The organism is Xanthomonas sp. LMG 8993, from assembly GCF_009835065.2.
In the GTDB taxonomy this organism is placed as follows: domain Bacteria; phylum Pseudomonadota; class Gammaproteobacteria; order Xanthomonadales; family Xanthomonadaceae; genus Xanthomonas; species Xanthomonas arboricola.
Genome location: NZ_QVIF02000013.1, coordinates 111881 through 157614 on the forward strand (window position 1 = coordinate 111881; position 45734 = coordinate 157614).

39 protein-coding genes (1 of these 39 cut by a window edge) are annotated in these 45734 nt (G+C 66.9%); 16 read left to right on the forward strand and 23 right to left on the reverse strand.

Going from position 1 to position 45734, the window contains the following annotated elements; genetic code table 11:
- On the reverse strand, positions 1-912 hold the 5' portion of the coding sequence (locus tag DYQ94_RS19650; RefSeq protein WP_102582067.1) for an EAL domain-containing protein. Its footprint begins 648 nt before the window's first position; the window shows 912 of its 1560 coding nt (coding positions 1-912); the start codon lies at positions 910-912; the stop codon falls past the left edge of the window.
- Between the two features lie 383 nt (positions 913-1295).
- Between DYQ94_RS19650 and DYQ94_RS19655 the strand changes: the two genes are divergently transcribed.
- The gene (locus DYQ94_RS19655) at positions 1296-1472 is read left to right on the forward strand and encodes a hypothetical protein (protein WP_046344854.1); all 177 of its coding nucleotides are present in this window, start codon (positions 1296-1298) and stop codon (positions 1470-1472) included.
- Between the two features lie 648 nt (positions 1473-2120).
- On the opposite strand, the gene DYQ94_RS19660 is transcribed toward DYQ94_RS19655, so the two are convergent.
- The 3 genes from DYQ94_RS19660 to ubiK all read right to left on the reverse strand — a co-directional run bounded on the left by DYQ94_RS19660 (position 2121) and on the right by ubiK (position 4726).
- Positions 2121-2630 carry a lipocalin family protein gene (locus DYQ94_RS19660; protein WP_202397356.1) on the reverse strand — a complete coding sequence of 170 codons (510 nt, stop codon included), beginning with the start codon at positions 2628-2630 and terminating at the stop codon, positions 2121-2123.
- A 281-nt stretch (positions 2631-2911) separates the two neighbouring features.
- Positions 2912-4432 (reverse strand): YifB family Mg chelatase-like AAA ATPase, encoded by a 1521-nt coding sequence (locus tag DYQ94_RS19665; protein WP_104543574.1) that lies wholly within the window; start codon positions 4430-4432, stop codon positions 2912-2914.
- Positions 4433-4447: 15 nt separating this feature from the next.
- Positions 4448-4726, reverse strand: coding sequence for a ubiquinone biosynthesis accessory factor UbiK (ubiK, locus tag DYQ94_RS19670; RefSeq protein WP_039816672.1), 279 nt, complete (start codon positions 4724-4726; stop codon positions 4448-4450).
- 191 nt (positions 4727-4917) lie between these two features.
- Between ubiK and DYQ94_RS19675 the strand changes: the two genes are divergently transcribed.
- Both DYQ94_RS19675 and DYQ94_RS19680 read left to right on the forward strand, forming a co-directional pair.
- Entirely contained in the window at positions 4918-5256 is a 339-nt protein-coding gene (locus DYQ94_RS19675) for a P-II family nitrogen regulator (protein ID WP_016904463.1), read from the forward strand.
- 452 nt (positions 5257-5708) lie between these two features.
- Entirely contained in the window at positions 5709-7691 is a 1983-nt protein-coding gene (locus tag DYQ94_RS19680) for a glycoside hydrolase family 84 protein (RefSeq protein ID WP_126966467.1), read from the forward strand.
- A 349-nt stretch (positions 7692-8040) separates the two neighbouring features.
- Here DYQ94_RS19680 and DYQ94_RS19685 read toward each other — a convergent pair whose 3' ends face one another.
- Positions 8041-8715, reverse strand: a complete 675-nt coding sequence (locus tag DYQ94_RS19685) for an RIO1 family regulatory kinase/ATPase domain-containing protein (protein ID WP_046344826.1) — start codon at positions 8713-8715, stop codon at positions 8041-8043.
- Between the two features lie 563 nt (positions 8716-9278).
- Between DYQ94_RS19685 and DYQ94_RS19690 the strand changes: the two genes are divergently transcribed.
- Together DYQ94_RS19690 and DYQ94_RS19695 are read left to right on the forward strand one after the other, a co-directional pair.
- Entirely contained in the window at positions 9279-10091 is an 813-nt protein-coding gene (locus DYQ94_RS19690; protein WP_126966483.1) for a hypothetical protein, read from the forward strand.
- Between the two features lie 191 nt (positions 10092-10282).
- The gene (locus DYQ94_RS19695; protein ID WP_126966468.1) at positions 10283-10894 is read left to right on the forward strand and encodes a PH domain-containing protein; all 612 of its coding nucleotides are present in this window, start codon (positions 10283-10285) and stop codon (positions 10892-10894) included.
- A gap of 94 nt (positions 10895-10988) precedes the next feature.
- Here the strand turns inward: DYQ94_RS19695 and speE are convergent, their stop codons facing one another.
- Complete coding sequence (gene speE / locus DYQ94_RS19700) at positions 10989-11846, reverse strand: polyamine aminopropyltransferase (RefSeq protein ID WP_024939717.1); 858 nt, start codon at positions 11844-11846, stop codon at positions 10989-10991.
- A 234-nt stretch (positions 11847-12080) separates the two neighbouring features.
- Here speE and speA point away from each other — a divergent pair, with 234 nt between their 5' ends.
- The 4 genes from speA to DYQ94_RS19720 all read left to right on the forward strand — a co-directional run bounded on the left by speA (position 12081) and on the right by DYQ94_RS19720 (position 21587).
- Positions 12081-13967, forward strand: coding sequence for an arginine decarboxylase (gene speA, locus DYQ94_RS19705; protein ID WP_046344820.1), 1887 nt, complete (start codon positions 12081-12083; stop codon positions 13965-13967).
- Positions 13968-14858: 891 nt separating this feature from the next.
- Positions 14859-18842 (forward strand): non-ribosomal peptide synthetase, encoded by a 3984-nt coding sequence (locus tag DYQ94_RS19710; protein WP_126966469.1) that lies wholly within the window; start codon positions 14859-14861, stop codon positions 18840-18842.
- Complete coding sequence (locus tag DYQ94_RS19715; protein WP_126966470.1) at positions 18835-20172, forward strand: glycosyltransferase; 1338 nt, start codon at positions 18835-18837, stop codon at positions 20170-20172. The genes DYQ94_RS19710 and DYQ94_RS19715 overlap by 8 nt, the downstream gene beginning before the upstream one ends.
- Before the next feature lie 287 nt (positions 20173-20459).
- A complete protein-coding gene (locus tag DYQ94_RS19720) occupies positions 20460-21587 on the forward strand; it encodes an acyltransferase family protein (RefSeq protein ID WP_126966471.1) in 1128 nt (375 codons plus the stop codon).
- A 165-nt stretch (positions 21588-21752) separates the two neighbouring features.
- On the opposite strand, the gene DYQ94_RS19725 is transcribed toward DYQ94_RS19720, so the two are convergent.
- The 5 genes from DYQ94_RS19725 to radC form a co-directional block, all read right to left on the reverse strand.
- Positions 21753-22508: an SDR family NAD(P)-dependent oxidoreductase gene (locus DYQ94_RS19725; RefSeq protein ID WP_016901972.1), complete on the reverse strand. Its 756-nt coding sequence runs from the start codon at positions 22506-22508 to the stop codon at positions 21753-21755.
- 40 nt (positions 22509-22548) lie between these two features.
- Complete coding sequence (locus DYQ94_RS19730) at positions 22549-23097, reverse strand: hypothetical protein (protein ID WP_126966472.1); 549 nt, start codon at positions 23095-23097, stop codon at positions 22549-22551.
- Between the two features lie 5 nt (positions 23098-23102).
- The gene (locus tag DYQ94_RS19735) at positions 23103-23984 is read right to left on the reverse strand and encodes an SPOR domain-containing protein (protein WP_039524849.1); all 882 of its coding nucleotides are present in this window, start codon (positions 23982-23984) and stop codon (positions 23103-23105) included.
- A 45-nt stretch (positions 23985-24029) separates the two neighbouring features.
- Positions 24030-25718: an arginine--tRNA ligase gene (argS, locus tag DYQ94_RS19740; RefSeq protein ID WP_065033493.1), complete on the reverse strand. Its 1689-nt coding sequence runs from the start codon at positions 25716-25718 to the stop codon at positions 24030-24032.
- Between the two features lie 86 nt (positions 25719-25804).
- Positions 25805-26482 (reverse strand): RadC family protein, encoded by a 678-nt coding sequence (gene radC / locus DYQ94_RS19745; protein ID WP_065033494.1) that lies wholly within the window; start codon positions 26480-26482, stop codon positions 25805-25807.
- 96 nt (positions 26483-26578) lie between these two features.
- On the opposite strand from radC, the gene coaBC reads away from it, so the two are divergent.
- The 3 genes from coaBC to DYQ94_RS19760 are packed head-to-tail and all read left to right on the forward strand — an operon-like array spanning position 26579 to position 30670.
- Entirely contained in the window at positions 26579-27847 is a 1269-nt protein-coding gene (coaBC, locus tag DYQ94_RS19750) for a bifunctional phosphopantothenoylcysteine decarboxylase/phosphopantothenate--cysteine ligase CoaBC (protein ID WP_024940449.1), read from the forward strand.
- Positions 27844-28311 (forward strand): dUTP diphosphatase, encoded by a 468-nt coding sequence (dut, locus tag DYQ94_RS19755; RefSeq protein WP_016901966.1) that lies wholly within the window; start codon positions 27844-27846, stop codon positions 28309-28311. The genes coaBC and dut overlap by 4 nt, the downstream gene beginning before the upstream one ends.
- Before the next feature lie 13 nt (positions 28312-28324).
- Positions 28325-30670, forward strand: coding sequence for a phosphomannomutase/phosphoglucomutase (locus DYQ94_RS19760; protein ID WP_160954449.1), 2346 nt, complete (start codon positions 28325-28327; stop codon positions 30668-30670).
- Positions 30671-30995: 325 nt separating this feature from the next.
- Here the strand turns inward: DYQ94_RS19760 and DYQ94_RS19765 are convergent, their stop codons facing one another.
- The 10 genes from DYQ94_RS19765 to pyrE all read right to left on the reverse strand — a co-directional run bounded on the left by DYQ94_RS19765 (position 30996) and on the right by pyrE (position 38253).
- The gene (locus DYQ94_RS19765) at positions 30996-31565 is read right to left on the reverse strand and encodes a hypothetical protein (RefSeq protein WP_126966474.1); all 570 of its coding nucleotides are present in this window, start codon (positions 31563-31565) and stop codon (positions 30996-30998) included.
- Between the two features lie 221 nt (positions 31566-31786).
- Positions 31787-32128 (reverse strand): lipid-A-disaccharide synthase N-terminal domain-containing protein, encoded by a 342-nt coding sequence (locus DYQ94_RS19770; protein ID WP_016901963.1) that lies wholly within the window; start codon positions 32126-32128, stop codon positions 31787-31789.
- Complete coding sequence (locus tag DYQ94_RS19775; protein ID WP_024940453.1) at positions 32128-32850, reverse strand: glycosyltransferase family 2 protein; 723 nt, start codon at positions 32848-32850, stop codon at positions 32128-32130. The genes DYQ94_RS19770 and DYQ94_RS19775 overlap by 1 nt, the downstream gene beginning before the upstream one ends.
- 88 nt (positions 32851-32938) lie before the next feature.
- Positions 32939-33904: an SDR family NAD(P)-dependent oxidoreductase gene (locus tag DYQ94_RS19780; protein WP_126966475.1), complete on the reverse strand. Its 966-nt coding sequence runs from the start codon at positions 33902-33904 to the stop codon at positions 32939-32941.
- Positions 33905-33952: 48 nt separating this feature from the next.
- Complete coding sequence (locus DYQ94_RS19785) at positions 33953-34678, reverse strand: suppressor of fused domain protein (protein WP_054591270.1); 726 nt, start codon at positions 34676-34678, stop codon at positions 33953-33955.
- Positions 34679-34721: 43 nt separating this feature from the next.
- Positions 34722-35030 carry a helix-hairpin-helix domain-containing protein gene (locus tag DYQ94_RS19790; RefSeq protein WP_016901959.1) on the reverse strand — a complete coding sequence of 103 codons (309 nt, stop codon included), beginning with the start codon at positions 35028-35030 and terminating at the stop codon, positions 34722-34724.
- Between the two features lie 33 nt (positions 35031-35063).
- Complete coding sequence (locus DYQ94_RS19795; RefSeq protein WP_024940457.1) at positions 35064-35993, reverse strand: ParB/RepB/Spo0J family partition protein; 930 nt, start codon at positions 35991-35993, stop codon at positions 35064-35066.
- Positions 35993-36790 (reverse strand): ParA family protein, encoded by a 798-nt coding sequence (locus tag DYQ94_RS19800; protein WP_016901957.1) that lies wholly within the window; start codon positions 36788-36790, stop codon positions 35993-35995. Before DYQ94_RS19800 ends, DYQ94_RS19795 begins: the two co-directional genes overlap by 1 nt.
- A 115-nt stretch (positions 36791-36905) precedes the next feature.
- Complete coding sequence (locus DYQ94_RS19805; RefSeq protein ID WP_102251044.1) at positions 36906-37571, reverse strand: hypothetical protein; 666 nt, start codon at positions 37569-37571, stop codon at positions 36906-36908.
- Between the two features lie 22 nt (positions 37572-37593).
- Positions 37594-38253 carry an orotate phosphoribosyltransferase gene (gene pyrE / locus DYQ94_RS19810; protein WP_126966476.1) on the reverse strand — a complete coding sequence of 220 codons (660 nt, stop codon included), beginning with the start codon at positions 38251-38253 and terminating at the stop codon, positions 37594-37596.
- A 127-nt stretch (positions 38254-38380) separates the two neighbouring features.
- On the opposite strand from pyrE, the gene DYQ94_RS19815 reads away from it, so the two are divergent.
- From DYQ94_RS19815 to DYQ94_RS19825, 3 genes are all read left to right on the forward strand, one after another.
- Entirely contained in the window at positions 38381-39181 is an 801-nt protein-coding gene (locus tag DYQ94_RS19815) for an exodeoxyribonuclease III (protein ID WP_126966477.1), read from the forward strand.
- A gap of 241 nt (positions 39182-39422) precedes the next feature.
- Positions 39423-40718, forward strand: a complete 1296-nt coding sequence (locus DYQ94_RS19820; RefSeq protein ID WP_016901953.1) for an AmpG family muropeptide MFS transporter — start codon at positions 39423-39425, stop codon at positions 40716-40718.
- Between the two features lie 58 nt (positions 40719-40776).
- Positions 40777-41004 carry a hypothetical protein gene (locus DYQ94_RS19825; RefSeq protein ID WP_016901952.1) on the forward strand — a complete coding sequence of 76 codons (228 nt, stop codon included), beginning with the start codon at positions 40777-40779 and terminating at the stop codon, positions 41002-41004.
- 91 nt (positions 41005-41095) lie between these two features.
- Here DYQ94_RS19825 and DYQ94_RS19830 read toward each other — a convergent pair whose 3' ends face one another.
- Positions 41096-42238 (reverse strand): anhydro-N-acetylmuramic acid kinase, encoded by a 1143-nt coding sequence (locus DYQ94_RS19830; RefSeq protein WP_102582049.1) that lies wholly within the window; start codon positions 42236-42238, stop codon positions 41096-41098.
- Between the two features lie 282 nt (positions 42239-42520).
- Positions 42521-43939: a M23 family metallopeptidase gene (locus tag DYQ94_RS19835; RefSeq protein ID WP_024940463.1), complete on the reverse strand. Its 1419-nt coding sequence runs from the start codon at positions 43937-43939 to the stop codon at positions 42521-42523.
- Between the two features lie 170 nt (positions 43940-44109).
- On the opposite strand from DYQ94_RS19835, the gene tyrS reads away from it, so the two are divergent.
- Complete coding sequence (gene tyrS / locus DYQ94_RS19840) at positions 44110-45321, forward strand: tyrosine--tRNA ligase (protein WP_126966478.1); 1212 nt, start codon at positions 44110-44112, stop codon at positions 45319-45321.
- Positions 45322-45734 lie beyond the last annotated feature (413 nt).

The window sequence follows — 45734 nt, forward strand, 5'->3', positions numbered from 1 at the left end:
CTGCCAGCGTACCAGCGCCTCGGCACCGACGCAGGCGCCGGTGTCGAGCGCGATGATCGGCTGGTAATGCACGACGAACTCGTTGCGCTGGACGGCGATTTCCAGCCGTGCCAGCGGCGACAACCGCCGCCGCGACACCCAGATCACCAGGCTGACCAACAGCAGCGCCAGCGCAATGCCGACCGGCACCACCTGCAGCCGTGCGGCTGCCAGCGGCCCCCGTAGATAGGCCGCCGGCTCGGTGACGACCGCGGCCCAGTCGCCGCGGCGGTCGCGGCCGGACAACACCTGGGCATCTGCGCCGGTGCCGGATGCATCGGTCGGCGCTGCGATCAGCAGCCGCTCGGCGGCAGTGCCGGTACTGCTCAGTATCTGTCCGTCCGGCGTGCCGATCGCCAACTGCAGGCCGGGCGGCAGATTGATGTCGGTCAGCGTGGTCGGATTGATCAGGACGTTGTAGTCGCGCAGTTGCAGGGCCATCAGCGGGTGTTGCGGATTGGCCAGCGGACGCAGCCGCGTGGTGACCGCAATGCCACGCTTGACCACGAAGTCGGCAGCGGTGTGCGCAACCGCCTGCGGCGATGGCCCCCATGAGGTACAGCGCAACCGGCCCTGCTGCATGTAGCCGAGTTCGACGATGTAGTGACTGGCCAGTACCAGTGCGCGCATCTGCGCCAGATGCGACTGCGAGCAGGGCGGCAGTTGCGATGCGCCCATACTCAGGAGCGCGCCATGGGCCTCGTCGAAGGCAGTGTCGGTGCGCCGGATCGACAGCGCCGCGAGCTGCGCGAGTTTGCTCTCCTCGCGGTCCAGCGCCAGCCGCCATGCCAGATAGTAGGACAGGCTGATCGGAAGCATTGCGCCCAGCAATACCAGCAGCACGGTCAGACTGATGATGCGTTGACGCTTCACCTCACCACCCACATCTGCGTGGAGGGGTGCTCACGCACGACAGCCCGTGCAGAGCGACGCTGACGCGTATCGCCCCGCCACTGGCGCAGCATGCCGGCGCCGCACGCGGACGTGCCGCGCGAGGACGCTGGAGACAGTGACGGTGGACTGATGAGGCTGCACGTCGCGAATGTACGACAGACGCGCGGGTTGCGCGCGTCCGCGGAGCGAAGCAGACGTGATTTTCTGCAAACGACGATGCCGGCAGGTGTGGCAATCGGCCTCGTCAACGGATTCACGCGCCTGCACCAGGCGGCGCGCTAGGGTCGAAGTGTCTGTGCTCCCAAGCGGGAGCCACGGCGCCACCCGGCCCCGTGCAAGGCACTCTCCCTGGAGGAATTACCATGACAACGCAGAAAGAACGCGTCGGCGGCACCGATGCGGTGCCGATCTTCAAGATGCAGGAAACCACCCGCGATGGCGAACTGACCAAGTACGTGGTCGGCGACACCGGCGTCGCCTTCGACAGCCTGGAAGGCGCGCAGGCTGCGGCCAAGGATCTGGGTGCGCTCGACGGTTGAGTCGGGCTGCAGTCCGGTCGCCAGTCGTCCAATATCAGATAGGCGAGGGGGGTAGGTCGAGGGTGCTAGGCGAGGGGGTAGGTCGAGGGTGCGGCGCCCTCACCGCTTGCGGGACACGCCGTGAATCCGTCCGTGTAGGCTCCTTGGCGGCATTGATGCCGCCAAGGGTCTCGCAACCGGCGGGGGTCCCGCACTAGCGAGTTGGTCGGCTGCTTTCTCGAAAGCGTGTTCCTGAGCTTGTGGCGGGCAGAGGAGACGTTTGTCGGTTGCGCGTTGAAAACCTGTCTGCCGCGCGGCTTGGGATGGGAAGCCGGTGGCATACACCGTGATCCGAACACCCGATGTCTTGCCTTGCTTGCCCGCGCGCACCGACCATCTCCACTGGTCCTTGCCTGCCTACCGTCGCGGGACCTTACGCGGCATGGATGCCGCGTAAGAGCCTACAGGGACGTACTTGCGGCGTGTCCCGCGATGGTAGGCGGGCAACGACCCTGCAGCCAATCCGCAGATCAGCCGCTCTCGAATTGGCCTGGCTCTACAGTCGAGCTAACCGCAACCCCGATCCCCAAAGACATAAGACATTCGCTGGCCCGTGGTGCGTGCCCTAGCGAGGAAGTTGAAGGCTGCTTTGTCAGCTTGGCGTAGCTGTCAGAGAAGTGGCTGCTCCGTCAGTCGCCCGGTGTGCGGGGTGTGGATCAGCGGGGCCAGATCGAAGCCCTGCTCGCGCGCATGCGCCAGATAGGCCTGGGTGGTGTTTTCGTCCAGTTGCGGCAGCCTTGCCAGCAGCCACAGGTACTTGCGGTCGGGTCCGCCGACCAGCGCGGCGGTGTAGTCCGCATCGATGCGCATCACCCAGTAATCGCCTTTGGTGAACGGAATCCAGCGCAGGCCTTCGGGCAGGAAGGTGACCTCCAGTCGTGCATTGCTGTCGTCGATGGCGCGCGCCTGCCCGATCGCTTCTTCCAGCTCGCCCTCGGCGGTCAGGCAGCGGTTCTGCACCCGCACAGTGCCATCGTCCTGCAACGAATAGTGCGCCGACACATCGGTGCAATCGGCATCCTCGAAGCGAATCGGCAGCCGTGCGATTTCGTACCAGGTGCCCAGATAACGATTCAGATCCAGGGACGGGACGGTGACTAGGTCGGGAAGTCGGCTCATGACGGCCTCTGCGCAATGGGAAGGCGGACGTTGTACGTGCATCGCCATGAAATGGATGTTGCGACGCTGGAGAGAGCGTGTGGACGTATCGGCGGATGCTGTGCCGCCGGATGGAAGCACGCGTACGCGCCCTGCCGACGAACCGGCAGCAGATAACCCTTCGATGGAGACAGCGATCGATCGCATTGCCGTCTGGAATTCCTTAGCATCCTAACGAAACTGCGCGGCATCGTCGTACGGTGGACCACTGCCACCACGTTGAGGCGTTTGGATCGGCGCTGCTACGCCGCGCTCGCCGTGCCGATGGCGCGATCCAGTTTGCGGTAACCAATGGCCTCGGTCAGATGCCGGGTGGCAATGGCCGCACTGTCGTCGAGATCGGCAATGGTGCGGGCCACGCGCAGGATGCGATGCATCGAGCGTGCGGAGAGCTGCAGGTGTTCGATGGCGCGTTCCAGCAGCACCTGATCGTCGCCTTCCAGGCGGCAGTGGTCATCGGTCTGTGCCTGATCCAGGTGAGCGTTGGGTGCGCCGGCACGCGCGAGTTGCCGTTGGCGTGCGGCGACCACGCGGGCACGCATGCTGGCGCTGTCTTCGCCGGGATCGCCGCTGCGCAAGGCCTGCGGGGGCAGTCGCGGCACTTCGACATGCAGGTCGATCCGGTCCAGCAACGGGCCGGAGATGCGGCTGCGATAGCGGCGGATGCTGTCGCTGCTGCAGCGGCAGCGCCCGCTGCCATCGCCGGCCCATCCGCACGGGCATGGGTTCATGGCAGCAACCAGCTGGAAGCGTGCCGGGAAATCCACGCTGCGCGCGGCGCGCGAGATCGTCACCAGGCCGGATTCCAGGGGCTCGCGCAACACTTCCAGCGTCTGCCGTTGCCATTCGGGCAATTCGTCCAGAAACAGCACGCCGTTGTGGGCCAGCGAGATCTCGCCCGGGCGCGGATGCGTGCCGCCCCCGACCAATGCGACCGCGCTGGCGGTATGGTGCGGAGCCCGGTAGGGCCGCTGCCGCCAGCGCGCAAGATCCAGCCCGCGGCCGCTGACCGAGGTAATGGCAGCGGTTTCCAGTGCCTCGGCCTCGCTGGATTCCGGCAACAGGCCGGGCAGGCGCGAGGCGAGCAGGGTCTTGCCGCAGCCAGGGCTGCCGACCAGCAATAAATGGTGACCACCGGCAGCGGCGATCTCCAGCGCGCGACGCGCGTGCGGCTGGCCGCGCACATCGGCCATGTCGGGCAGCGCGCGCGCGCCGAGCGCCGGAACCGCTACTTCGGCAGCGGGCGCCCGTTGGCTGCCGTTGAGCGCGGCGCAGACTTCCAGCAGCGTACGCGCGGTGAAGGCCTCGACGTGCCCGGCGACAGCCGCTTCGGCACCATTGACTAGCGGCACGATCAGCCGTCGCCCGGCCTGCGCGGCAGCCAGGGCGGCCGGCAGCACGCCATCGACGCCGCGCAATTCGCCGGTCAGCGCCAGCTCGCCGAGAAACTCGTAGTCGGCAAGGGTTTGACGATCGATCTGCCCGCTGGCGGCCAGGATGCCGAGGGCGATCGGCAGGTCGAAGCGGCCGCCTTCCTTCGGTAAGTCGGCCGGGGCCAGGTTGATGGTGATGCGCCGGGCGGGAAATTCGAATTGTGCGCACAGCAGCGCCGCACGCACGCGTTCGCGCGATTCGCGTACCGCAGCCTCGGGCAGGCCCACGATCTGGGTGGAGGGAAGCCCGCCGGAGAGATGCACCTCCACCCGGACCTCAGGTGCATGCACCCCCACGCGGGCACGGCTGTGCACCAGCGCCAGACTCATGGTGGACGGCCCCGATCAGGGAGCGGCAGGTGGCGCTGTGGGCGGCGTCGCGGGTGCGCGGGCTTCCAGCGCGGCCACGGCTTGCTCCAGCGCGTCGAGTTTTTCGCGCGTGCGCAGCAGCACCGCGCGCTGCACGTCGAACTCTTCGCGGGTGACCAGATCCAGCTTGCCCAGGCCGGCCTGCAGCGCGCCCTTGAAGGTGCTCTGCAGTTCTTCGCGCGATTGGCGCAGGCCCGGCGGCACCAGGTCGCTGAGGCGGCGGGCGAGGTCGTCGAGCTGGTTGAAATCGATCATGGGTGTTCTCCGCAGGTCCGTAGGAAGCCTAGTGCAGGCCGGGACACGCGGGACATCGGCAAGGCAGTCGGCAGGCGGTAAGGATAGTCCCATTCGACTGTCGGCCGCGGTGACGGCCGCGCGCCACGGGGTGAGTGTTACGGCCGTCCACGGTATGCTGCGCGCCCTGTCATGCCGCTGGATCTGCACCGATGAAAATGATCATGGCCATCGTCAAACCGTTCAAGCTCGACGATGTGCGCGAAGCGCTCGCCGGCTGCGGGGTGGCAGGCATCACGGTCACCGAGGTCAAGGGCTTCGGGCGCCAGAAGGGGCACACCGAGCTGTATCGCGGTGCCGAATACGTGGTCGATTTCCTGCCCAAGGTGAAGATCGAAGTGGCGGTGACCGACGACCAGGCCGAGCGCGTGGTCGAAGCCATCGTGACCGCGGCCGGGACCGGCAAGATCGGCGACGGCAAGGTGTTCGTCTACGACCTGGGCAGCGTGGTGCGCATCCGCACCGGCGAGCTGGACAGCGACGCGCTGTAAGGCGTCAGCGGGCAGCGCCTTTGGCCGCTGCTGCGCCGTTGGTACTCAGGCGATTGGCCGATTGCTGAGATACCGCACCCGTCATCGCCCGATTGCCGCGACACAGCGCCACGGTGTCCACCACTGCGTCGTGGGTCACCGTTCGCCGTGGGTAGGCGGCATCTGGCATCGATGGCCGACGCGTCTGCGAGACGGTGCTCCGTGCGCAACCTCATCCGGGGCAGTTGGCCCGCGACATGACCCGAGCGGTAACACGCCCACGCGTGTGCTCATACCATTTCAATACCGCAGATCAAATCCGGCGCCTGAGGCCAGCAGCGGCCTCAACGTTGTGCCGTCACGCAGCCCGCCCTTCTGCTCTCAAGAAATGTCGTGAGGCCGGGCCCGCTTGTCGCCACGCGACGACTTGCCTACTCTAGGGCCTAATACCATTTCAATACCGGAGTTCGGGGATGAAGCGACGCGATAGGAAGTCGGGCTTGCGCCCGCTCTCGCTCTGGCTGGCAGCGGGCCTGGCAACGGCGGCCGTCCCCGCACTGGCACAGCCGGTCACCCAGCCGGCGATCTTCCCCACGCCGGTTTCGATCACGCTGCAGGGCGGCACCGTCACGCTGGGTCAGTCAGTGGTGCTGGTGGCGGCGCCGGGTGCGGATCCGGAATCGGTCGCGCTGGTACGCCGCATCCTCGGTACGGCCGGCGTCACCAAGATCGCCACCGCGGCGCGTCTGCCAGCCACGCTCGACCGCCCGCACATCGTGCTCGGCACCGGTGAGGCGGCAGTGGTGCGCGATGCGCTGACCCGCAGCAAGGCGGTGCAGGACACCCACAAGGAGGGCTATACGCTCGCCAGCGTGGCGCTCGGCACCGGCAGCCTGATCACGCTGGCCGGCCATGACAACGACGGGCTGTTCCATGCGGCGCAGACGCTGCGCCAGCTGGTCGAGCGCCCGGCCATTCCGACCCTGGCGATCCAGGATCATCCGGCGATGCCGATCCGCGGCACCATCGAAGGTTTCTACGGCGCGCCATGGTCGATGGCCGACCGCAGCAAGCACATCGCGTTTCTCGCCCGCAGCAAGGCCAATACCTTCATCTACAGCCCCAAGGACGACCCGTACGCGCGCGATCGCTGGCGCGAGGCATATCCGGCCGCGACGCTGAAGGCGCTGGGCAAGCTGGCGGCCACCGCCAGGCGCAACCATGTCGACTTCGTCTATGCGATCTCGCCGGGGCCGTCGGTGTGCTTCTCCGATCCGGCCGATGCCAAGGCGCTGCTGCGCAAGTTCGATGCCTTCCGTGCGCTGGGCGTCCGCAGCTTCTACGTGGCGCTGGACGATATCGAATACACCAAGTGGAACTGCGAGCGCGACAAGACCACCTTCGGCGCGTCCGGCGCGCAGGCGGCCGGTATCGCGCAGTCGCATCTGCTCAACCTGGTGCAGGCCGATCTGGTCGCCCGCCACGATGCAGCCTCGGAGCTGATCATGGTGCCGACCGAGTATTACGACGCCAAGGAAAGCCCGTACAAGGAAGCGCTGCGCAAGCATCTGGACCCGAAGATCGTGGTGCAGTGGACCGGCACCGATGTGGTGCCGCCGGCCATTTCCATTCCCGATGCACGCGCGGCCACCAAGGCGTTCGGCCGCAAGACGCTGCTGTGGGACAACTACCCGGTCAACGATTTCGAAACCTCGGCCGGGCGCCTGCTGATGGCGCCGTATGCGCGGCGCGAGGCCGGCCTGTCGGCGGAGTTGTCCGGCATCGTCTCCAACCCGATGAATCAGGAAGCGCCCAGCCGGGTGGCGGTGATGGGGCTGACCGCCTTCGCCTGGAACGACACCGGCTACGACGCCCAGCGCACCTGGCATGCGGCCGCACGCGACCTGGCCGGTGGCGACGCGCAGGTGACCGCCGCGCTGCTGACCTTCTTCGATACCCAGCATCTGGCGCCGACCTTCGGCAGCCAGCCGTGGCAGGAACAGGCGCCGCGCCTGAAGGCGGTGCTCGACCAGGTGCGCGAGGCGATCGCGCTCGGCGATGCGGCAGCGCGCAGCCAGGCCATCGCCGAGCTGGCGCGTACGGCCGACGCGTTCGCGGCCGCGCCGCAGAGCATTCGCGCAGGCGTGGCCGACAAGGGCTTTGCGGAACAATCGCGCCCCTGGCTGGAGGCGATGGAAGGCTGGGGCCGCGCGCTGCAGCAGACCGCAGCCGGGCTGGATGCCGCCAATCGCGGTGACGCGCAGGCGGCAGTTGCGTTTGCCGATGCCAAGCGGATCGCCGCCGAAGCCGCGGCGATCCCCTCGATCCCCGGCGCCACGCGCTTCGGTGGCCCGGTCAAGATCGCCGATGGCGTGCTGGACCGCTTCGTCGCCGACGCGCCGCAACTGATCGCCTACCGCGCGCCGTCGGCAGGCGAAGCGGAAAGCGCGCAGTGAGGAGCCGGGGCGGCGACCGGACGACCGGCTAGCCGCCTGGAGGGCGCCGCCGGTGCACGGCATCGGCGCGTCCCCCTGTCCACTGTGGTTTCCCCGCGCCGTTGCGCACCGCCTGGCGATTGCTCGCCAGGAAGATTGGCGCACCGTTGGCGTGGCATCGGGATGGCCAGGCTTGCAGCCCGGCGGGTGTGGCCCGCGTCGCCGGATCAGCATGCGGGACGCAGATCGATGCGCGTTGTTGCGCTGGTGTCGGGGCTGGATGCAGGGCGCGGTGCGCGTCACCAGCCAGGCATCACGGCGCGTGCGCGCTGCCTCGGTGGCGGGCTTGCGGCCTGCCGGTCAGCGGGTTTCAGTCGGCACTGGTTGGCTGCGCATCGCGCTTCAGGTGCCGATACAGCCGCTTCCAGCTGCCGCGGATGGTGCGTACCCAGCGCGGCTCGGCGCTGCGTGCGGCCTCGTCGGCGGTCGGCGCGATCCCGGCCAGGCGCTGGCGCATCTTCTGGAAATTGGCCAGGTCGCTGCGCTGCAGTTGCCGCGCCAGCGTGCCGCGCCGCAACCAGCGCGGGAAGCGCCAGGCCGAGGTGAAATCGATCAGCACCGGCACGCCGGCACTGATCACCACATTGGTGCCGTGCAGATCGTTGTGGGTGATGCCGACGGCGTGCAGGCGGCGCAGCGCCTGCTGCAATTGTTGGAACACTTCCTGGCCGACCACCGCACTGGCGCTGAGGGTGTCGCCGGGGATGAACTCCATGCCCAACGCCAGCCCGCCCAGCGTGCCGAGCAGGGCCGGCGCGTGCCGCCAGCCGTGCAGGCGGGCCAGCATCTTGGCCTCGTGCCGCACCATCAGCCGCGCGATCGGCGCCAGCAGCGTACGGCGGTAGCGGCTGTAGTCCTTGACCACCGCCAGCTGCCCATCCAGATGCGTGCGATAGACGTTGGGCTCGAGCAGCCGGGTGCCCTGCTTGAGCAGCACGGGCGTGACGATTTGCAGGCTGGAGGTGTCCAGCGGCTGGTAATGCATGGCAAGTCTCCGGACCTTGGCGGCGCGGAGGAATCACGCGTCTGGCAGGTTCACGATGATCGCGGGGGATCGGTCCGGTGAATTTTAGAACTTGCGAGTACTGAAATTACATTTGTTTAACAAATGAAATGTTCCGGGAGTGGAACGGTTCGAAGAATCAATAGCTTGCCGCGTCAGCTGCAGTCAATCTTGTCGATACGTCCTTACGACGCGCTGCCCGCAGCGAGCGTGCGTGGAGCGCAGCGCACCCCGTACCCGTCGGCAGCAGCGCTTCTCGGGGCAGATGGCCGCGCACTGTGCGCACCGATGGTCAGCGATCACAGCCCTTCTTGACAGCTGCTGAGACTCGATTCACTGTGCCGGCTGCGGTCAGGGGGCTGCATCACACGTCAGTACCGGCACGTCCACGCGGACGATGCCTGAAGCCGAGTACGCGCACGATCCGGTGATGCTGGGAAAGCCCCCGAATGGGACAGCAACTGCGCCACTTCCGGACGCCGCCAGGTCATGCCTGCGTGCGCATGGATGCGGGGACGATGGAGGACGACTCATTGGGGAATGCAATGAAAAGGACCGCAACATGGCTGTTGGCCTGCACGGCGCTGGGCTGCGTTTCCGACGCGGCCGCGCAGTCGTTGTCGCGTGGCTGGGATACCTATCGGCAACAGCAAAAGCAGCAACAGGCCGCTGCACAGAGCGGCGCAGCGCAGCTGGCGACGCCAGCGGCATCGAGCACTGCACAAACGAACGACGACGCGCTGCAGTCAGCCGCAGCCAATGGTAGTTCCACAGCTGGACCTGCCGAAGCCACCACCATCGCTTCTGCTCCATCCACGGCCGTGGCGCCGTCGCCGGCTCTCGCGTATGGGTCGGCGACGCCACGCGAGGAAGAGCAACGTCTCAAGAGCGGTGTCTTTCTTGGTGTGCAGGGCGGTCAGGGGAAAGTATACGAAGGCATCGATCAGGACATGCTCGGCTTTAATGCCGGCTATCGCTGGCGGGCAGGCCCGGTGACCCTGATCGGCATCGAAGCGGCGGTGGGAAAGCTGGCCCGCATCAGCGATCATGAGGACTCCTACGTACCCGGCGTGGAATTCGGCAGTCTGGGCGGCACTGCGCGTTTCAACTTTGGTGACAGTCCACTTTTCGCTGTGGTAGGCCTGGGCTATTGGTCGGCCAATTCCAACGGCGAATCGAATGAGCGCGTGTCAGGTGCGTACGCGGGTGCCGGCTTTGGCGTAGACATTGGCCGGCACGCCAGTTTGAGCGTGTTCTATACCAACTATCTTTATGCCAACGACTATTACTACTCCGACGAAGACATCACCATCAATCGTGCCGAAGTGTTGAACGTTGGCGCTGAAGTTCGCTTCTGACCGGTTGCTTGATCAAAAGTGTGTAACGACAGGGCGGATGGTGGCATCCGCCCTGTCGTGTTTGGAGCGTGGAGAGCGCTGAATCCTTGGATGAACCGAGGCCTGCAGCGCGTGCGATGCCGCAACCTGCATGCTGGATGTGGTGTCATACAAGACAACGCTGCGGCGCAGGCGATCACGACGAGGAAGGTATGGAGGTCTTAACGCAATTCCTGACCGATGAGCAGGATCCGGTGGCCGTGGGCAAGATCCTGCCCAAGGTGAACGAGCTGCTGACGCGGGACGAGCAGGTCGAGTACATCGCAGTGCAGAAGAAAATGGTGGTGAACCTGTCGCCGGCCGCGGTGGTGCTGACCACTCGCAGATTCATCGTGGTGCACCCCACGCTGTTCGGGATGACGTTTCGCGATGTCCCCTGGCGCGAGGTGCTCGACGTGCACATGAGCGAGCAGATGCTGGGAGCGACGATCATGTGCCGCACCACGCAAGGCGGCTACCTGTCCATCGACAGCCTGCCCAAGAAGCAGGCCCGGCGGGTCTACGCCTATGCGCAGCAGGTGGAGGAATCGGCCTACGAAAAGCGCCAGCAGCTGGAGTTCGACAAGTTGCGCGCATCGGCAGGTGGCGTGGTGGTGCACGCACCCACCGCGCAGGGCAGCGCATCCTCGTCACCGCAGAGCACGGCAGCGGCCGCGGACGATCCGATCCAGGTGCTGAGCAAGCTCAAGCAACTGCTGGATGCGGGACTGGTGACCCAGGAAGAGTTCGACGCCAAGAAAGCCGAGGTGCTGGCGCGGTTGTAGCGCGCTCGGCACGGTTGCCTAGTCACGGCCTGGCCATGATTACTGGCGCGCCGCCCGCATCCGCGGGCGGCGCACTACGATGCGTAAGCCGCGCTTACTCGCCCAGCGCCTTGGCCACGAACGGCGGTGCGACCAGCACGCCGGTATGCAGGTGCGCGGTGTAGTACAGCGTCTCGAAGCCCTTGGCCTGCGCAGCGTCCTGGCGGAAGGCGAAATCGGCGTTGGCCTGCTTGCTGGCCATGGTCACGCTCCACCAGCCGGTGGGGTAGCACGGCTGCGGGAACGGCAGGGTCTTGAACGATTGGAAGCCGGCCTTGCCCATTTCGGTACGCATTTCCTTGATCAGCTCCAGCAGCGCCAGCGGCGATTCGGACTGCTGCACCAGGATGCCGTCGTCCTTCAATGCCTTGAAGCAGCTCTCGTAGAAGGCCTTGTTGAACAGGCCCTCGGCCGGGCCGACCGGGTCGGTGGAATCGACGATCACGATGTCCACGCTGCCGGCCGGGCAGTTGGCCATGTAGGCCACGCCGTCGTCGAACAGCAGCTCGGCGCGCGCATCGTGGTTGGAATCGCACAGCTCGGGGAAGTACTTCTCCGACATGCGGGTGACCTGCTCGTCGATGTCGCACTGGGTGGCGCTTTCCACGCCCGGGTGCTTGAGCACCTCGCGCAGGGTGCCGCAGTCGCCGCCGCCGATGATCACCACGCGCTTGGGCGCGGCGTGGGTGAACAGCGCCGGATGGCTGATCATCTCGTGATAGAAGAAATTGTCGCGGCTGGTCAGCATCACCGCGCCGTCGATCAGCATCAGCTTGCCCCAGTCGGTGGTCTGGTAGATCTCGATCTTCTGGAACGGGGACTGCACCTCGTCCAGCTTGCCGCTGATGCGGAAGCCGATCGCCGAGCCGGTCGGCTGGAAATGTTCGATGTACCAGTTGTCGTTGGCGCTCATGCAAGGTCCTGAAAGATGGGGCTGTTCCTTCTCCCACTTGGGAAAAGGTGGCGCGAAGCGCCGGATGAGGGTCGGGCGCAGCCGCGCACAAGCAAGCTGCTGGCGGCCATCCCGAACCCCCGCCAACCCCGCTCCAATCAGGAGCAGGGCGTGAAGTCGGCGCGGATTGTAACGGACCCTGCGCGTGCCAGGCGTTACACTTCACGCCCTTTTTGCCCCAGCCGAGTCAGCGAAATGAGCGATTGGTCCCTCGACCAAGCCCGCAAGACCTATTCGATCCCGCATTGGGCCGACGGGTATTTCGATGTGAACGACGCCGGACATGTGGTGGTCACGCCGACCAGCGACGGTCCGTCGGTATCGTTGCCCGAGGTGGTGGACGCCGCGCGCGCAGCCGGCGCCAAGCTGCCGCTGCTGGTGCGTTTCCCGGACATCCTGGGCCAGCGCCTGGGCAAGCTGCAGGCGGCGTTCGCGCAGGCGCAATCCGAATGGGACTACGCCGGCGGCTACACGGCCGTCTACCCGATCAAGGTCAACCAGCATCGCGGCGTGGCCGGCACGCTGGCCAGCCACCACGGCGACGGCTTCGGCCTGGAGGCGGGCAGCAAGCCGGAGCTGATGGCGGTGCTGGCGCTGTCGCGTCCGGGCGGGCTGATCGTCTGCAACGGCTACAAGGACCGCGAATACATCCGCCTGGCGTTGATCGGCCGCAAGCTCGGCCTGCAGACCTTCATCGTCATCGAAAAGCCCTCCGAGCTGAAGCTGGTGCTGGAGGAGGCGCGCGCGCTGGACGTCAAGCCGGGTCTGGGCGTGCGCATGCGCCTGGCCTCGCTTGGCGCGGGCAAGTGGCAGAACAGCGGTGGCGACAAGGCCAAGTTCGGGCTGTCGCCACGGCAGGTGCTGGACCTGTGGAAGACCCTGCGCGACACCGAGTACGCCGACAGCCTGCAGCTGCTGCATTTCCACATGGGCTCGCAGATCTCCAATGTGCGCGACATCGCCAACGGCATGCGCGAGGCCACGCGCTACTTCGTGGAGCTGTCGCGGCTGGGCGCCAGGATCAGCCATGTGGACGTTGGCGGCGGCCTGGGCATCGATTACGAAGGCACGCGCTCGCGCAGCTATTGCTCGATCAATTACGGCCTGCATTCCTACGCCAGCAACATCGTGCAGCCGCTGGCCAGCGCCTGCGAGGAGCACGGCCTGACCCCGCCGCGCATCGTCACCGAATGTGGCCGCGCGATGACCGCCCACCACGCGGTGCTGATCGCCAACGTGTCCGAAGTGGAGCAGGCGCCGGAAGGTCGCGTGCCGGACGCACACGACGACGAGCCGGCAGCGATCCGCCACCTGCGCGAGATCCACGACGAGCTCGATGTGCGCCCGGCGGTGGAACTGTTCCAGGAGGCGCAGCACTTCCATGCCGAAGGCTTGAGTGCGTATGCACTGGGCCAGATCGACCTGACCCACCGCGCGCGTATCGACGACCTGTTCTATGCGATTGCGCATGGCGTGCGTGCACGCCTGAGCTTCGACGAGAAGAGCCATCGCCCGGTGCTGGACGAGCTCAACGAGCGGCTGGTGGACAAGTACTTCGTCAACTTCAGCGTGTTCGAGTCGATTCCGGATGTGTGGGCGATCGACCAGGTGTTCCCGATCGTGCCGATCGAGCGCTTGAACGAAGCGCCGCAGCGGCGCGGCATCATCGCCGACATGACCTGCGACTCGGACGGCATGGTCAAGACCTACGTCGAGAACGAAAGCCTGGACAGCTCGATGCCGCTGCACACGCTGAATCCGGGCGAGAGTTATCGCATCGGCTTCTTCCTGGTCGGTGCCTACCAGGAAATCCTGGGCGATATCCATAACCTGTTCGGCGATACCGATGCGGTGGAAGTGGCCGTGGACGGCGATGGCTATCGCATCGCGCAGCAGCGCCGCGGCGATACCACCGATGTGATGCTGGACTACGTGGGCTATCAGCTGGACACGCTGCGTGCGACCTATGCCGAGCGCATCGCCGCCGCGCAGCTGTCGCCCGAGCGCGCACAGGAATTGAGCGATGCGCTGGAAGCAGGGTTGACCGGTTACACCTATCTGTCCGACGAACCGTTGGGCTGAGGCACTGCGCGCTGCGGGGCCGTGGCGCGCCATGCTGTTTTCACCCTGGCGCGCACTGCATTGACGCGACGGCCCGCAGCATCGCTGCGCGGCCGTCATGTGGCGTAACTCATGTTCATGATCCGGTGCCATCGCTGGACGCCATGGTTTCTATGCGCCCTGGCCGAGCCCGGTAACGCATTGCCTGCAACGACGGCGTGCCACGATCAACGCCATCGGCCCAGCCAGGGCCAGGCAATCACCAGCAACAGCTGTGCATACGTGATCGCCTCAGCATGGCGATGACAATCAAGTAACCGTGGTGTGACCGCACGGTTGCAGACGGCATTGCAAAAAATCACTGTATTTTGCGAAGTGGTTGCGCTGGTAATGCAATAACGTCAACGCCGTTGCACACAATGGTCTTAGTGCATGCGGCCATGGGCGCGGCGCAGGCGATGCAAAATTCCCGGAAAAAAAGCCTTCACCGGCTGCGGTGCGATGCATGGCCGTCGGTTCGGTAGCGCGCAACCGCCGGAAAACGCGCGCTATGGGCGTATGCATCCAGAACATTAGTTGAAATCACACTTCGGCAAAAAATTTTCGCAGGCGACGCGGATTTCGTGATTTTTGCACGGTTTATCGCGGTGGCTAATTGTTAGTGTTTGTTTAACTTGTCGGGAAACAAGTGCTTTTAGCAATGTCGTTGCACGTCGTGGTAGCGACGCTGCACGTCGCTTCGTGGTGCGTTCCCATTGTGCGTTTCCATCGTATATCGCCGGCATGCGTTGGCGGTCGTCGGTGTCTCTTACCTCACGTTCTCAAGGCCAGGTGCTGATCCGGCGTCCCACTGACCGCATTGCGGACATGGCGCACCGGGCGACTGCGCGCCACACAAGAAGGATGCACGCAATGCACACTGACGACTCTCCGGTGTTTCCCCTGACCAAAGCGCAACGCGGCCTGTGGGTGGCCAGCAAGTTGCATACCGACAACACCTTGATGTTGTCCGAAGCCCTGGAAATGTTCGGCCCGCTGGATCCGCAGCTGCTGATCCGCGCCAGCATGCAGCTGACGCGCGAATTCGACACGCTGCGGCTATGCATCGCCGAGCACGACGGCGTGCCGCATCAGGTGGTCCTGCCCGAATACACCGCCGCGATCCCGTATTTCAACGTCAGCGAAGATCCTTCCCCGCGCAACGCCGCCGAGCATTGGGTCGACGAAGAAATCCGCAAGCCGGAAGATCTGCAGAACGGGCCGTTATGGCATTGCGCGGTGTTCCGCCTTGGCGAAGACCACCATATGTGGGTGCAATGCGTCAGCCATCTGGTGATGGATGGCTATTGCGCCTCGATCATGATGCAGCGCATGGCGGTGCTGTATAACGCCTACGCAGAAAACATCGAGCCGGAGCCTGCACAGTACGGCAGCGCGCTGTCGCTGATCGAGCTGGAACAGCAGTATCGCGAGTCCGATCGTTTTCAGCGCGACCGCAGCTACTGGATGCAGCAGCTGGCCGACCTGCCGCCGCCGGCGACCCTGGCGCGTCCGGGCAATCACCTGTCGACCGGCTTGTTGCGTGGCACCGGACAGTTCTCGCCGCAGCAGGTGGTGCGGCTGCGCGCGCTCGGCAAGGACTATGGCGCCAGCCTGCCGCAGATGCTGATTTCGCTGATCGCCGCGTATTACTACCGTTGCACCGGTGCCGAGGATCTGGTGCTGGCCATGCCGGTGACCGGCCGCATCAATGCGCGCTACCGGCAGACCGCAGGCCTGGTGGCCAATGTGATTTCGCTGCGCCTGAAAATGGATCCGCAGCAGCCGGTGCATGCGCTGTTCGCACAGGTGTCCTCGGTGGTCAGGCATGCGCTGCGCCACCAGCAATACCGCTTCGAGGACGTGCGCCGCGATCTGGGCATGTTCGGGATCGATCAGAAGTTCGCACGCCTGGCAGTGAACATCGAAGCCTTCGACTACGCACTGCGCTTTGGCCAGGCCTATGCGATGCCGCATAACCTGTCCAACGGCCCGGCCGACGATCTGACCATCTTCTGCTACGAGCGCGGCGACGGTGCCGCGTTGCGCTTCGATCTGGATGCCAATCCGGCGCTGTACGACAGCGACGAGCTGGCCGAGCACTGCCGCCGGCTGACCCATCTGGCCGATGCGGTGCTGGCCGATCCGGAATGCGCGCTGGGCCAGATCGATGTGCTGGGCGATGCGGAACGCCGCCGCCTGTTGCAGACCTGGAACGCCACCGCCGCAGCGCTGCCGGAACCGGCCACGCTGCTGCACGGCATGCTGCAGCGTGCCGAGCTGATGCCGGCGGCAGTGGTGGTGCAATACGACAACCGCACCCTGGACTACGCCACGCTGTGCGAACTGGCCTCGCGCATCGCCGCGCAATGGGTGGCCGATGGTGTCCGCCCTGGCGACGTGGTCGCCATCGCGCTGCCGCGCAGCGAGCAATTGCTGGTGGCCCTGCTGGCGGTGATGTGGAGCGGGGCGGCGTATCTGCCGCTGGACCCGGAAAGCCCGGCCGCACGCAACCGGCAGATGCTCAACGATTCCGGTGCCATCGCGCTGGTCTGCGAGCCGGCGTTGTGCGAGCGCTATCTGCTCGGCGGCATGGTCTGGCTGGATCCGCGCCCGGCGGTGTTGCCGGCGGCGATCGCGCCGCTGGCCACGCCGGACGGTACGGCCTATGTGCTGTACACCTCCGGCTCGACCGGCGCGCCCAAGGGTGTGGAAATCAGCCATCGCAACCTGTTCAATTTCCTGCATGCGATGGAGCATGAGCTTGCGTTGCGTCCGCGCGACCGCGTGCTGGCGGTCACCACCATCACCTTCGATATCGCCGGGCTGGAGCTGTATCTGCCGTTGCTGGTGGGTGCGCGCGTGGTCATCGCACCGGCCGGCATCACCCACGATCCACGCAGCCTGTCGCGGCTGATCGCGCAGGAGCAGATCAGCATGGTGCAGGCGACCCCGTCGCTGTGGCGCATCCTGCTGGCCAATCAGGATCTGGCGCTGGACCGTATCCACGCCCTGGTCGGCGGCGAAGCCCTGGTGCCGGAACTGGCGACCCAGTTGCTGAGCCGGGTCGGGCGCCTGACCCAGTTGTACGGGCCGACCGAAACCACGATCTGGTCGACCATCATGCCGTTGCAGCTCACCGACGCTGCCGCCCCGCCGATCGGCAGGCCGCTGCTCAATACCCGCGTCTATGTGCTCGATGCGCAGCGGCAACCGCTGCCGACCGGCGCGATCGGCGAGTTGTACATCGGTGGCGCGGGCGTGGCCAAGGGCTATCGCGGCAAGCGCCAGCTGACCAGCGAGCGCTTTGTGCGCGACCCGTTCGCCGACGACGGCAGCAACATGTACCGCACCGGCGACCGCGTGCGTCAGCGCCGCGACGGCATGCTGGAATTCATCGGCCGCGCCGATGCGCAATTGAAGATCCGCGGCCATCGCGTGGAGCCGGCCGAAATCGAAAACGCCTTGCTGCTGCACTCGCAGGTGGCGCAGGCGGTGGTGGTCGGTCATCGCGATGGCGACCACGACGCGCTGCAGTTGCTAGCGTATGTGGTGGGCAAGCATGGCGCGACGCCATCACCCGAGCTGTTGCGCGCCCATCTGCAGCAGCGCCTGCCGGCGTCGATGATTCCCACCTTGTGGGTGCCATTGCAGGCACTGCCGCTGACACCCAATGGCAAGCTGGATCGCCGCGCCTTGCCCTCGCCAGGTGCGCTGCCGCAGCGCGCGCATGTGGCGCCGCGCGATGCGCTCGAACACCAGCTGGCAGCGATGCTGCAGGACGTGCTGGGCATCGAAGTGGTGGGTGTCGAAGACAACTTCTTCGAGCTCGGCGGCGACTCGCTGCGCGCGGCAGAAATGGCAGCACGTTTCCCGCAGACGTTCGGTGTCGAACTGCCATTGGGCACCCTGTTCCATGCGCCGACGATTGCCGGCCTGGCCGAGGTGATCAAGCGCAACGCGCAGACTCCGAACGACCCGCTCGGCGTGCTGTTGCCGTTGCGTGCGGGCACCCCGGGTACGCCGCCGCTGTTCTGCATCCACCCGGTGGTCGGCCTGGGCTGGTCGTATCTCACCCTGCTCGGTCAGCTCGATCCGCAGTGGCCGGTGTATGCCTTGCAGTCGCCGGGTTTGAGTGACCCGCAGCATCGCCCGGAAAGCATCGAGGCGATCGCGCGCGATTACTTGGCGCGGCTGCGCACGGTGCAGCCACAGGGGCCGTACCGATTGATCGGCTGGTCGCTGGGCGGCTTGATCGCCCATGCCATCACCGCCGAACTGCATGCGCTGGGCGAAGAAGTCGAATTGCTGGCGATGCTCGACAGCTACCCGCACCTGGAGCAGGCCGCGTCGCTGCCGGAATCGGAAAACGTGCGTGCATCGGTGCATGCGCTGGGCCTGCATCTGGCACCCGGCCAGCCGATGCCCACCACGGTGGCCGAACTGGCCAGCCTGCTGTGCGATCACTACGGCTTGAACGACTTGCCCGCAGTGCGTCAGCTGCTCGAGCAACGCCCCACGTTGCTGGACGACATGGGCGGCATGACCCAGCACCACCTGCATCTGGCGCGGCGTCATCGTCCCAAGCCGCTGGACCAGGATGTGGTGTTCGTCGAAGCGAGCGTGCGCATGACCTCCGGCGGCGACGATACGGTGTGGGTGGATTACCGGCCGCAGGCCTGGCGCCCGTATGTGCGCAACCTGCAGCTGCATGTGCTGGACAGCGACCACCACTCGATGCTGTCGTCCACGCATGCGGCCACGCTCAGCGCACTGCTGCACGCGGCCACCACGAAAGCCGCACAACGCGATGGCAGCATCGCCACCGCCAGCGACGGGGTGGCCGAATATGCCTGAGTCTTCCGTCAACGCGGGACGCCAGCGCCCGGTGCTGATCGCCACCCTGGGCACGCATGGCGATGTGCGCCCGATCATCGCGCTGGGCCGTGGCTTGCAGGCGCGCGGTTACCCGGTGCGGGTGCTGACCAGTGCCAACTTCGAAGCGCTGATCCGCGCCAATGGGCTGGACTTCTTCCCGCTCAGCGGCGATCACCGGAAACTGCTGCAGGGCCATCCGGATGTTGCCGAGATGCGCGGTGGCTGGCGCGGCATCTGGGGCACCTTGCGTGCGCAGCTGCTTGAGTGGGCGCGCGACTGGGCCGAGCAGGGCCGCGCGGCCTGTGCCGATGCCGGCCTGATTCTCGGCGTCGGCAGCGCCAGCCTGCTGGCGCACAGCCTGGGCCAGGCCTACGGCCTGCCGGTGGTGTTCACGCAATTGCAGCCGCTGACCGCCTCGCGGCATGTGCCGCTGATGGTGATGCCCACCGTGCGCCTGCCCGGGCTGGTGAGCGTGGCGCTGCATCACGCGGTGCGCTTTGCCGGCTGGCAGCTGATGCGCCCGGCGCTCAACGGCATCGTGCGCCCGGCCTTGGGGCTGCCGGCATATCCGTGGAGTGGCCCCGATCGCAGTGCGCAGCGCGTGGTGTATGGCTACAGCGAGCATCTGTGCCCACGCCCGCCGGACTGGCCGGACCGGGCCCAGGTCAGCGGTTTCTGGCAGTTGCCGCAGCCGCAGTGGCAGCCACCGGCCGCGCTGCAGGCGTTTCTGCAGGCCGGCCCGCCGCCGCTGTATATCGGTTTCGGCAGCATGATCAGCAGCGATGCGGCCCAGCTCACCGCCACCGTCAAGGCGGCGGTGCGTCTGACCGGTCAACGCGCGTTGCTGGCCAGCGGCTGGGGCGGGCTGGCGGCCGCGGAAGACGCATCCGACGATGCCCAGCGCTTCTTCCAGCTGGAGCAGGCACCGCACGATTGGCTGTTTCCGCGGGTGTCGGTGGCCGTGCATCACGGTGGTGCCGGCACCACCGGTGCGGCGCTGGCTGCGGGGATTCCGTCGGTGGTGCTGCCGTTCGGCTACGACCAGCCGTTCTGGGCGCACTGCCTGGCCCAACGCGGCGTCGCCCCGCCGGCGCTTGCACGGGTCGGGCTGCAGCCGGAGACCCTGGCCGATGCCATCGGCCAGGCCAGCGCGCCGAGCATGCGCGCAGCGGCACGCGCGCTGGGCCAGCGCATCCGCGAGGAGGACGGAATCGGCCGTGCGGTGGAGCAGCTGAAAGCCTGGGGATTGCTGCAACCGGCGCTGTCGGTGGCGCCGGCCGTGCGGATCGAGCAGCAGGCCGTCGCGTGACACAGGCCGATGCGTGATGGATGACGCTGTGGGGAGCCACAGCGTCAACATTGGATTGGCTGCGGCAATGCGGCTGGCCTCACCGAAGCCCCTTGGCTGCTGCACGGGCGTGGCGCTGGCGTGTTGCTGTCGCCGATAGGTGGTCGACCGGACCATGCCTGCACGACGGAGTGAGGTGGAAACAACGTCTGCGTTGCTGATCCGAGCTGGCGACTGCGGCCAGCGCCGGCATCGTCGCATCGGTAGGATGCGGCACAATCGGGCTCCCTCGGCTCTGCATCGCCCGCATGCGCTATCCCGCTCTCGATCTGCTGCGTGGCCTCGCCATTGTCTGGGTGATGCTGTTCCATTCCTTCGTGGTCGGCGGTCTGGGGCCGGACTGGACGTGGTTGTCGCGCTACGGCTGGATGGGCGTGGACCTGTTCTTCGTCCTGAGCGGCTTTCTGATCGGCACGCAGGTGCTGAGGCCGCTGGCGCGCGGGCAACGCCTGGACTTCAAGGAGTTCTATCTGCGCCGCGCGTTTCGCATCCTGCCGGCGTTCTTGCTGGTGCTGGTGATCTACATGGCGTGGCCGGACTTCCGCGAGTCGCCCGGGCTGGCGCCGTGGTGGATGTTCGTCACCTTCACCCTGAACCTGTTCGTCGACTACGGCCGTGATGCCGCGTTCTCGCACGCCTGGTCGCTGTGCGTGGAGGAACATTTCTATCTGGTGTTTCCGTTGCTGGCGACGCTGCTGCTGCGTCGGCCCTCGGCTACACGCTTTGGCGTGCTCTGCGTGCTGGTCGTGGTTGCCGGCATCGCGCTGCGTGCCGGCATCTGGTGGCACAACACCGCCCTGGACAGCGCTGGCGTCGGTCTGCAGCGCAACTGGTTCATCGAAGACATCTACTACCCGACCTGGAATCGTCTGGATGGTCTGCTGGCCGGTGTCGTGCTGGCGGTGCTGAAGGTGTTTCGCCCCACGCTCTGGCAACGGCTGCAGCAACACGGCAACGCCATCCTGTGTGCCGGCGTGGCGATTCTGGCGCTGGCATTGTGGCTGTTCCGCGAGCGCACCGGCCTGCTCGGCAACGCGGTGGGCTGGCCGGTGCTGTCGCTGGGACTGGCCTTGCTGGTGCTCGCCGGCACCGCCAGCAGCGGTGTGCTTGGCGGTTTGCGCGTGCCGGGCGCGGCATGGCTGGCGGCCATCTCCTACAGCCTGTATCTGACCCACAAGGCCGTCTTCCATCTCACCCAGAGCTGGTTCGGCCCGGCGCTGGAGGGGCGGGGCGTGCTGGCATTTGCGGTGTATGGCCTGGTGGCAGTGCTGGGTGGCGCGCTGTTGCACTACGCGGTGGAGCGCCCGTTCCTGCAACTGCGCGACAGGACGCTGCGGCCAAGCGCGCAGCCGTTGGCTGCCGCCGATCGCGGCTGACCGGGTAAAGCAAAACGCCGCGCAATGCGCGGCGTTTTCGTCATCCCTGGCGGTACGCCGGTTGCCGCGCCGCACTGAGCTTGGATGCGGCGTGATCTGTTCGCGCGCCGACCGCCACACTAGCGGATCGCGACGCGACCGAGGCATTGGCGTTGGAGGCCATCGTCACTGCGCGTCGCGCGCCACCTGGAAACCGGCGAACGACTGCGTGACCGGCATGATTTCCAGCCGATTGATGTTCAGGTGCGCCGGCAGGCTGGCGACGTAGAAGATCTGCTCGGCGATGTCCTCGGCGGTCATCGGGGTGGCGCCGCGGTACAGCGTGTCCGAGGCGGCCTGGTTGCCGCCGGTGCGCACCAGGGTGAATTCGGTTTCGGCCATGCCCGGTTCGATCGAGGTCACGCGCACGCCGGTGCCGTGCAGGTCCGCGCGCAGGCCCAGCGAGAACTGCTGCACGAACGCCTTGGTGCCGCCGTACACATTGCCGCCGGTGTAGGGGTAGGTCGCCGCGACCGAGGCGATGTTGATGATGGCGCCACGGCGTGCGATCAGTGCCGGCAGCAGGCGGTGGGTGAGGGTGACCAGCGCGGTCACATTGGTGTCGATCATCTGCTGCCACTGGGTCAGGTCGGCCTGCTGCGCGGGCGCGGTGCCCAGCGCCAGCCCGGCGTTGTTGACCAGCACATCGATGTCGGCAAACTCGGCCGGCAATGCGTCGATCGCTGCCGACAAGGCCTGCGCATCGCGCATGTCGAAGGCTGCGGTGTGCACCTGGCCGGCGGGCAGCTCGGCCGCCAACGCATCCAGGCGCTCGGCGCGGCGGCCGGTGGCGATGATCTTCCAGCCGGCGGCGGCAAACCGGCGCACGGCGGCGCTGCCGAATCCGGAGGTGGCACCGGTGATCAGAACAGTCTTGGACATGGGGGATAACTCCTGCGAACGAGGGGGTCAGGCAAAGGGATCAGGGGGTGGTGGCAGCGCCGGGTGCGTGGGCCTGGGCACGGCGCGCGCGCAGCTCGGCCTCACTGAGCGGCTCGCGCGTCACTACGCGACCGTGTTGCACCTGCAGGAGCAGATACGGTGCTTCTGCGGTGCCGGGTGCGGTGTCGCCGGCGCTCGCGGCGGTTGGCAGGGCGATCACCAGCTCACCGTCGATCCAGTCCGCGGCGACCGGGGCGGTTCGTCCGGGGAACAACACCTCGAGCGGTAACGCCGGCGGCGCGGTGTCGCAGGCACCGATGACGATGCGATCCAGCAGCACTTGCGTCTGCTCCACGCGCCAATCGGCCTGGTAGCCGCGCCAGTTTGCACTGCAACTGCCCAGCGCCGGCCGCGCATGCGCCACGAACCGTTGCCAGGTGGCCTGGTCGTCCAGCACCGGCGCCAATGGCTCGGCCAGCAGCACCGCGTCCTGCCCGTCGATCCGGATGCGGTCGGGAATCTGCTCGGTGGCGTGCGCCGCGCCGATCAGTCCCCACCACAACCACAGGCCGGCGGTGCGCTGCAGCACGGCGGCTACTGCGCCTTGATCGCAATGGCGGGCAAGCCGCTACCGGTCAGTTTCTGCTTGGCTTCTGCCAGTTCGCTGGCGCTGCCGTACGGCCCCATGCGCACGCGGTAGACGGTCTTGCCGCTGATGTCGGCCGACTCCACGCGTGCGGCCAGGCCCATCATCGCCAGCTTGGCCTTGGTCGATTCGGCATCGCCGGAGGCGCCGAACGAGCCGGCCTGCAGGATGTAGCGGGTGTTGTCGGTCACTGCAGAGGCAGCTGCCGGGGTGGCAGCTGCTGCCGTCGCTGCCGGCTTCGGCGCAGCGGTTGCAGCCGGCGTGCTCAGTGCCGCAGTGCTGGCCGGGGCCGGGGTGGCGGCCGGGCGTGCCGGGGCGGTCTCGGCCAATGGCTTCGGCGCGCTGGCGGCCGTTTCGGTCAACGGGACCGGCACGCTGGCGGCCGGCGTGGCTGCCGCCACACTCGCACCCGGTGCAGGCGCGACCGGCTTGCCTTCCAATGCGGCGCGCGCACGTGCAGCTTCCTCGGCGCGCGCGCTGGCCGCCAGCTCGGCATCGGACATCTGCACCTCCTTGCCGGGCAGCAAGGTATAGAAGTCGTACTGGGTCTGCGCATCGCCCGGCTTGGCCTGCGGCTTGGGCGGTTGCGCGCTGGGCTTGGGCAGCTCGGCCGGCGTATCCACGTCGGCATCGGCCACCGGCTCGGGCTGTGCGTCGGGGTTGGCGCGCGGGCCTACGCGCAGGAAGCCGTCGCCGTCCTTCTTGAACAGGTTGGGCGCGGCCAGAAAGATCACTGCCGCAATCGCAGCGCCCGCCACCAACCACACCCAACCGGGGGTGCCATTGCTGGTGTTGCGTCGCGCCTGACTCTTACCGCGTCGTGCTGCCATCTACCACTTCTCCGAATCACGTCGTTGCGGGCCATGCGGCCCGGCTTACATCTTTTCTGGGGCGCTGACGCCAAGCAGTTCCAGGCCGTTGGCGAGCACCTGTTGCGTGGCGACGGCGAGGGTGAGCTTGGCGTCGCGCTCTGCGGCATCGTCCACCAGCAGTTTGGTGTTGTGATACCACGTGTGGAAGGCGTGCGCCAATTCACGCAGGTATTGCGCGATCTGGTACGGCTCCAGCGTCTGCCCGGCGATGTCCACCACCTCCGCATAGCGCGACAGCTCGACCATGACGTTGAGCGAATGCTCGTCGTCCAGGCGCGCCAGCTCGGCCAGTCCATGCGCCTGCTCGTACTTGTAGCCCTTCTCCTGCGCCTGCCGCAGCACGCTGCAGACGCGGGCATGTGCGTACTGCACGTAGAACACCGGGTTGTCGTTGCTCTGCTGACGGGCCAGGTCGATGTCGAAGGTGAGCTGCGAGTCGGGCTTGCGCGCGATCAGGAACCAGCGCACCGCATCGGCGCTGGTTTCCTCGATCAGATCGCGCAGGGTGACGTAGCTGCCGGCACGCTTGGACAGTTTCACTTCCTCGCCGCCACGCATCACCGTGACCATCTGGTGCAGCACGTATTCCGGCCAGCCTTGCGGGATGCCCAGTTCCAGCGCCTGCAGGCCGGCGCGCACGCGCGTCAGCGAGCCGTGGTGATCGGCCCCCAGCTCGGTGATCGCGCGCTCGTAGCCGCGCTGCCACTTGGTCAGGTGATAGGCCACGTCCGGCACGAAGTAGGTGTAGGTGCCGTCGGACTTGCGCATCACCCGGTCCTTGTCGTCGCCGAAGTCGGTGGACTTCAACCACAACGCACCGCCTTCCTCGTAGGTATGGCCGGAGGCGATCAGCTTCTGCACCGCCTCTTCGACCTTGCCGTCCTTATACAGCGAGCTTTCCAGGAAATAGATATCGAAATCGACGCGGAACGCGGCCAGGTCGTGGTTCTGCTCGTTACGCAGGTAGGCCACGGCGAAGCGGCGGATCGCGTCGAAATCGGCAGGGTCCTTGCCGCCGGTGACCAGGTGGCCTTCCAGGTCGACGGTGTCGCCAGCCAGATAGGCGGTGGCCACATCGGCGATGTAGTCGCCGCGGTAGCCGTTCTCCGGCCAGCCGTCACTGTCGGGGGTGAGCCCCTGTGCGCGCGCCTGCACCGACAGGGCCAGGTTCTCGATCTGCACGCCGGCATCGTTGTAGTAGAACTCGCGCTTGACGTTCCAGCCGTTGGCATCGAGCACGCGCGCCAGGCTGTCGCCGATCGCCGCGGCGCGGCCGTGGCCGACGTGCAGCGGGCCGGTCGGGTTGGCCGAGACGTATTCCACGCCCACCGAGCGGCCGTTGCCGGCCAGCCCGCGGCCGTAGTCGTGGCCCTGCTTGAGCACATGCGCCACTTCGCGCTGGTAGGCGGTGGGGGCGAGGTGGAAGTTGATGAAGCCCGGGCCGGCGATCTCCACCTTGGCCACGTCGTCGCTGGCCGGCAATGCGGCGACCAGCGCCTGGGCCAGCGCGCGCGGGTTGCTGCGCGCCGGCTTGGCCAGCAGCATCGCGGCATTGGTGGCGAAGTCGCCGTGCTCGCGCGTCTTGGGCCGCTCGACCACAAAATCCGGCGGCAGGGTGTCGGCAGGCAGGGTACCGTTGGCGCGCAAGGCTTCAATGCCTTGGCCGATCAGTGCGCGGAGTTGGGCTTTCACGTGGGATCTGCTTGGAACGAAACCACCGATTTTACCCGACCGCGCGCCCCGGGGTCGGGCCGACGGTTCAGGTCACCGCCGCGCGCTCATCCCAGCCAGCCGCGCTCGGCCAGCGAGACCGGACGCCCGTCGCCGATCACGAAGTGGTCCAGCAGGCGGATATCCACCAGCTCAAATGCATCCAGCAGGCGCCGGGTGACCGCGCGGTCGGCCTCGGACGGCTCCGGATTGCCTGAAGGGTGGTTGTGCCCGACGATCACCGCCGCGGCATTGTGCAGTAGCGCCCGCCGCACCACTTCGCGCGTGTGGATGTCGGCCCCGTCGATGGTGCCGGTGAACACTTCCTCGAAGGCGATGGCGTGATGGCGGGTGTCCAGGTACAGCACCGCGAACACCTCGTAGGGGCGCGCACGCAGCCGCTGCGAAAAGTAGCGGCCGACGCTGGTCGGGTCGCTGAGCGCGTCGCCGCGTTCCAGTGCGCTCAGCAGGTGACGGTGCGCCAGTTCCAGCGCCGCACTGAGCTTGCAGGCTGAGGCCGGACCCAGGCCGGGCAGGCGCGCCAGGGCGGGCGCCGTGTGATCCAGCAGCACGCGCAGCGGGCCGTGGCGCAGCAGCAGATTGCGTCCGGTCTGGACGGCGTCCTGGCCGCGCAGGCCGGAGCCGACAAAGATCGCCAGCAGCTCGGCATCGGACAGGGCAGGCGCCCCGCGCGCCAGCAGTTTCTCGCGCGGGCGTTCGTGGGTGGGCCAGTCGTGAATGTGCATATGGCGAGATTGCCGGTGCTCATCGCTCACGCCTATCAGGCCGGACGGGGGCATCGGCTAATCTAGTTGTCCTTGTAACCGTAGGACGACTCCGACGTGATCGGCTCCACTCAGGCCCGCCCCCTGGACGGACAGCGCTTGCTGCTGTGCGTCGGCGGAGGCATTGCCGCTTACAAATCGCTCGAACTGGTCCGTCGCCTGCGCGACGCCGGTGCGCAGGTGCAGGTCGCCATGACCAGCGGCGCGCAACAATTCGTCACCCCGCTCAGCTTCCAGGCACTGTCCGGGCAGCCCACCCGCACCACGTTATGGGACAGCGCCGCCGAGCAGGCGATGGGACATATCGAACTGGCGCGCTGGGCCGATCAGGTGATCGTCGCCCCGGCTACCGCCGACCTGCTGGCGCGGCTGGCGCACGGCCTGGCCGACGATCTGGTCAGCACGCTGTGCCTGGCCACCACCGCGCCGCTGACCGTGGCCCCGGCAATGAACCACCGCATGTGGCTGCACCCGGCCACGCAGGCAAACGTGGCGACCCTGTCCGCGCGCGGCGTGCGCGTGGTCGGTCCCGAGGACGGCCCGCTGGCCGAAGGCGAGTCCGGCCCCGGCCGGCTGGCCGAGCCGGCGGCGATCATCGCCGCCCTGGCCGGCGGTGCCGGCAGCGCCGCGCCGCTCGCCTCCAAGGCCGCTGCCGCCCCGGCGTTCGTGCCCAGCAGCGCGCAACTGGACGGCCTGCGCATCGTGATCAGCGCCGGCCCCACCTTCGAGGACCTGGACCCGGTGCGCTACGTGGGCAACCGCAGCAGCGGCAAGATGGGCTATGCCCTGGCCGCTGCCGCTGCCAGCCAGGGCGCCGACGTGGTACTGGTCAGCGGCCCGGTGCACCAGACCACCCCGGCCGGGGTGCGGCGGATTGACGTGCGTTCGGCTGCGCAGATGCGCGATGCGGTGCTGGGCGCGTTCCCGGCCGACATCTACATCGGCGCCGCCGCAGTGGCTGACTACACCCCCAAGCGGGTGGTCGCGCAGAAGATCAAGAAGACCGGCGAGACGCTGACCCTGGAACTGGTGCGCACCCCGGACATCCTGGCCGAGGTCGCCGCGCAGACCGGCGCGCTGAAGCTGGTGGTCGGCTTTGCCGCCGAAACGCACGACGTCGAGCATTACGCGCGTGGCAAGCTGGCCGCCAAGCGGCTGGACCTGATCATCGCCAACCAGGTGGGGATCGAGGGCGGCGGCTTCGAAAGCGACAACAACGCCGCCACCGCCTACTGGCAGGGCGGCGAGCGCGCCTTCCCCAGCAGCAGCAAGACCGAATTGGCCGACCAGCTGTTGGCCCTGATCGCGGAGAGATTGCAGGCATGAGCACCCCGACCCAGTCCCTGCAGGTGAAGCTGCTCGACCCGCGCTTTGGCGATCTGTGGCCGCTGCCGGCCTACGCCACCGACGCCAGCGCCGGCATGGACCTGCGCGCCGCGCTGGAAGCGCCGATGACGCTGGAACCGGGCGATGCGGCGCTGATTCCCAGCGGCATCGCCATCCATCTGGCCGACCCGCAGCTGTGCGCGGTGATCCTGCCGCGCTCGGGCCTGGGCCATCGCCACGGCATCGTGCTCGGCAACGGCACCGGGCTCATCGATGCCGATTACCAGGGGCCGCTGCTGATCAGCACCTGGAATCGCGGCCGTGAGGCCTTCACCATCGAGCCGGGCGACCGCATCGCACAGCTGGTGATCCTGCCGATCGTGCGCGTGGGCTTGCAAGTGGTGGATACTTTCGTCGACAGCGCGCGGGGAGCGGGTGGATTCGGCCACACCGGCGTGCGCTGACGGGGGACGTCACATGAGCAAGGCGAACGAGCGCAGGCAGTCGATGTCCAGCGTGCGTACGAGTGGTCCGGTGTTGGGGGGGGTGTTGGTGCTGCTGGCTGCCTGGTTCGGCTGGAGCAGCTACACGCAATGGCGCCAGGATGCGGTTGCGCAGGAGCTGGAACAGGCGCGCGACCGCGCCGTACAGGACATCAGCCGGGCCATGGCCCAGCAGGCCAGCCAGCTCGATGCCGTGCTCAAGCAGCCACAGGTCATCGCCGCGTTGGCCAATGGCGACGCGCTGGCGGCCGCTTCGAGCATCCGCGAGCGCTTCAAGGGCGCCGAGGATGTGCAGGTCCTGTCCGGCGACCTCGCTGCCGCCTACGACAATCCCAAGGACTTCGGCTACGCGCGGCTGAGCCTGCTCGAGTCGGCACTGGTGGCCGAGCGTGCGCAGGTGCACGTGGTGCGCGATGCCAGGCAGGTCCGCCTCGGCGTGGCGGCAGCGGTGCGCCTGGGCGCGCAACCGGCGGTGGCGTACGCGCGGCTGCCGTTGTTACGTCTGACCGGCCCGCTGGATGCGATCGTAGTGCCCGGCAGTGCGTACCTGGCCTTGCGCCAGGGCAGCTACAACGTTGCCCAGCAGGGCGATCTGGTGCTGGCCGATGCTGCCGAAACCCTGGCCAGGCCACTGGGTAACAGCGGCCTGCGCGTGGCCGCCGCGGTACCACAACGCGATGACGGCCCGCTGGGTCTGGGCGCCGTGGGCTGCGCGATCGTGGCCGCGCTGCTGCTCGTCATCGCTGTGCTGTTGGTGCTGGCCAGCCGTGGCCGCGTCGCCTTGCCGCGTCGCCGCGTGTCCGGCGAACCGACCGCCGACGAACCCACCTTCAGCCAGAGCCTGCAGCACGACGCCAGCCTCGCCAGCCAGGCGCGCCCGCTGGACGCAGATGCGCCGCCCTCACCGCCAGCGCTGGTGCCGGCCGTGCAGGTCGCCACCGAGATGTTCCGCGCTTACGACATCCGTGGCGTGGTCGGCAAAGATCTCAATCCCGGCGTCGCCGCGTTGATCGGCCAGGCCATCGGCAGCGTGATGCAGGCGCAGGGCCTGCGTGAGGTAGTGGTCGGCCGCGATGGGCGGCTGTCGGGCCCGGAGCTCGCCAATGGCCTGATCGACGGCCTGCGCCGCGCCGGCTGCCAGGTGATCGACATCGGCCTGGCGCCCACCCCGGTGGTGTATTTCGGCGCCTACGAACTGCGCGCCGGCAGCTGCGTGGCGGTCACCGGCAGCCACAATCCGCCCGACTACAACGGCTTCAAGATCGTGATCGGTGGCGAGACCCTGTCCGGAGCGGCGATCGCCGAACTGCACCAGCGCATCAACGAAGGCCGCCTGCACACCGCGGCAACGCCTGGCGAGCTGGAACAGCGCGACATCAGCGACGCCTACATCCAGCGCATTGCCGACGACGTGCAGCTGGACCGCCCGATCAAGGTGGTGGTGGATGCCGGCAACGGCGTGGCCGGCGATATCGCACCGCGCCTGCTGGAAGCGATCGGCGCCGAGGTCATCCCGCTGTACTGCGAGATCGACGGCACCTTCCCCAATCATCATCCCGATCCGAGCGAGCCGCACAACCTCGACGACCTGGTCAAGATGGTGCAGCGCTTCGATGCCGATATCGGCGTGGCCTTCGATGGCGATGCCGATCGTCTGGGCGTGGTCACCAAGCAGGGTTCCATGGTGTTCCCGGACCGTCTGCTGATGCTGTTCGCCGCCGATGTGCTGCAGCGCAATCCCGGCGCGCTGGTGATCTACGACGTCAAGTGCACCGGCAAGTTGTCCGATCACGTGCTGCGCAACGGCGGCAGCCCGTTGATGTGGAAGACCGGGCATTCGTTGATCAAGGCCAAGATGCGCGAGACCGACGCCGAACTGGCCGGCGAGATGAGCGGGCACTTCTTCTTCAAAGAGCGCTGGTACGGCTTCGACGACGGCATCTATGCGGCCGCACGCCTGCTGGAAATCCTGGCCCAGCGCGAGGAAACCCCGTCGGAGGTGTTGGACGCCCTGCCCGAAAGCGTGTCCACGCCTGAAATCAAGGTGCCGGTGGACGGCGATGCGCACGCGCTGGTCGCGCGCTTTGTCGAGCGTGCCCAGGCTGGCGAGGAATCTCCGTTCGAATCGGCGCGGCTGTCGACGATCGACGGGCTGCGTGCGGACTTCGCCGACGGCTGGGGCCTGGTGCGTGCCTCAAACACCACGCCGATCCTGGTGCTGCGCTTCGAGGCCGATACCGAAGCCGCACTGCAGCGGATTCACGGGTTGTTCCGCAGCCAGTTGCAGGCCCTGCTTCCAGATCATCCACTGGAATTTTGACCGGCCGGTACGTCCCGGGCGACTGCCCTGCCGGCTTACCGCCAGGGCAGGTCGCGTCGCCACAGCTGCCGACCACACCGTGCTCGGCGCTGGCAGATGCAGGCTATCACCGCAGCGCGCGGCCCGCTCCGACAGGCGTAGGCGGTCGACGTCAGGCGTCGCCCGAACAGACGCCGCTCGACGTCAGACGTTGATCGAGCAGGCGCCGCTGGACGTCAAATGTTGATCGAGCAGATGTCGCTCGCACAGATATCCCGCAAGGCTGACAGGCGAAGACGCGGGTCGGTCTTTCCGGCTCAAGCCAGACGAATGCACGCGATCACGGTCACCTGCGTCCCGGACCCGGCATGCGTGCGCGATCATCTGGCGCTGCAATCGCGGCGCCGTGTGCAGCGCGGTCATGCAACAGCCAGACCGCATCCCAGTACGGATACCCACCGATCTGCGCGGCCAGCCCTGCGCGTACTGGCAACGCCACCAGCGCGCGCGCGAACTGTCGGTGGTCCTCAGTCGGCGCAAGCGCCGACGCCTGCATCTGCGGCTGCCACACCGTCCCGCCACGGCCGCGCGCGCGATTGACCGCCTCGGCAGCCGCCTGTCGTGCGACCGCAGCCAGTTGCAGCAGCGCAGCCTTGCCCGGCGCCTGCAACAGCGCACACCAACTGTCCGGCAGCAGCACCCAGCACAGCAACTGCGCACCCTGCCAATGACCGGCCGCCGCAAGGCTGGCCGCGGCCGCGCGCGCGCAACGCCAGTCGGCAAACAACGGCACCTGCTGATGCGTGTACAGCCGCAGGTGCCAATGCGCCGCAAGCGGCGCCGACCCGGACAACGGACGATGGAGGAGCGCGCTGGACATAGGCACAGCGTGCCGATGAGCAAACAGCTGCGGCATCGGCCACGCGCCTCATTCCAGGTCGGTAACCAGCGCATCGCGACGTACGAAAAAACGCGTTGACCGCAGCTAGCGAGCCCCTGACGTTATCCACCGAAAGCAGAGTCAATGCAGCACGCTCAATCAGCCCAGCTACGCAACCAGCATCGCCTCAAAGCCCGGAAACGTGGAGCAGGAGTGCCGCACTTACGAATCCCCAATCCCCACTCCCCAATCCCCGCTCAATGCACCGCCCGATCCCGCCTCCAGCCGCGATGCTTCACATCCAGATACAGGCTGTAGAACGCGGTGAACGCCGGGAACAGGTTCTGCAGCACGCCCACCGAATCCTGCTTGGCCGAGAACACGAAGTAGCTCAGCGTCATCAGGCTGCCGACCACGCTCATGTACCAGAACATGCGCGGGATCACCGGCTTGCCGGCGCGCTTGGAAGCGACGAATTGCACCAGCCAGCGGCCGCCGAACATCAGTGCGCCCACATAGCCGATCAGCTTCCAGCCGGTGACATGCAGCCCGGTCCAGTACAGCCAGGTCAGCGGTTGATCCAGCCAATGCAGTTCCATCAGCGCTCCTGCACCACGGTGCGCTTGCTGCGGGTGATCAACCAGGCCACGCCGCGCAGGTCGCGGATGCCGACCAGCGCGCGATTGAGGTTGTTGTACTTGGACACGCCGGCGGTGCGATGGCGGTGATGCACGGGTACGCTCACCGTGCGCCAGCCGGCACGCTGCATCAATGCCGGCAGATAGCGGTGCATATGATCGAAGTAGGGCAGGTCCAGGAACGCCTCGCGCTCGAACAGCTTGATGCCACAGCCGGTATCGGGGGTGTTGTCGTGCAGCATGCGCGAACGGATCGCGTTGGCCCACTTGCTGGCCCAGCGCTTGGACCCCGAATCCTGGCGGTTGACCCGCCAGCCGGCGAACAGCTTCACCTGCGGCTCGGCACTGGCGCGGGCGGTCAGCAGCTTGGGAATGTCGGCTGGGTCGTTCTGGCCGTCGCCGTCGAGCGTGGCGATCCAGCTCGCACGCGCGGCCTTGACGCCATTGCGCACCGCCGTGCTCTGGCCGCTCTGGGTCACGTGATGCAACACGCGCAGTTCCGGCGTGGTGGTCTTCAGGCCTTGCAGCACCGCCAGGGTGTCGTCGCGCGAGTGGTCGTCGACATAGACGATCTCGAACGCCACCAGCCCGCGCAAGGCGGCGACGATTTCGCCGACCAGGGCGGCGACGTTGTCGCGCTCGTTGAACACCGGGACGACGACGGAAAGCTGGGGTTGGCTCATGGATTCGTGGTGCCAGATGAAGGCTGAGCGAAAAAGATCGCGCATTGTGCCCTGACTGTCTGAGTCAGGCATGAAGCGAACCTGTGCCCTAGGCGCGCTCACCGAAATAACTGCGGCACCAGTCCACCACCTGCGGCAGGCCGTGCTCGACCGGGGTGGCCGGCTCGAAGCCGAAGGCGGCGTGCGCGCGCTGCGTATCGGCCATGGTGCGGATCATGTCGCCCGGCTGCATTGGCCGGTAGACCTTCTCGGCCGGGCGCCCGGCGGCCTGGGCGATCACGTCGATGAAGTATTCCAGCTCCACCGGGGTGTGGTTGCCCAGGTTGAACACCCGGTGCGGCACTGGCTCGCCGCTGGGCGCGTCCAGCGCGCCCAGCACGCCGGCCACGATGTCGTCGACGAAGGTGAAGTCGCGCTGCATCCTGCCGTGGTTGAACACCTCGATCGGCCGCCCCGCCAGCACCGCGCGGCTGAAGATCAGCGGCGCCATGTCCGGCCGGCCCCACGGCCCGTACACGGTGAAGAACCGCAGCCCGGTCGCGCGCAGGCCGTACAGCTGCGCATAGGTATAGCCCATCAATTCGTTGGCGGCCTTTGTCGCCGCATACAGCGAGCGCGGCTGGTCCACGCGCTGGTCTTCGGAAAACGGCGGGGTGGCCGAGTCGCCGTACACCGAACTGCTCGAGGCATACACCAGGTGCTGCACGCCCCGATGCCGGCACAGCTCGAGCATGTTGACGAAGCCGACCAGGTTGCTGTCGACGTAGGCGGACGGGTTTTCCAGCGAGTAACGCACCCCGGCCTGCGCGGCCAGATGCACCACGCGCGTCGGCCGGATCTGGTCGAACAACGCGGCCAGGCCGTCGCGGTCGGTCAGGTCCAGCGTGCGGATGTCGATGCCCGGGCACAGCGCCGCCACCCGGTCGCGCTTGAGCTGCGGGTCGTAGTAGTTGTTGTAGTTGTCCAGGCCCACCACCGACTCACCGCGCGCAGCCAGCGCACGGCAGGTGTAGGCCCCGATGAAACCGGCGGCGCCGGTGACGAGAATGGTCATTGCAGTGGTCCTGGAGATATCGGAAGCGGGCGGGCAGGCAGGCGGCGCTCAGAACAGCCCGAAGCGCTTTTTGGCGACGTTGACGCGATCGAGCGCAATGATGTCCCCAATCCCCTTGGCATCGAAGCGATCCAGCAGCGCATCGCTGCCGTCCTTCAGTTTCAGCGCCATCTCCTCCGGATACAGCGGCACCACCGTCATGAACACGATGGTCTTGTCGGCATCGATGGCCAGGCGCGCAAATCCCTCGGGCGTGCTCACCGGCGGCAGCACGATGGCGCCGTCGAAGCGCACGCCGGGTGCGTAGGGTTCGGCCGGGTGGCCATTGGGAATGGTGTGGCCGAAGCCCAGCCAGGTCTCGAACTTGTGTGGCAGCCGGGCCAGGGTCTTGAGCAGGCGGACCGGCCAGTAGTGGCGCGGGTCTTCGAAGTCGCGCTGGTCCATCGGCCAATCGGCGGGCAGGCTCAGCATCAGCTCCATGTACTGCGGCGCTTCCACGCCCTCGGGCAGGGTCATCGGCCGGTCGCTCATGCCCGAGGTCACCAGCCGCAGGTACGGGACATCCGCAGTGGCGGGCACCACATGCACGTCCAGATGCACGGCGTCGGAGATGATTTCGTGCAGCACGGCCGAGATCGGCCCCAGGTGCTGCTCGATATGTGCGCTGATCTGCTCGATGCAGTCGCCGCCGTGTGCCGGCTCGAATGCCTTTTCCTGCGCGTGCAGCATCAGCGTGCTGCCGCCGGGGCTGATCTGGTCGTCTTCAGTGCTCATGGGTTGCTCCGGTTGATGGCCGCACCTGATCGCATGCGCGCACTCACCCCAGACTGAGCGGTGCTTCGCTGGCCAGGGTTGCCTTGCGTTCGGCGCTGAACGCCCACCAGGGCCGTGGCGCCTCGCCTTGCATGAAGCGCGTGATCGACAGGAACACGTCGATCACGCAGGGGTCGTGCAGCACGCCGGTGCGCAGACACAGCTGCGCATACATGTCGTAGGCGTCGCGACCGCGCAGTTGCGCGGCAACCCGGATGCCGATCCGCTGCAGATCCTTTTCGCAGGCCGGCCCCACGTTCGGCAGGTCGGTCAGATGCAGCAGGTGCTTGCGATCGACCTTGGCGGGATTCATTGCCGGGGATGCTCCTGGTGCGGGTGCACAGGCTCAGCTGCGCTGCAGGCGCAGGCGTTCGAGCACGCCGTCCAGCGTGTCCAGGTCGGTGTAGTGGATCACCAGCTTGCCCTTGCCGCCGCGGCCGTGGTTGAACACCACCTTGGTGCCCAGCGATTCGGACAGTTCGGTCTCCAGCGAGGCGATATCGGCCTGCGGTGCAGCAGCGGCCGGCTTGCCCTTGCGCAATGCGCCGGGCACCTTGCCGGCGGCGAACTGCTGCGCACGGTGTTCGACCTCGCGCACCGACCAGCCCTGGTCGGCCGCTTCCTGTGCCAGTTTGCTGGCCAGCTCCGGCGCCAGGGTCAGCAGCGCCCGCGCATGGCCCATTTCCAGGCGGCGGGTTTCCAGCAGCACGCGGATTGCCACCGGCAATTCCAGCAGCCGCAGCAGGTTGGACACCGACGCACGCGAACGGCCCACCGCACCGGCGGCCTCGGCGTGGGTCAGCGAAAATTCGTCGATCAAGCGCTGCAGCGCCTGCGCTTCTTCCAGCGGGTTGAGGTCTTCGCGCTGGATGTTCTCGATCAGCGCCATCGCGATGACGGTGCGGTCGTCCAGCTCGCGCACCACCACGGGGACTTCGCTCAGCCCGGCCAGCTGCGAGGCGCGCCAGCGACGTTCACCGGCCACGATCTCGAATTGCCCCGGTGCCAGCTCGCGCGCCACGATCGGCTGGATCACCCCCTGCGCCTTGATCGACTCCGCCAGCTCGGCCAGCTTGACCTCGTCCATCTCCTTGCGCGGCTGGTACTTGCCCGGCTGCAACTGGGTGACCGGCAACCGGCGCAGGCTGTCGCCCGGCTGCAAGGCCTCCTCGCTGGCCACGCTCGGCGCCGCGGCGGCGGCCGCGCCCTTCGGCCCCAGCAGCGCTTCCAGGCCACGGCCCAGGCCGCGCTTCTTTGCGGGGATCGGCTTGTTCATCAGACGGTCTCCACGGGCCGATAGGCCTTGTTGCGGTCGTTCTGGCGGCGCACGATTTCGCCGGCCAGCCCCAGGTAGGCCACGCCACCGCGCGAGGTGCGGTCGTAACCGACGATGCTCTGGCCATGGCTGGGCGCCTCGGCCAGGCGCACGTTGCGCGGCACGATGGTGCGGAACACCTTGTCGCCGAAATGCTCGGTCAGCTCGGCCGACACCGCATTGGCAAGGTTGTTGCGGATGTCGAACATCGTGCGCAGCACGCCTTCGATTTCCAGCGCCGGATTGAGGTTGGCGCGCAACGCCTCAATGGTTTCCAGCAGCGCGGTCAGTCCTTCCAGCGCGTAGTACTCGCACTGCATCGGCACGATGATCGAATCGGCCGCGGTCAGGGCATTGAGCGTCAGCAGCGACAACGCCGGCGGGCAGTCGATCAGGATGAAGTCGTACTCGTCGCGGATCGGCGCCAGGGCGCGCTTGAGCCGCTGCTCGCGCTCGCCCTGATCCATCAGCTGGATCTCGGCCGCGGTCAGGTCGATGTTGCCCGGCAGCAGGTCGAAGCCTTCCGGCGCGGTGACGCGGATTTCGGCGGCGGTGTTTTCGCCCAGCAACAGGTCGCAGGTCGAGGCGGCCACGTCGCGCTTGTCGATGCCGCTGCCCATGGTCGCGTTGCCCTGCGAGTCCAGATCCACCAGCAACACACGCTTGGGCGCGCGCGCCAGGCCGGCCGCCAGATTGACCGCGGTCGTGGTCTTGCCGACGCCGCCTTTCTGGTTGGCAATGGCGATGATCCGGGCCATGCGGGAGAGCCTCGTGGGCAGGGAGTAAGACCGGCCATTATGCGGGCAGGGCGTCGGATCGGGAAATGCCGCCCGCCGCAGTGCGCTGCACGGGCGGAAATGACGGCTGCGCCGGTCAGCCGGTTGGCGCCGCGCCGGCCGGCGGCTCCTTCATCGCCCGGTAGCGCTGCAGGATGTCGGCGATCTCGCCGTCCAGCGCCACCCGTTGCTGCTCGAAGCTGGTCTGCAGACGCAATTGCGCCATCAGTTCGCGATGGCGTTGCTGGATGTCGGCGGCCAGCTTGTCGGCCACCGCCTGGCCGGCCAGTTCGCGGTCGCCGGCGCTGCGCAGCATGCTGGCCAGCCCTTCGCGCAGGCTGGTCACGTTGAAGCGCGCGGTGTGGATGTTGTTGTCGACGATGGCGATGCGCTCGTTGAAGACCCGGCGCAGGTCGTCCTCGCTCTGGTAGGACATCAACATCGCCTGGTCGGTGCGCTGCCGCATCTGCTCGGCGGCCAGGTCGGCCTGGCGTTGCTGCTCGCTGGCGGCTGCTGCGGCGCGCTCGTCGCTGCTCATGGCGCGCTGCACCTCGGCGCTGCGCAGGCCGCTCTTGGCGTTGAATTCGTCACGCGCCTGATTGACCGCCTCCGGCGGCAGCGTATCGCTGCACACCCGGGCGCCGTTCTGGTTCCAGCAATACAGCTTCTTCGCGGCCGGCTTGTCCTGCGCGATGGCAGGCGCGGCGGCCACGGCTGCCGCAACGGCGGCGAGTAACGCCAAACGGGTGTGTCTCGGCATCATCGCAGCCCCCTGTCGCCTGCCGTCAGCCTGTGGTGTCGGTGCCGTAGCGGCCACGATAGGCCAGCAGCGGTTCCCGGAAGCCGACAAGGTCGGCGTTTCCTGCCGCAAAAGCAAGCAGGTCGCCCAGGTTGGCCACCGCGATCACCGGGATGCCGGCCTCGGCCGCCACCGCCTGCGCAGCCGAGCGGCGATCCTGCTCGGAGGCGATCTCCTGCCGGTCCAGCGCCACCACGATCCCGGACGGAATGCCGCCGGCGCCACGGATGATGCCCAGCGCCTCGCGGATCGCGGTGCCGGCAGTGATCACGTCGTCGACGATCAACACCTTGCGGCCCTCAAGCGGCGCACCGATCAGGCTGCCGCCCTCGCCATGGTCCTTGGCTTCCTTGCGGTTGAACGCCAGCGGCAGGTCGCGCCCGCGTCCGGCATAGGCGCAGGCCAGTGCGGTCGCCAGCGGGATGCCCTTGTAGGCCGGCCCGAACAACAGGTCGTACTCCACCCCGGCCGCGTCGATCGCATCGGCATAGCACTGCGCCAGCTGCGCAGTCTTGGCGCCCGAATCGAAGCGCCCGGCATTGAAGAAATACGGGCTGAGCCGCCCGGACTTGAGCGTGAACTCGCCAAAGCGCAGGGCATCGGCGCCCAGGGCCAGCTGCAGGAAACGGGTGCGGTGGTCGGTCATGGTGACGAGATTGGGGAGTGGGGACTCGGGATTGGAAAGCATAGCCGGTCGCGCCTTGCGGCATCCGCTGATGCGGTACGCTTTCCCGAATCTCCAATCCCCATTCCCGAATCCCGGCTCTTCATTCATGCGCATCATCAGTTTCAACGCCAACGGCCTGCGCTCGGCCGTCACCAAGGGTTTCTTCGAGTGGTTCGCCGACCAGGACGCCGACGTGCTGTGCGTGCAGGAGACCAAGGCCCAGGAGCATCAGCTGGCCGGTCCCAAGTTCCTGCCCAGCGGCTACAAGGCCTGGTTCCGCGACGCCAGCACCAAGAAGGGCTACAGCGGCGTGGCCATCTACAGCAGGCACGAGCCCGATGAAGTGCGCACCGCGCTGGGCTGGCCCGAGTTCGACGAAGAAGGCCGCTATGTCGAAGCGCGCTTCGGCAACCTCAGCGTGGTGTCCTTCTATATTCCGTCCGGCTCGTCGGGCGAGTTGCGCCAGGGCTACAAGTTCCATGTGATGGAATGGCTGCGGCCGATCCTGGAGCAGTGGCTGGCCAGCGGCCGGCAGTACGTGCTGTGCGGCGACTGGAACATCGTGCGCTCGGCGCTGGACATCAAGAACTGGAAGTCCAACCAGAAGAATTCCGGCTGCCTGCCGCCCGAGCGCGACTGGCTCAACGGCCTGTGTGCCGATGCGCTGGAAGACGCCAACGCCGCCAGCGGCCGCGGCTGGGTCGATACCTACCGCGTGTTGCATCCCCAGGGCCAGGACTACACCTGGTGGAGCAACCGCGGCGCGGCGCGCACCAACAACGTCGGTTGGCGCATCGACTACCAACTGGTCACCCCCGGCCTGCGCGACAAGGTGAAGGCCTGCTCCATCTACCGCGAGCAGCGCTTCTCCGACCACGCGCCGTACATCGTGGATTACGCGGAGTGAGTGAGGGCGCGCGGCTGGCAGCGACGAGCATGGGAACGGTTGGCCAGGCCCCCCAGCGGTGTGCTTCCAGCCACCCCATGCAGATCAACGTCGAGTGCGTGCAGGCTGTGCCTGGCCGCAGCCTGATGGTGATTGATCCTTCATGGAGCCAATCATGCCTTTCCGGCAGGTCAATCCGTGCAGCGGCTAGCGATACTGCCCGCCCGGCAACAATCAGCACCCGTTCCCAGCGGCCACACGCATGACCAAGCCTGTACCCAACTACAAAGGACTGCGCGGCATCCGGCAGGCCTTCGCCACGCCATCGGCGGCAACCATGGCACTGCTGGGTTTCGGCAGCGGTCTGCCGTTTCTGTTGATCGCCTCGCAGACCCTGTCCACCCGGCTGCGCGACGTCGGGCTGGATCTGGGCAGCATCGGTCTGATCAGCCTGGCCAGCTTCTTCTACCTGCTCAAGTTCCTGTGGGCTCCGCTGATCGACCGCTATGCGTTCCCGATCACCGCGTTTCTGGGCCGCCGGCGTTCCTGGCTGCTGGTCTCGCAACTCGGCGTCACTGCCGGCCTGTTCGCACTGGCGTTTTCGCGCCCGGACATGAGTGTCACCGGCCTGGTCGCCTGGGTGCTGTTCGCCTCGTTCTGGGGCGCCACGCAGGATTCGGTGGTGGATGCCTACCGCATCGAAATTGCCCCAGATACCGCGCAGGCCGCCTTGGCGGCGACCTACACCCTGGGCTATCGGATCGGCCTGATCCTCGGTGGCGCCGGGGCGCTGTATCTGGCCGAATACCTCAACTGGACTTCGGCGTACCTGGCCATGTCGGCGCTGATGCTGCTGCCGATCATCACCACCCTGGTATGCCGCGAGCCGGACCGGCCGCTGGTCACGGTGGTGCGTCGCATCGACGTAGCCGGCGCATTCTGGCAGCCCATTTCCAGTTTCTTCTCCAGCAATGGGCTGGCGCTGGGCATCGTCCTGCTGGCATTTGTCGGCCTGTTCAAGTTTCCGGATCAGGTGATCGGCGTGATGGCCGGGCCGTTCTATCTGGATTCGGGCTACACCAAGGCCGACATCGCCACGGTGTCCAAGCTGTTCGGCGTGTGGATGGGCATCGTCGGCGCGTTCGCCGGCGGTGCGGCGGTGGCGGCGTTCGGCTTCCGTCGCATGCTGCTGGTGGCCGCCCTGGGCGTGGCGCTGTCCAACCTGGCGTTTTTGTTGATGGCGCAGAACCCTGGCAAATTGTGGGCGTTCTACGCCGCACTCAGTGCCGACAATCTGTTCCAGGGGTTCGCCGGTACCGTGCTGGTGGCCTTCATGTCATCGCTGACAAATCGCAATTTCACCGCCACCCAGTACGCCTTGCTGGTGTCGCTGGCCAATTTGCCGGGTAAATTCGCCGGCGGTGTGTCCGGGTTCCTGGTCGAGGCCACCTCCTACAGCACCTTCTTCATCCTCAGCGCCCTGACCGTGGTTCCCACGCTGGCCCTGCTTGCCTGGCTGTGGCCGCGGCTGGATGCCCGCGATGGGCGCCCGGATTGAAACGGCCGCCCAGGTTGTCGATGATGCAGGCGGGGCAGCGCAGTGCACGAGGCAGGGCATGACCGATCTGGTGTTGCGGGACATCGATCCATTGCTGGTGGACAGGATTCGTCGCATCTCCGTCGCTCGCGGCTGGACCCAGCATCAGACCGTGATGCATCTGCTCGAACAGGGCCTGTTCGCCAGCGAATACGAAGTCACCGGCGGCCTGCAACACCCGGAAGTCGATGCCCTGGCCGAAGCGATTGCCGCGCTCAAGGCGCTGCCGGCGGGGAATAGTCCGTAGCTGCAAACGGTCAGCCAGCGCTGCCTCGCGTGCGAATCCATCCGGCGCGAGGATGTTGCGACTGCGGGCGCTCGCAACTGATCCAGGCCTGTCACGCCGGATGGATCGCTCCCAGCAACCGCGGCCCGGCCGCCCCGGTCACCGACGGCAGATTGGCGGCCCGGCCTGCGAGCAGCTCCGCGGCCAACCATGCGAACCCCATCGCCTCCAGATAGTCCGGATCCAGCCCATGCCGCGCGCTGGATTCCACCACCACGCCCGGCAGTCGCGCCGCCAGTCGTGCCATCAATACCGGATTGCGCACCCCGCCACCGCACACCAGCACCCGGCGGGTATCGGGCTGCAGCCGCAGCAACGCGTCGGCGACACTGGCCGCGGTCAGTTCGAGCAGGGTCGCCTGCACATCGGCCGCAGACAGCGCCACGTCTCCCAGCGACCGCATCGCCTGCATCGCCCAGTCCAGATGGAACTGTTCGCGCCCGGTGCTCTTGGGCGGCGCCAGCGCAAACCAAGGGTCGGCCAGCAACGCCTGCAGCAGTGGGGTATCGACGCGCCCGCTGGCGGCGAACGCACCGTCGGCATCGAACGCCGTGCCGCGATGCTGCTGGCACCAGCTGTCCAGCAATGCATTGGCCGGCCCGGTATCGAAGCCCAGCACCGCGCCATCGCGCGGGATCAGCGTCAGGTTACCGATGCCGCCCAGATTGAGCACCGCGCGGTCTTCATCGCCCGTGCCCAGCATGGCCAGATGAAAGGCCGGCATCAGCGGCGCGCCCTGACCGCCGGCAGCCACATCGCGACGGCGGAAATCGGCCACCGTGGTGATGCCGGTGTGCTCGGCAATCCGGCTGGCATCGCCGATCTGCCAGGTAAAGGCCGGATCGGCCTTGGGTCGATGCCGAATGGTCTGCCCATGCGAGCCGATCGCGCGAACGCGCCCACGCGCGATGCCGCTGTCGCGGATCAGTTGATTGGCCGCGGCCGCAAACGCCAGCCCCACCTGCGCATCCAGGTGTCCAAGCGTATCGATGGCGATCACGTCGGCGCCCTGGCCCAGCATCACCAGCGTCTCGCGCAGTTGCGGCTCCCAGGCCACGGTGGTGCCGGCAACCAGTTCGCAGCGGCGATGGCTGTCATCGGCAAAGCGCACCAGTGCGGCATCGATGCCATCGGCGCTGGTGCCCGACATCAGGCCCAGGTAGAGCGGGGATTCCAGGTGTTCCGGAGCAGACATGCCAGAGCCAGTTGCACAGTGGTCATGCAGCTTGTGCAGCCGGGGTGGGAGAGTCAACCGCCCCGGCACGCCTCACGGTGAGGCCAATCGGCTCTACGCTCGATAGTCAGCGCTGCACCGGCAGCGCCGACTGTCGCGTCGGCATCATGGTTTCCACTGGACGCTGGCAGCGATCCGGTGCCGGCCGCAACGTTGCATGAGCTATCAGCTCCTTCGCGAACGCCGCGCAGCCATCCGACCGGCGATGGCCATGTCGGCGGCTGAGGAGTCAGCCGCCGCCACTCAACCGCGCGGCTTGCCCTTGGCGGGCTTGCCGGCGTCGGCGTAGATCAACTTCTCCATGCCTTCGATACGCGCCAGCGCCGGCGCCGTCTGCGCGCGGAAGGCGGCCAGCTCGGCACCCTGCAAGGGCTCGGGCGGCGGCATGGTCACCGACATCGGGTTGCGCTGCTGCCCGGCAACGCGGAATTCGTAATGCAGATGCGGGCCGGTCGCCAGGCCGGTCATGCCGACATAGCCGATCACCGTGCCCTGGTTGATGCGCTGGCCGGCCTTGATCTTGCCGAAGCGCGACATATGCCCATACAGCGTGCTGAAGTTCCTGCCGTGGTCCAGGATCACCACATTGCCGTAGCCGCGCTGGGTGCCGACGAACACCACCCGCGCATCGCCGGCAGCCATGATCGGCGTGCCCGAGGCTGCCGCGTAGTCCACGCCCTTGTGCATGCGCATGGTGCCCAGCACCGGATGCTTGCGTGCGCCAAAGGTCGAGCTGATGCGGCTGTAGGCCACCGGCATGCGGATGAAGCTCTTCTTCAACGGCCGGCCGGTGATGTCGAAATACTCGGCCGGCTTGCCGGCACGCTCGAAGCGGAAGCCGGTGTAGGTCTTGCCGCCGGTGGTAAAGGTCGCTGCCAGGATGTCGCCGGTATTGATCCGCTCGCCCTCGCGCCAGGTTTCGTCCATCACCACGCTGAAACGATCGCCCGGCTGCAGATCCTTGTCGAAGTCGATGTCGTACTTGAAGATCTCGTCGGTCATGACCGCCACCGCCGCCGGCGACAGCCCCGACTTGCCGGCCGAGGCGTACAGCGAGCTGCTGATTTCCCCGCTTGCCACCACGGTGCGCGTGGTCGTCGCCCGCTCGGTGACGTTCTCGCGCACGCTATCGCCCAGCAGGCGCAACTCCACGCGGTGGCTGTCGTCGCGGTCGAAGCGCAATGCGCGCAACTCGCCCGGCGTCGGCATATCGAAGGCAATCTCGGCGCCCGGACGCAGCTTGGTCAGCGCCTCCTTGGTGCCCGGATGCGCCAGCACCTGGTACATCACCGCGGTCGGGATTCCCAACTCGCCGAACAAGGTGCTCAGCGTCTGCCCGGACTTGACCTGCAGAATTTCCCAATCGGTGCTCGGCGCCAGTTGCTTGCGGCTCGGCACCAACGGCGGCAGCGGCAAGGCCAGCGTGGAATGGCTGGACAGCGGGGTATCGATGGCATTGGAGAAGCCCGGCACGATCGTGGCCACCAGCGCACCGATGGTCGCGAACAGGCTGGCATGGATCCAATGACGGCGTGTCCACCGGTCGTTGAACGCCGCCGGGAGATGCGCCTTGAGCTTGCGATGCAGGGCAGTGTCGTGGAGGACGTGGAGGCGTTCGTGAAAGCGCCGCTTGCGTGCACGGCCCTGCTCTGAATTCTGCATCGTTCAAATTCCTCGCTGGCTCGAAGTGCGAGCCCAATCGCCGGTACCATAGACAGCCTGTAACAGCGCGTCAAACCATTGAGCCTGTTCAACATTTTCATTTGGCGCGGAATTAACCCGCGTTTAACATCGTTCACGTTGTTGACGGCAAACGCCGCTGGAGTCTGTGGTTGGCCACTATCGAAGAATCCCTCGCACTCATCGGTCGCGGCACCGAGGAGATCCTCAAGCTCGATCAGCTCGAAGCGCGACTGAAATCAGGTGTGCCCCTGCGGGTCAAGGCCGGTTTCGATCCCACCGCGCCGGATCTGCATCTGGGCCACACCGTGTTGCTCAACAAGATGCGGCAGTTCCAGCAGCTCGGGCACCAGGTGATCTTCCTGATCGGTGACTTCACCGGCATGATCGGCGACCCGAGCGGCAAGAACGTCACCCGCAAGCCGCTGAGCCGCGACGATGTGCTGGCCAATGCGCGTACCTATGAGGAGCAGGTCTTCAAGATCCTGGACCGCGAACGCACCGAGGTGCGCTTCAACTCCGAGTGGTTCGGCCAGATGAGCGCGGCGGACATGATCAAGCTGTCCGCGCAGCACACGGTGGCGCGCATGCTCGAGCGCGACGACTTCGCCAAGCGCTTCACTGGCCAGCAGCCGATCGCCATCCACGAATTCCTGTATCCGCTGGTGCAGGGCTACGACTCGGTCGCCCTGACGGCGGACGTCGAACTGGGCGGTACCGACCAGAAGTTCAACCTGTTGATGGGCCGTGGCCTGCAGGAGCACTACGGCCAGGCCCCGCAGGTCGTGCTGACGATGCCGCTGCTGGAAGGCCTGGACGGCGTGGCCAAGATGTCCAAGTCGCTGGGCAACTACATCGGCATCAACGAGCCGGCCATCGACATCGTCACCAAGACCATGAAGATCGGCGACGAGCTGACCTGGCGCTGGATCGATCTGCTGTCTTTCGACATCAGCGTGGCGGAAGCAGAGCGCCTGAAGGCGCAGGTCGCCTCGGGTGAACTGCACCCGCGTGAGGTCAAATTGCGGCTGGCACGCGAACTCACCGCACGTTTCCACGACGCTGCCACCGCAGAGCAGGCCATTGCCGGCTGGCACGCGGTAGTGACAGGGCAGGGCGACACCAGTCTGTTGCCGCTGCAGGAGGTCGCTGTACCGGCCGAAGGTCTGCGCATCGCAAGCCTGCTTACTGCAGCTGGCCTGACGCCAAGTAATTCGGAAGCTATGCGTAAGCTCAAGGAGCGAGCGGTCAAGGTCGATGGCGAAGTGGTCGAAGATCCGGCACGCCAGTTCGGGCCAGGCTTCGAAGGTGTCATCCAGGTAGGTAAACGCAATTTCGCCCGTGTGGCGCTGGTCGGCGGCTGAGCTGCCGCGAGGTTGCTGCATAGCGGCAACCCCGCTGTGCGGTGACCTCTATATAGAGAGGGGCGTAACGCCTGAGTCGGATCGGCGGCTTGCCATAGCGCACTACAAGGGCGTGCCGTTGCAGCAGAGAAGAGCATCGTGAAATTTTTTTCACAAAACCCTTCCCAAATGCTCCGCTTGGGCCTATAGTTCGCCTCCCCCGACGCAACGGACCCGCAAACGCGGAACCAGAGCGGAAAGGGTTCGAAAATTCCCTGATTTAGGGTGTTGACGAAACGGAAAAGCCGGCTATGATGGGCGGCTCGCTACACGGAAAGACGCTACGGCGGATTGAAGTGCAGCGGCGGCAACTTCCTCTTCACGAGGGGTTGACGAAGATGAAAAGCCTGCTAATATGGCCGGCTCGCTTCGCA

Coding starts and splice junctions, on each gene's coding strand:
- DYQ94_RS19655 (WP_046344854.1), top strand. CDS start 1,296: ATGACAACGCAGAAAGAACGCGTCGGCGGCACCGATGCGGTGCCGATC.
- DYQ94_RS19660 (WP_202397356.1), bottom strand. CDS start 2,630: ATGAGCCGACTTCCCGACCTAGTCACCGTCCCGTCCCTGGATCTGAAT.
- DYQ94_RS19665 (WP_104543574.1), bottom strand. CDS start 4,432: ATGAGTCTGGCGCTGGTGCACAGCCGTGCCCGCGTGGGGGTGCATGCA.
- ubiK (WP_039816672.1), bottom strand. CDS start 4,726: ATGATCGATTTCAACCAGCTCGACGACCTCGCCCGCCGCCTCAGCGAC.
- DYQ94_RS19675 (WP_016904463.1), top strand. CDS start 4,918: ATGAAAATGATCATGGCCATCGTCAAACCGTTCAAGCTCGACGATGTG.
- DYQ94_RS19680 (WP_126966467.1), top strand. CDS start 5,709: ATGAAGCGACGCGATAGGAAGTCGGGCTTGCGCCCGCTCTCGCTCTGG.
- DYQ94_RS19685 (WP_046344826.1), bottom strand. CDS start 8,715: ATGCATTACCAGCCGCTGGACACCTCCAGCCTGCAAATCGTCACGCCC.
- DYQ94_RS19690 (WP_126966483.1), top strand. CDS start 9,279: ATGAAAAGGACCGCAACATGGCTGTTGGCCTGCACGGCGCTGGGCTGC.
- DYQ94_RS19695 (WP_126966468.1), top strand. CDS start 10,283: ATGGAGGTCTTAACGCAATTCCTGACCGATGAGCAGGATCCGGTGGCC.
- speE (WP_024939717.1), bottom strand. CDS start 11,846: ATGAGCGCCAACGACAACTGGTACATCGAACATTTCCAGCCGACCGGC.
- speA (WP_046344820.1), top strand. CDS start 12,081: ATGAGCGATTGGTCCCTCGACCAAGCCCGCAAGACCTATTCGATCCCG.
- DYQ94_RS19710 (WP_126966469.1), top strand. CDS start 14,859: ATGCACACTGACGACTCTCCGGTGTTTCCCCTGACCAAAGCGCAACGC.
- DYQ94_RS19715 (WP_126966470.1), top strand. CDS start 18,835: ATGCCTGAGTCTTCCGTCAACGCGGGACGCCAGCGCCCGGTGCTGATC.
- DYQ94_RS19720 (WP_126966471.1), top strand. CDS start 20,460: ATGCGCTATCCCGCTCTCGATCTGCTGCGTGGCCTCGCCATTGTCTGG.
- DYQ94_RS19725 (WP_016901972.1), bottom strand. CDS start 22,508: ATGTCCAAGACTGTTCTGATCACCGGTGCCACCTCCGGATTCGGCAGC.
- DYQ94_RS19735 (WP_039524849.1), bottom strand. CDS start 23,984: ATGGCAGCACGACGCGGTAAGAGTCAGGCGCGACGCAACACCAGCAAT.
- radC (WP_065033494.1), bottom strand. CDS start 26,482: ATGCACATTCACGACTGGCCCACCCACGAACGCCCGCGCGAGAAACTG.
- dut (WP_016901966.1), top strand. CDS start 27,844: ATGAGCACCCCGACCCAGTCCCTGCAGGTGAAGCTGCTCGACCCGCGC.
- DYQ94_RS19760 (WP_160954449.1), top strand. CDS start 28,325: ATGAGCAAGGCGAACGAGCGCAGGCAGTCGATGTCCAGCGTGCGTACG.
- DYQ94_RS19765 (WP_126966474.1), bottom strand. CDS start 31,565: ATGCCGCAGCTGTTTGCTCATCGGCACGCTGTGCCTATGTCCAGCGCG.
- DYQ94_RS19770 (WP_016901963.1), bottom strand. CDS start 32,128: ATGGAACTGCATTGGCTGGATCAACCGCTGACCTGGCTGTACTGGACC.
- DYQ94_RS19775 (WP_024940453.1), bottom strand. CDS start 32,850: ATGAGCCAACCCCAGCTTTCCGTCGTCGTCCCGGTGTTCAACGAGCGC.
- DYQ94_RS19780 (WP_126966475.1), bottom strand. CDS start 33,904: ATGACCATTCTCGTCACCGGCGCCGCCGGTTTCATCGGGGCCTACACC.
- DYQ94_RS19785 (WP_054591270.1), bottom strand. CDS start 34,678: ATGAGCACTGAAGACGACCAGATCAGCCCCGGCGGCAGCACGCTGATG.
- DYQ94_RS19790 (WP_016901959.1), bottom strand. CDS start 35,030: ATGAATCCCGCCAAGGTCGATCGCAAGCACCTGCTGCATCTGACCGAC.
- DYQ94_RS19795 (WP_024940457.1), bottom strand. CDS start 35,993: ATGAACAAGCCGATCCCCGCAAAGAAGCGCGGCCTGGGCCGTGGCCTG.
- DYQ94_RS19800 (WP_016901957.1), bottom strand. CDS start 36,790: ATGGCCCGGATCATCGCCATTGCCAACCAGAAAGGCGGCGTCGGCAAG.
- DYQ94_RS19805 (WP_102251044.1), bottom strand. CDS start 37,571: ATGATGCCGAGACACACCCGTTTGGCGTTACTCGCCGCCGTTGCGGCA.
- pyrE (WP_126966476.1), bottom strand. CDS start 38,253: ATGACCGACCACCGCACCCGTTTCCTGCAGCTGGCCCTGGGCGCCGAT.
- DYQ94_RS19815 (WP_126966477.1), top strand. CDS start 38,381: ATGCGCATCATCAGTTTCAACGCCAACGGCCTGCGCTCGGCCGTCACC.
- DYQ94_RS19820 (WP_016901953.1), top strand. CDS start 39,423: ATGACCAAGCCTGTACCCAACTACAAAGGACTGCGCGGCATCCGGCAG.
- DYQ94_RS19825 (WP_016901952.1), top strand. CDS start 40,777: ATGACCGATCTGGTGTTGCGGGACATCGATCCATTGCTGGTGGACAGG.
- DYQ94_RS19830 (WP_102582049.1), bottom strand. CDS start 42,238: ATGTCTGCTCCGGAACACCTGGAATCCCCGCTCTACCTGGGCCTGATG.
- DYQ94_RS19835 (WP_024940463.1), bottom strand. CDS start 43,939: ATGCAGAATTCAGAGCAGGGCCGTGCACGCAAGCGGCGCTTTCACGAA.